The following is a 57,671-nucleotide window of genomic DNA, read 5'->3' on the forward strand; positions in this document are numbered from 1 at the left end:
GGGGCCTTCGCCCATTCACCACCAAGCACACCCCGGTCGGGGTGTGCCTTCGCGCATTCACCCACGAAGCACCACCCACCGATAGGAGACCCCGGAACCGCGGGTTCCGGTGGCTGCCCTTCGTCGCCCCGGGGTCGGCACCATCTTCGGTCCGTGAACCCTGCGGGTCCCGCCACCCATCACGTCCATTGGGGCGCGGATGCAGCTCCCAGCATTCGTGGTGTCTTCCTTGATGCTGCCGGCTCCCCGAATGTGCTCCGGTCCTGCTTGGCATCGCGGGCACCTCGACCCCGGATGCCGACGTCTCACCAAGATCCCTCGTTGCTGGCCGGCGAGTGCGCTACCCGGTGTCAGTGCGTTGTCTCTGCGGTTGAGGGCGCGTCCCGGGCTGCGGGTCGGTCGCGGGGCTTCCGGTCGGCCACGGTGACCTTGCACAGATCGGCTGTTCCGCTCTCAGGAACCTTCGGATATTGACCTCTGGAGGGGCGGGAGTCTCGGGGGATGGGCTGGGTGATGGACCAATCGGTCGACCGCATATCATTGCACTCATGTCCTTGCATACCAGTCTTCAGCCGATCTTCGACACCGTCCTGCGGAGGAACCCCGGCGAGTCCGAGTTCCACCAGGCCGCGCACGAGGTTCTGCACTCCCTCGGAGCCGTCGTCGAGAAGCACCCCGAGTACCTCTCGCTCGCCGCGATCGAACGTCTCTGCGAACCCGAGCGCCAGATCATCTTCCGGGTGCCCTGGGTCGACGACAGCGGCCAGGTGCAGATCAACCGTGCCTACCGCGTGGAGTTCAACTCCTCGCTCGGCCCCTACAAGGGCGGCATGCGCTTCCACCCGACCGTGAACTCCGGCATCATCAAGTTCCTCGGCTTCGAGCAGACCTTCAAGAACGCGCTCACCGGCATGCCGATCGGCGGCGGTAAGGGCGGCTCCGACTTCGACCCCAAGGGTCGCAGCGATCTCGAGATCATGCGCTTCTGCCAGTCGCTCATGACGGAGCTCTACCGGCACATCGGCGAGTACACCGACGTGCCGGCCGGCGACATCGGCGTAGGCGAGCGCGAGATCGGCTATCTGTTCGGCCAGTTCCGCCGCATCACCAATCGCTTCGAGGCCGGCGTGCTCACCGGCAAGGGGCTGGCCTACGGCGGATCGATGGTCCGCACCGAGGCCACCGGCTACGGCCTCGTGTTCTTCGTCCGCGAGATGCTCGCCGTCCGCGGCATCGACCTCGGCAGCAAGTCCGTCGTCGTCTCCGGCTCCGGCAACGTGGCGATCCACGCCGCGGAGAAGGCCCAGGCGCTCGGCGCCACGGTCATCGGCATGTCGGACTCCTCGGGCTACATCGAGGACCGCGAGGGCATCGACATCGCGCTCATGAAGCAGATCAAGCTCACCGACGGGCTGCGGATCTCCGAGTACGCGGAGCAGCGCTCGAGCGCCCGCTACGTCGAGGACGGCAACGTGTGGGAGATCAGCACCGACATCGCCCTGCCGTGCGCCACCCAGAACGAGCTCGACGAGGATTCGGCCCGGGCGCTCGTCGCCGGCGGCGTGGTCGCCGTGGCGGAGGGCGCGAACATGCCGTGCACCCCGGCCGCCGTGCGGATCTTCACCGAGGGCAACGTGCTGTTCGGCCCCGGTAAGGCCGCGAACGCCGGCGGCGTGGCCACGAGCGCCCTCGAGATGCAGCAGAACGCCTCGCGCGACAGCTGGGACTTCGCCTACACCGAGCACAAGCTCGACGAGATCATGTCCGGCATCCACGAGCGCTGCGCGGCCGCCGCCGAGCAGTACGGCACCCCCGGTGACTACGTTGCCGGGGCGAACATCGCCGGCTTCGTGCGCGTCGCCGAGGCGATGCGGGCCCAGGGAGTCGTCTGAGCCGCGTACCGCCCGGCGTCCTCTCCCCGCAGACCCCGTAAGGCAGGGAACAGGGCCGAGCGGTCGCGTCGGCGCGGTCGGGACCCGGGTGCCGGGAGCCCTACGAGGAGCCGGCGCGGGGCGCGAACGTCCCGTACCCCTCCCCGAACCGGATGAGCGGACGGCCGGTGCCCCGGGCGCCGGCCGTTCCGCATGCCCGGACCTCGCCGACGATGAGCGTGTGCGTGGCGACCTCCAGCCGCTGCGTCAGCGCGAGCTCGAACCACACCGGCGCCTCGGCGACGATCGGCAGCCCGCCGGGGGAGCGGAAGGTCGGGACCGGGTCGAGGACGCCGTGGAGCGGCTGCCCGGGCTCGCCCAGCCACTGCGCCGTCCCCTTCTGCTGCGCGGACAGGACGCTGAGCGCCCAGGAGTCGGCGCGCTCGAGCGCCTCCATCATCCGCGAGCCGCTGTACACGCTCACCGCCATCGTCGGCGGGTCCCATGACACGTCGAGGAACGAGTCGACGGTGATCGCCTGCGGTTTCCCGGCGCGCAGGCATGTGAGAACCGCGACACTCCGGGAGATCTCCGCGGCCAGACCCCGGTAGGCGTCGACGAACCCCGGGTCCCCGACGGACGCGGAACGGCCTGGTAGGCGCGCCTCCGGGGACGCCGGAGACGGGTCGGCGGGTGCGGCGGACGGGCCGCCGGCGGGTGCGGGGCGAGGGTCGTCGGACATGCACTCCAGTCTAGGAGTCCTAGAATGGGGGCATGTCCGAAACCATTCCGCAGTCCGGCGGCGCCGCCACGATCGAGCGCCAGGCCCAGGAGCAGCTCGTCGAGCCCGGCGACCACGAGCGCTTCTCCCACTACGCACCCAAGGCGAAGATCATGGAGTCCATGGTCACCGGCACCCCGCTCATCGCGCTGTGCGGCAAGGTGTGGGTGCCCACCCGTGATCCCGAGCGGTTCCCGGTGTGCCCCAAGTGCAAGGAGATCTTCGAGACGATGCCCGAAGGACCCCAGGAGTAGATGACGGGTCCGCAGAGGGTCCCGGGAACCTCAGCGGCAGAGCACCTGCCACCCGCCTTCCCCGAACGCGCCGCGTGGGGAACAGCGGGCAAGCTGCGTGCCTGGCAGGCCGAGGCCCTGGAGCAGTACTTCCGCACCGAACCGCGCGACTTCCTCGCCGTCGCCACGCCCGGCGCCGGCAAGACGACGTTCGCCCTCCGGCTGGCCGCCGAGCTCCTCGCCCAGCAGAAGGTCGACCGGGTGACCGTCGTCGCGCCCACCGAGCACCTCAAGACGCAGTGGGCCGACGCCGCCGGGCGCGTGGGCATCCGGCTCGACCCGCACTTCAAGAACAGCCAGGGCCGCCACGGCGTCGGCTTCCACGGTGTGGCGGTGACCTACGCGCAGGTCGCGGCGAAGCCGGTGCTCCACCACAACCGGACCGCGGCCGCGCGCACCCTCGTCATCCTCGACGAGATCCACCACGCCGGCGACAGCCTGTCCTGGGGCGAGGCGATCCGGGAGGCCTTCGAGCCCGCCCGGCGCCGGCTGTCGCTCACCGGCACGCCCTTCCGCTCCGACACCTCGGCGATCCCGTTCGTCGAGTACGCGCCCGACGACGAGGGCATCCGCACCTCCCAGTCGGACTACTCCTACGGCTACTCCCGGGCGCTCAGCGACGGCGTGGTGCGCCCGGTGATCTTCATGACGTACTCCGGCCAGATGCGCTGGCGGACGAAGACCGGCGACGAGATGTCGGCGGTGCTCGGCGCCGAGGCGACGAAGGACATCCACGCCCAGGCCTGGCGCACCGCGCTCGACCCCAGGGGCGAATGGATCCCCGCCGTGCTCACCGCCGCGGACCGGCGCCTCACCGAGGTCCGCCGCACCGTCCCCGACGCCGGCGGGCTCGTCATCGCCACCGATCAGGAGACCGCGCGCGCCTATGCGAAGCGCCTCACGGAGCTGACCGGGGAGCCGGTCACCGTCGTCCTGTCCGACGAGGCCGGAGCGAGCCGGCGGATCGAGGAGTTCCAGGACTCCGAGCGCCGCTGGATGGTCGCCGTGCGGATGGTGTCCGAGGGCGTCGACGTGCCGCGGCTCGCCGTCGGCGTGTATGCCACCTCCTCTTCGACCCCGCTGTTCTTCGCGCAGGCGATCGGCCGCTTCGTGCGCGCCCGGCGGCGTGGGGAGACCGCCTCGATCTTCCTCCCAAGCGTGCCGATCCTCCTCGCACTGGCCAACCAGCTCGAGGCCGAGCGCGACCACGCGCTCGATCGGAAGCCGGACCCCGACGACGACGGCACGGTGACCTTCGACGACGAGGCGCTCGAGCGCGCCAATCAGTCGGAGTCCGCCCCCGACGACCTGCTCGGGGCCTTCGAGGCCCTCGACGCACAGGCGTCGTTCGATCGGGTGCTGTTCGACGGCGGCGAGTTCGGCGCCGGGGGAGCGGTCGGCTCGGACGACGAGCTCGACTTCATCGGCCTGCCCGGCCTGCTCGAACCCGACCAGGTCACCGCGCTGCTGCGCACCCGCCAGGCCGAGCAGACGAAGCGCAAGACCAACGGGGCCGGACCCGGGCCGGTCGCCGACACCGGCGACGAGCTCGAGCACCGCGCGCTCAAGGAGGAGCGGAACCAGCTGCAGAGCCTCGTCGGCGCCTGGGCGCGCCGTACGGGCAAGCCGCACGGCAAGATCCACGTCGAGCTCCGCGCCGCCTGCGGCGGGCCGGCGGTCGCGCAGGCGAGCCGCGCACAGATCCAGGCCCGGATCAAGAAGCTCCAGGCCTGGTTCGTCGGCCGCTCCTGAGCCGGCGGCTCAGCCGGAGTAGTACACCGTGGGGATCGCCGGCTCGCCGTCCTGCAGGCGGTGCGCCGAGCGCGGCAGCTCGCCGACGGACTCCGCGTGCCGCACCTGCGCGCGGCGCACGCCCTCGGCCCCGGTGAACGCGTCGTCGATCTCCCCGTCGACGACGAGGTCGACGAGCAGCGCCCGGCCGTCGAAGTCCGCCGGGAGAGCGGGAACGCCGATCGACTCCTCGGTCGCGATCGACCCGTCGTAGCTGCGCACCGCCTGCTTGATGCCGCCGTGCGAGGCCTTGGACTTCGACGCCTTCTCCACCGATACCCAGGTGCCTTCGGCTCCCTGGCGTGCGACGAGCTTGTAGACGAGACTCGCCGTCGGTGCGCCGGAGCCGGTGACCACGCGGGTGCCGACCCCGTAGGCGTCGACCGGGGCGGCCTGCAGCGCGGCGATCGCGTACTCGTCGAGATCGCTCGTCACGGTGATCTTGGTGTTCCGCGCCCCCCGCGCGTCGAGCTTCTCGCGCACCTCGTGGGCCTGGATCCCGAGGTCGCCGGAGTCGAGCCGCACCCCGCCGAGCTCCGGGCCGGCGATCTCGATCGCGGTGTCGAGCGCGGTGTCGACGTCGTAGGTGTCGAGGAGGAGGATCGTGTCCTTCCCGAGCGAGTCCACCTGGGCGGCGAAGGCCTGCCGCTCGGTGTCGTGGAGGAGGGTGAAGGAATGGGCCGAGGTGCCGATCGTGCGCAGGCCGTAGCGGCGCCCGGCCTCGAGGTTCGACGTCGATGCGAAACCGGCGATGACGGCGGCGCGCGCGGCGGCGACGGCGGCGGCCTCATGGGTGCGGCGCGAGCCCATCTCCGCGCACGGCCGGTCCCCGGCGGCGCCGCTCATCCGGGAGGCCGCCGAGGCCACCGCGGTGTCGTAGTTGAGGGCGGACAGGATGAGGGTCTCGAGCACGACGCCCTCGGCGAAGCTCGATTCCACGGACAGCAGCGGCGATCCGGGGAAATAGACCTCGCCCTCGGCGTAGCCGCGGATCGTGCCGCTGAACCGGTAGTCGGCGAGCCAGTCGAGGGTGGGGGCGTCGACGACGCCCGTGCTGCGGAGGAAGTCGATCTCTTCACCCGTGAAGCGGAAGTCCCGGAGCATCTCGAGGATCCGACCGGTGCCGGCGACCACACCGTAGCGGCGACCGTGCGGCAGCCGTCTGCCGAACACCTCGAACACGCTGCGTCGCTGCGCGGTGCCCGCGGCGAGCGCGGCCTGGAGCATGGTGAGCTCGTAGTGGTCGGTGAACAGCGCCGTCGACGGCGACGAGGGTGTGAGATCACTCATAAGGACGATCCTATTGCACACTTCCGGGCCGTCGAGCTGCGCGGGATCGCTTACAGTGGACGGGTGACATCCACCTCCGCGGGCTCCCAGGCCGTACTGGAACCTGAGGTCGAGGTCCGGACCGGGACCCGGCCGGAGACCCCCTGGGTGACCATCGTGTTCAACGATCCGGTCAATCTCATGAGCTATGTCACCTACGTCTTCCAGAGCTACTTCGGCTACTCCCGCCTCAAGTCGGAGAAGCTCATGTACGAGGTCCACGAGGACGGCCGCTCCGTCGTCGCCACCGGCTCCCGCGAGCAGATGGAGCGCGACACCGCGGCGATGCACGGGTTCGGCCTGTGGGCCGCCTGTCGCCGGGCCGACCAGGGAGACTCCTGAGTGAAGATCACCCCCGGACCCCGCGGCACCGCCCGCCTCGATCTCAGCAGCGCGGAGAAGAGCGTCTTCGTCTCCGTGTTCTCCGACACCGCCGCCCTGCTCGGCCATGACGAGGGACGGGACGCCGGTGAGCTCAGCGAGGCCGAGCAGCTCGCCCGGCTCGTCGGGATGGGCGGCGAGGTCGAGCGCCCCACCGACCCCGCACTCCTGCGGCTCCTGCCCGACGTCGACCCCGACGATCCCGAGCGCTCCGCGGAGTTCCGCCGCCTCACCGACCTCGACCTCCGCGAGTCCAAGCTCGCCAATCTCCGGATCGCCCTCCACTCGCTCGGGGCGAGCGGCCGCGTCGAGCTCGACGGTCCCGCGCAGCGCGCATGGCTGACCGCGCTCACCGATGTGCGGCTCGTCGTCGCGAGCCGGCTCGGTCTCGAGACCGACGCCGACCTCGAGGACCTCTACGCCCGCGAGGAGGAGCTGCCCGACAGCGAGGCGATGCTCGTCACCGTGTACGACTTCCTGACCTGGGCGCAGGAGCGCCTGGCCGGGATCCTGCTCGACTCCCTCACCCCACCCGAGAAAGAGGACCCCTGATGCGGCTCACCGCGATCGGCACCTCGGGCTCGTTCCCCGGACCCACCTCGGCGGCGAGCTGCTACCTCCTCGAAGCCGAGGCGGGCGGCCGCACGCACCGGATCCTGCTCGACCTCGGCAGCGGTGCGCTGGGCGCGCTCCAGGCCCACTGCTCTCCGGCCCAGATCGACGCCGTCGTCCTCACCCACCTCCACCCGGACCACTGCCTCGACGTCACCGGCCTCTACGTCCATCGCTGCTACGACCCCGATCACTTCTTCACCACCGGGGAACCCGGCGGCGGGCGCGCCCCGCTCCCGGTGTGGGGGCCGGCCGGCACCGAGCGGCGGCTCGCCGCGGCCTACCACACCGACCCGGGGCTGAGCCCGTGCGCCGAGCAGGCGCACGAGACCGACCTCACCACGGTGTTCGCCTTCCACGACATCACGCCCGGGGCCCGCTTCGAGGTGGGGCCCTTCGCGATCGAGTCCTTCCTCGTCGATCACCCGGTGGAGGCCTACGCCCTGCGGGTCACCGGGCCCGACGGCGGCGTGCTCACCTACTCCGGGGACTCCGACGAGTGCGAGGCGCTCGTCGCCGCCGCCCGGGACGCCGACGTGTTCCTGTGCGAGGCGGCGTTCCAGGAGGACCGCGACACGGTGCGCGGCATCCACCTCACGGGCCTGCGCGCCGGCCGGGTCGCGACCGCGGCCGCGGCACGGGCGCTCGTCCTCACCCACATCCCGCCGTGGACCGACACCGGGACCGTGCGCGCCGAAGCCGCGGCCGAATTCGCCGGCCCGATCGGCGTCGCCGCCCCCGGCGGCGCCTGGACCATCGACCCCATCCCGGCCGCCGGCCGGCCCACCTTCGAGGAGACCCGATGACACGACCCGACGGACGCGCAGTCGACGAGCTGCGCGAGGTGCGGATCACCCGCGGCTGGCTCGACCATGCGGAGGGGAGCGTGCTCGTCGAGTTCGGGCGCACCCGGGTGCTCTGCGCGGCTTCACTCACCGAGGGCGTGCCCCGCTGGCTCAAGGGCCAGGGACGCGGCTGGGTGACCGCTGAGTACGCGATGCTCCCGCGCGCCACGAACACCCGCAGCGCGCGCGAATCGATCAAGGGCAAGGTCGGCGGCCGGACGCACGAGATCTCCCGCCTCATCGGCCGCGCGCTGCGCGCGGTGGTCGACATGAAGGCGCTCGGGGAGAACACCCTGCAGCTCGACTGCGACGTGCTCCAGGCCGACGGCGGCACCCGCACCGCGGCGATCACCGGGGCCTACGTCGCGCTCGCCGATGCGATCTCCACCGGCCGCAGTCGCGGCTGGATCCCCGCCGCGGTCGACCCGCTCACCGACTCCGTCGCCGCGGTGAGCGTGGGGATCGTCGACGGCACCGCGGTCCTCGACCTGCCCTATGTCGAGGACTCCACCGCGCAGACCGACATGAACGTCGTGATGACCGGCTCCGGCGCCTTCGTCGAGGTGCAGGGCACTGCCGAGGGCGCGCCGTTCGACCGCACCGAGCTCGGCACCATGCTCGACCTCGCGACCACCGGCTGCGCCCGGCTCACCGAGATCCAGCGCACCGCGCTCGCCGCCCCGCTGGAGCGCTGATGACCCGGCGCTTCGTGCTCGCGACCCGCAACGAGAAGAAGCGGGTCGAGCTCGCCGCGATCCTGGGGCAGGCGCTGGGCGAGGACGTCGAGGTGCTCACCGCTGCCGACCTCGACCTGCCCGAGGTCGCCGAGACCGGCGTGACCTTCGAGGCCAACGCCCTGCTCAAGGCGCACTCGGCGGCCGCGGCCTCCGGGCTGCCGGCGATCGCCGACGACTCCGGGCTCGCCGTCGACGTGCTCGGCGGGGCGCCCGGGATCTTCTCCGCCCGCTGGGCCGGCCGCCACGGCGACGACGCCGCGAACCTCCGGCTGCTCCTCGACCAGCTCGCCGACGTGCCCGATGAGCACCGCGGCGCGGCCTTCGTGTGCGCCGCGGCCTACGTCGGACCCGACGGGGCGGAGCGGGTGCACCGGGGCCGGTTCACCGGCCGCCTCATCCGCTCGCCGCGCGGGGACAACGGCTTCGGCTACGACCCGATCTTCGTCCCCGAGGGCGAGGAGCGCACCGCCGCAGAGCTCACCGCGGCGGAGAAGAACGCCCGGTCCCACCGGTTCCTCGCTCTCACCGCTCTCGCCGCGGACCTCCCGCCGGCGCTGCGCTGAGGCTGCGCCGGCCGCCTGCCCACACCGTCCGGACGGCGGGCGTCGACTGTCCGCACGGCGAGCGCCGGCGGCGGCCCGACATTCTGCGATCACCCTGCTGACCAGGACGTGATCTCCGCTACACTGTGATCCAGACTGGCCGAACGATCGTTCGGCACTCGGGTGCGCCCGGCAGCGGCGGCATCGCCGCGGGCACAGTGAGAATGAGGAGATCCATGGGACATCGTCGCGTCATCGGAACCCTGGCGGCCGCCGCCGCGATCGCGCTCACCGCGAGCGCATGCAGCGCCGGCGCGAGCAGCACGAGTGAGGGCGAGGGCGGCGAGTCCCGCACCGACATGGTCGTCGCGCACACCGCGGAGCCGGTCAACCTCGACTTCACCACGACAGCCGGTGCCGCCATCCCGCAGGCGCTCATGGAGAACGTCTACGAATCGCTCGTGCGGATCGACCAGTCCGGTGAGCTCCAGCCCGCGCTCGCGACGAGCTGGGAGGTCAGCGAGGACCGGACCGAGTACACCTTCGACCTGCAGGACGGGGTGACGTTCTCCAACGGGGACGAGTTCACCTCCTCCGACGTCAAGTTCTCGTACGAGCGCGTGAAGTCCGACGCCTGGCAGAACCAGCTCAAGACGAAGATGGACATCGTCGAGAGCATCGAGACGCCCGACGACTCCACCGTGACGATCACGCTCACCCAGCCCTCGAACCGCTGGCTGTTCGACCTCGCCTCGCTCGTCGGTGCGGTGTTCAGCGAGGACGCCGTCAACGACCTCGCGAACCAGGCCGTCGGCACCGGACCCTTCGAGGTCTCGGCCTTCACCCGCGGCCAGGAGATCGTGTTCGACGCCCGCGACGACTACTGGGGCGAGGCCCCGGCGCTCGAGGAGGTCACCTTCAAGTACTTCCGCGACTCCGTCGCCGCGACGAATGCGCTGCGCTCGGGGGAGGTCGACGTCATCGGCAACCTCCAGGCCCCCGAGCTCGCCGGCGAGCTCGAGTCCACCGAGTTCCAGGTCATCGAGGGGACCTCGAACGGTGAGGTCGTGCTCTCGATGAACAACGCCGACGGCGTGTTCGCCGACCAGAAGGCGCGCGAGGCGGTCCTCTACGCGATCGACGAGCAGACGATCCTCGACACCGCCTGGGGCGGCTACGGCACGCTCATCGGCGGCATGGTGCCGCCCACCGACCCCTACTACGAGGACCTCACCGGGGTGTGGGAGCACGACGTGGAGAAGGCCCAGGAGCTCGTCGAGGAGGCCGGGATCGCCGGCGAGGAGATCCGCTTCGCGGTGCCCAACCTCCCGTACGCCACCGCGATCGGCGACATCGTCGTGTCCCAGCTCGAGGAGGCCGGTCTGTCGGCGACGATCGAGTCCCAGGAGTTCCCGGCGGTGTGGCTCGACCGGACCTTCACCAACCACGACTACGACATGTCGGTGATCAACCACGTCGAGGCACGCGACATCCTCACCGTGTTCGGCGAGGGGTCCTACACCGGCTACGACCACACCCGGATCGACGAGCTCGCCGCGCAGGCCGATGCCGGCACCGAGGAGGAGTACGTCGAGGGCATGAAGGAGGTCGCCCGGACGATCACCGAGGACGCCGGAGCCGGCTTCGCCTTCCTCTTCCCCAACCTCATCGTCGCCGACCCCGCGGTGCAGGGCCTGCCGGAGAACTGGGTGTCCGACGCGTTCCCGATCGCCACGCTCTCGTGGAGCTGACGGCGGGATCCTGACACCGATGCTGCGCTATGTCCTCGTCCGGGTGCTCCAGTTCCTCCTCACCGCCTGGATCGCCTCGATCATCGTGTTCGCCCTCATGCAGGTGCTGCCCGGCAACGCCGCGCAGGTGGCGCTCGGCACGAACGCCACACCCGAGGCGGTCGCCCGGCTCGAGGCCGAGTACGGGCTCGACCGCCCCCTCGTCGTCCAGTACCTCGACTGGATCGGCGGGGTCGTCATCGGCGACTTCGGCCGCTCCTACGTCACCGAGGCCGACATCACCCCGGTGATCTCGGACTCGATCCAGGTCACGCTCATCGTCGTCATCGCCTCGATGGCGCTCGCGCTGCTCATCGCGGTGCCGCTCGGCACCGCCGCCGCGGTGTTCCACAACCGTGCCGCCGGCGTGGCGATCTCCGGCGCCTCGCAGGTGGGCATCGCGATCCCGAACTTCCTCGCCGCGATCATCCTGGTGATGATCTTCTCGCTCGGCCTCGGCTGGTTCCCGTCGAGCGGCTGGCGGGCCCCGATCGAGGGGATCGGGGAGTTCCTCGAGCGGCTCGTCCTGCCCGTCACCGCGCTCGCGCTCGTGCAGGCCGCGATCCTCACCCGCTACGTGCGCTCGGCCGTGCTCGAGGTCATGCGCGAGGACTTCCTCCGCACCGCCCGCGCCAAGGGGCTCACCGCCGGCCGCGCGCTCGTCAAGCACGGCCTGCGCAACGCCGCGATCCCGGTCGTCACCGTCGCCGGCGTGCAGCTGGCCACGCTGCTCATCGGCGCCGTCGTCATCGAACAGGTGTTCGTGCTGCCGGGGATGGGCTCCGAGCTCGTCCGCGCCGTGTCCAACCGCGACCTCCTCACGGTGCAGGGCATCGTCATGGTGCTCGTCGTCCTCGTCCTGCTCCTCAACCTCATCGTCGATCTCCTCTACAGCGTGCTCGACCCGCGTGTCAGGAGGGCCGCATGACCCCCGAACCGCAGCACCCGGACCCCGCCGCTCCCGAACCGTCGGCGGCGGCGCGCACCGCTCCCGCCGCGACGGCCGGGTCAGCTCCGCGCAGTCCGATCCCGAACGGGAACGACCCTCGCAGCACCGACCAGCACGGCGCGGACCAGCACCGCACGGCCCCGGACGGCACCGACCCGGACAGCACCGATCCGACCGGCCCGGCGGCGCCCGCCCGGCAGCGGGTCGGCTGGAACGCCTCGCTCGTCATCGGGGTGGTGCTCGTCGGGATCGTCGTCCTCATGGCGCTCGTGTCCTACCTGTGGACCCCGTACGACCCGACGCAGGCCGTCCCGGACGACCGCCTGCAGGGGATGACGGGGGACCACTGGTTCGGCACCGACCGGTACGGCCGCGACACCTTCACCTGGATCATGTACGGCTCCCGGATCACCCTGCTCGTGGGCATCGTGTCCGTCGCGATCGCGATGCTCATCGGCGTACCGCTGGGCATCATCGCCGGGATGACGAACAGCGGGATCCTCTCCGGGCTCATCATGCGCGGCAACGACCTCCTGCTCGCGTTCCCGGCGCTCCTGCTCGCGATCGTGTTCTCCGCGGTCTACGGGCCGGGCACGGGACCGGCGATGGTGGCGCTCGGCATCGCCTCGATCCCGGGGTTCGCCCGCGTCGCCCGCTCGGGCACGATGCAGGTGATGAGCACCGAGTACGTCATGGCCGCGCGCGCTGCGAACCGGCGTGCGCCGGCGATCGCCGCGCGCCACGTGCTGCCGAACATCGCCGGGATGGTCGTCGTCCAGGGCTCGGTCGCGTTCGCGCTCGCCGTGCTCGCCGAGGCCGGCCTGTCGTTCCTGGGCCTCGGCACCCAGGCACCCACCCCGTCCTGGGGCCGGATGCTCCAGGAGTCCCAGCAGTTCCTCGGCACCCGGCCGGAGCTCGCACTGTTCCCCGGCCTGTTCATCGCGATCGCCGTGCTCGGCTTCAACCTGCTGGGCGACGGACTGCGCGACCGGATGGACCCCAAGCTCCGAGGACGGGAGTGAGATGAGCACACCGCACACACCCGCGGCCCGCGACACCGCGAACGGCGGCCCCGCGACGACGGACAGCACAGCGGACGCACCGCTCGTCGCCGTCGAGGACCTGACGATCAGCGCCGGCGGGCGCACCCTGCTCCACCCCACCTCGTTCGCCATCGGCGCCGGCGAGCGCGTCGGGCTGATCGGGGAATCCGGGTCGGGCAAATCGCTGACCTCGCAGGCGATCATGGGCCTGCTGCCCCAGGAGCTCACCGCGCGCGGCTCGATCGCGCTCGCAGGCGGCTCCGGCAACCTGCTGCAGCAGTCCGAATCGCAGCTCGCCCGGCTCCGCGGCCGGGAGATGAGCATGGTGTTCCAGGAGCCGATGAGCGCCCTCAACCCGCTCATGCGGGTGGGCGACCAGGTCGCCGAGGTCATGCGCATCCACCGCACCGCCGGTGCCGCACGCGCCCGGGAGCGCGCCGTCGAGCTGCTCGACAGCGTCCGGCTGCCCGACCCCGCAGCCGCCGCGCGCGCCTTCCCGCACCAGCTCTCCGGCGGCCAGCGCCAACGCGTCATGCTCGCCATGGCACTGGCGAACTCGCCCCGCCTGCTCATCTGCGATGAGCCGACCACCGCGCTCGACGTCACCGTCCAGGCGCAGGTCCTCGAACTCATCGGCGAGGCGGTCGAGAGGGAGAACACCGGGCTGCTGTTCATCACCCACGACCTCGCCGTCGTCGCCGGGGTGTGCGAGCGGGTCATGGTGATGTACCGCGGGGAGCTCGTCGAGTCCGGGACGAGCGAACAGATCTTCACCGACCCCCAGCACGAGTACACGCGCGGACTCCTCGCCGCCTCCGACCTCACCGCCACCGACGCACGCGGCCGCCTGTTCACCATTGCCACCGCCGCGCAGTACCACTCCGGCGCCGAGGCGGGCAGCGATACGGACAGCGACCCGGGCCGCACGACAGGCGCGGCGACGAGCACTCCGGCCGGCGAGGCGACGCGCGGGGGAGTGGGCACCTCGGCCGATCCCGATGCGCCGCTCATCGAGGTCACCGACCTCGTCAAGACCTACCGGCGGACCAAGTCCTCGCTGTTCGGACGCGCCGACGAGGTGCCCGCGCTCGGCGGGATCTCGCTCTCGATCCCCGCCGGCCGACGGTTCGGGATCGTCGGCGAGTCCGGCTCCGGCAAATCCACCCTGCTCAAGATCCTGTCCGGGCTCGACACCCCGACGAGCGGGCGCGTGCGCGTGGGCGACGTCGAGGTCGGTTCCGCCGGGGAAGCCGAGCTGCGCCGGATGCGCGAGGATCTGCAGATCGTGTTCCAGGATCCCTTCGCCTCCCTCGACCCCCGCATGCGGGTGGCCGACATCATCGCCGAGCCGCTCGTCCCGATGGGCGTCGCCGCCGGCGAGCGGCGCTCCCGCGTCGCCGACGTGCTGCAGGCGGTGGGCCTCGACGCCGATTCCGCGCAGCGCTACCCGCACCAGTTCTCCGGCGGGCAGCGGCAGCGTATCTCGATCGCACGCGCACTCGTGTGCCGACCGCGGATCCTCGTCGCCGACGAACCGGTGTCCGCACTCGACGTCTCCGTCCGCGCGCAGGTGCTCAACCTGCTCACCGACCTCGTCGAGGAGTACGCGCTCACACTGGTGTTCGTCTCCCACGACCTCGGAGTCGTGCGCCACCTGTGCTCCGACGTCGCGGTGATGCGCGGCGGGGAGATCGTGGAGTCCGGCCCCGTCGAGGAGATCTACACCGACCCCCAGCACCCGTACACGGCCGACCTCGTCGCCGCCACCCCGACCCTCGCGGCAGTCTTTGCCGACGCCGGATCCGACCCCAGGGAGCGACCATGACCTTCCCCCGCACTCTCGCCGACCTCTCCACCGCGGAGCTCGGCTCCGGCTACCAGGCCGGCGACTTCTCCCCGGGCGAGGTGCTCGACGCGGTCGCCGAACGGATCGCCGCGTGCGAACCGACGATCAACGCGCTGTGGCACGAGGACCTCGCCGCCGCGCGCTCCCGGGCGGAGGAATCCGGCGCCCGCTGGCGCTCCGGGCAGCCCCGCGGCGCGCTCGACGGGGTGCCGGTGACGATCAAGGAGAACATCGCCCGGAAGGGTGTGGCGATGCCCTCGGGTCACGCCGCCGGCGACCCGCAGCCCGCCGACCACGACGCTCCCATCACCGAGCGGCTGGAGGAGGCCGGGGCGATCATCGTCGGCTCCACGGTGATGCCCGACTGGGGGATGCTGTCCTCCGGGGTGTCCTCCCGGCACGGGATCACCCGGTCCCCGCTCGACCCGGCCCTCACCACCGGCGGCTCGTCCTCCGGGGCGGGTGCGGCGGCCGCCGCCGGCTACGGGCCGATCCACATCGGCTCCGACATCGGCGGCTCGATCCGGCTCCCCGGCACCTGGCTCGGTCTCGCCACCCTCAAGCCGAGCTTCGGTCGGATCCCGCTCGATGCCCCCTACCTGGGCCGCTGCGCCGGGCCGCTGGCCCGCACGGTCGACGACCTGCGCGCGGCGATGACCGTGATCGGGCGGCCCGATGCGCGCGACTACTCGCAGCTCCCGCCCTACTCGGGGGACTACCGGGTGCCGGACTTCTCCGTCAGTGGCCTGCGCGTCGCGGTGCACACCGAGGCGGGGTGCGGCATGCCCACCGACCCGGAGGTGGCCGCCGCCGTCGATGCCGCCGCGCAGCGCTTCGCGGACGCCGGGGCGCAGGTGACCCGGATCGCACCGTTCATGTCCGAGGAGCTGCTCGTCGACGTCGACCGGTTCTGGCGGGTGCGCTCCTGGGTCGACTACCACGGCCTCGACATCGAGGACCAGCGCCGGATCCTGCCCTATGTGGCCCGCTGGTGCACCGCCGGGGCCGATGTCCCCGGCGCGGAGCTGCTCCGCTGCTACCAGAGCATCCAGACGATGCGGCAGGCGACCGTCGCGGCGACCGAGCCCTTCGACCTCGTGCTGTCCCCGGTCGCGCCGGTGGCGGCGTTCCCGGCGGAGTGGCCGATGCCCTTCAACGATCCCGACCAGCCGATGGGGCACATCTCCTTCACCGTGCCCTACAACATGTCCGAGCAGCCGGCGGCGAGCGTCAACGCCGGGTACACGGCCGACGGGCGCACCGTGGGGCTGCAGCTCGCCGGCCGCCGCTTCGACGACGCCGGGGTGCTCGCCGCCGCGGAGTGGTTCGAGCGCTCCGCCGAAATCGCGGCACCGGAGCGCACCGTCGGCTGACCGCGGCCGCGGACCATCGTGCGCGGCAGCGCTCCCCGAGACCGCAGCGGCGGCCCCGGCCGAATGGCCGGGGCCGCCGCTGCATTCATCCCGCGAGGTGCGGGCCCGAAGCGCTGGGGCCGATCAGAAGAACGAGACCGAGACGGCGTCCCCCTCGATCGCGACCGAGCCGGAGACGCTGAGGTCACCGCTGCCGGTCCACGCTCCCTTGCCCTGCGTCTTGGAGTCCATTGTGAACTCGATCTTGCCGAGCGAGGAGGTGAAGAAGGAGCCGGCGGACAGATCCGAGCTCATCGTCGCGGAGACCTTGGGCTGCTTGCTGATCGTGTAGTCCACGCTGCCGTCCACCCCGTCGTCGAGCGCCTCGACGCCGGTCCGCGAGTCGGTGCCGCCGATGCCGAACGGGCAGCCCTCCGGCTCGAGGTCCTTCTTCTTCGCGCACTCGTTGAGCGCGTCCTCGACAGCCTTCTGCACGTCGGTGCTGAACGCGTCGGTGGCCTGCACGTCGATGGTCATCGACGCCGGCTGCGGCTGCTCGGTGGGGGAGAAGCCGACGGTGAGCTGATCCGATCCGGCCTGGAAGTACTTGCTCTCCGGGGTCGCCACCGCATAGGTGCCGGGCATCACCGCATACTCGGTGCGGCCGCCCTCCTCGGGGTTGAATTCCTCGCCGTTGACCGTGGCGCCCTCGATCTTGGGCAGCTCGACCGCGATCGTCTGCAGGACCGGGCCGGTGAGCACCCAGTTGTCGAAGAACAGGCCCTGGCGGCCCTCCTTGTTCGCGGTCAGGGTGAGCTCGTGCGGCTGGCCGCCGAGCGTGTAGACGGCGTCGATGGTGGCGGTGTCGCCGTTGATCGTCGTGTTCTCCACCGTCGCGTCGGTGATGACGTCCTCGGAGGCCGCGGCGAACTTCGGGTCGAGGAGCAGCTCGTTGGCACCGTCGGGCACGGTCGGCGCGGCGATCTCGTTCGCCGCCGCGATGTCCTGGTTCTCGAGCGCGGTGAGGTACTCCTGCGCGACGGTGTCCGGCCCGTACTGCGAGCGGTTGACCGAATTCACCACGATCGCGCCGATGACGACGAGGAGGATGACGACGCCCACGGCGGTGAGCGAGAGGATGAGCGGCAGCTTCGACTTCTTCTTCGCCTGCTGCTGCTCGGGCGGGACGTAACCCGGGGCCGGTGCCGGCTGCGGTGTCGCACCGGCGGCACCCATACCGGGGCCGGAGGCGGAGTAGGCCGGGGGAGGGGACCCCTGGGCCGGTCCCGAGGCGGAGTAGGCCGGGGGAGGGGTGCCGTGCTCCGGCTGTCCCCAGCCGCCGCCGGACTCGCCCTGCGGCGAGTAGCCGGGACGCGGCGGCACGCCACCGGGGCCTTTCGCCGGGGGGCCGGGCTGCTGCCAGCCCTGCGGACCGCGGGGATCGCCCGGGGAGCCAGGGGGGAGATTGCTTCCGGAGCTCATCAGGATCCGTTCCTCACAGTTGTCGGGGGGCATGGGACACTGGGATCAAAATTATCACGGAGGCCCGGACCGGGGTGTGTCGAAGCGGCAACATCCCATGACGGTTCGGGCATCATGGCATGGGTGAAGGGACCAGCGGACTCCGGGCGGGCGCCGGGCATGATCGGGCGGCACCCGGCCGTCATCGGACTGTTCGAGAGCGCCCGTGTGCTCCTCCTGCTCGTCCTCACCGCTCTCCTCCTGGCCGCCGTCGCGTGGTTCATCGGCATCGCCGAGCAGCGGCCGCTCGCCGCGATCGCCGCCTGGGCGGCCACCGGGCTCGGCGTCGTCCACGGTCTGAACGCCGACCTCGAGACGCATCGGCACTCCCTGCCGCCCACCTCGCTCACGCTGCTCGTCTGGCTGCTCGTGCTCCAGGCCGCGCGCCGGACCCGGCGCGCACTGCACGCCAACGAGCGGCTCGCCGCCGCCGGTGCCCCACTGGTGCTCACCCGCCCGCGCCTCATCGCCGGGTCCGTGCTCGCGGGCACCCACCTCCTGCTCGTCCTCGTGCTCGCGTTCGGCTTCGGAGCGATCGGTGCGAGCGTGCTCGGGTTCGCCCGGATCATCGTGCTCGTCGGCAGCGCGGTGCTGCTCGGCTTCGGATGGCGGCCCGACGCCGAGCCGGTGCGCGCCCGGGTGCGCGACCTGGCGGGGCCGCACTGGGCCGAGGCGCTGGCAGCCGGCCATGCGGTGTTCCGGAGGGCGGGGCTCGCCGCGCTCGTCGTGGGCCTGCTCGCCCTCGGCGCCGCGCTCGCGCTGCGCTGGGAGCAGGCGGCCTCCGTGCTCGCGCTCTACTCCGATGCCACCGCCGCGGCGGTCGGCCTCACCGCCGTCCAGCTCCTCTTCGCCCCGACACTCGTGGTGCTCGGCCTCGCCTGGACCTCCGGGGCGGGCGTCGTCCTCGCCTCCGGCGCGCTCGCCTCACCATTCACCGCGGTCGAGGTGCCCGTCGCCGGGTTCCCCGTGCTCGCCGCGGTGCCCCAGGACCCGGCCGGGGCGTTCGTCCTCGTCCCGCTCGCCGTCGTGCTGTGCGGGATCGTCGCGGTCATCGGGCGGCCCGCCTGGCACCTCGTCGATCTGCGAGCGGTCGCGGTGATCGGGATCGAGATGCTGCTCGCGGGACTGTTCGTCGGCCTGTTCGCGTCCGGGGCCGTGGGCCCCGGGGGCCTCGCCGGGTTCGGCCTGCAGCCGGTGCTGTTCGCCCTCGCGGTGGCCGGGGAGATCGCACTGGGAGCGGCGATCGGCTGGGGACTGGTGCGCCTGGCCGGGCGGGGCCGCGCCGCGGACTGAGCGCCGCACGCTGCATCGAGGCCCGCTGCGCTCTGAGCGGTCAGCCGGGGTACGGCTGTCCGGTCGTCTTCTCGAACCAGGTGGAGAGCCCGGAGTTGTACTCCGCCGTGCAGCCGACGGAGGCCTGCTCGGTGATCGCTTCGCGGATGCACGTCTCGTACTGCGCCTGCACCGGCCAGATGGCGATCGTGCCGAGGGTCGCCAGCAGCATGTAGAGGCAGCTGAGGGCGGCGAGGATCCCGAGGACGATCCAGCTGCCCTTCTTCTTCGTCCGGGCGCCGGCGATGAAGTAGCGGACCACCCACACGAGGGCGAGGACGGCGAAGACGCCGGCGGCCATCCGATAGGGGAGGGGGAACGTCGTGGCGAGCAGCGCCCCGCCGAAGAACAGCGCGAGGATCGTGCCTTCGCGGTTGCGCGCGGCGGCCGCGCGGGTCTCCGCGTCCTCGGTCCGGTCGGGCTCGGTGCGGGGTTTCTGGTCGACGGGGCTCACCCGTTCAGTCTGGCATAGAATGGCCGCGTGCGCTGTGTTCTCCTCGCCTCCGGATCCGGCAGCCTGACCCAGGCCGTGCTCGACGCCTTCGTCGTCCCCGATCCCGCCGGCGCGGCCGCACCCGGCCCGGCCTCCGGCCGCAGCGATGGTGCGGCGACCGGGCCCGCGAGCGGCGTGGAGATCGTCGCCGTCGGCTCGGACACCGCCTCCGCCGGAGCACTCGAGAGGGCGGCGCGCGCCGGGATCGACACCTTCGTCGTCGCCCCCCGCGACCACCCGGACCGGGACGCCTGGAACCATGCGCTCGCCGAGGCCGTCGCGGCCCACCGGCCCGACTGGGTGGTATCGGCCGGCTTCATGCGCATCCTCGGCCCGACGTTCGTCACCCGCTTCGCCCAGCGCATCATCAACACCCACCCCGCGCTGCTCCCGGCATTCCCCGGCGCGCACGGGGTGCGCGACGCGCTCGCCCACGGCGTCAAGGTCACCGGCACCACGATCCACCTCGTCGACGACGGGGTGGACACCGGGCCGATCATCGCCCAGTTCCCGGTCGCCGTCCGCGACGACGACACCGAGGACACCCTCCACGAGCGCATCCGCGCCGTCGAGCGCGCACGCATCGTCGAACTGCTCGCCTCCCTGGCCGAGCACCCCCTGGATGTCTCCGGGCGGCGCGTCACCGGCTTCGTGCCGGCGCCCGCCGGCCGGATCTGAACCGCACCCAACGAAGGAGAACCCGTGGAAGCCGTACGGCCCATCCGTCGCGCACTCATCAGCGTGTACGACAAGTCCGGACTCACCGAACTCGCCACCGGCCTCGCCGCCGCCGGCGTGACGATCGTGTCGACCGGCTCCACCGCCGCCCGGATCGCCGAGGCCGGGGTCGACGTCACCCCGGTGGAGGACCTCACCGGCTTCCCCGAGTGCCTCGAGGGCCGCGTGAAGACCCTGCACCCGCGCGTCCACGCCGGCATCCTCGCCGACACCCGCAAGCCCGAGCACCTCGACCAGCTCGCCGAGCTCGGCGTCGAGGCCTTCGACCTCGTCGTCGTCAACCTCTACCCCTTCAGCGAGACCGTCGCCTCGGGCGCGGGCTTCGACGAGTGCGTCGAGCAGATCGACATCGGCGGGCCCTCGATGGTGCGCGCCGCGGCGAAGAACCACCCGAGCGTCGCCGTCGTCACCGACCCGGCCCGCTACGCCGAGGTCGTCGAGGCCGCCGCGGGCGAGGGCTTCGACCTGGCGACCCGGCGCCGGCTGGCGCAGGCCGCCTTCGAGCACACCGCGGCCTACGACGTCGCCGTCGCGACGTGGTTCGGCGAGCAGGACTCCCGCAGCGACGAGATCGCCGGCCGGGCAGGCGGCGCCGCGGCAGGTGACGGAATCGAGACCGGCACGGCTGCGCTGCCGGGGTTCTTCGGGCTCGCCATGGAGAAGACCGCGGATCTGCGCTACGGGGAGAACCCGCACCAGAAGGCCGCGGTCTACGCCTCCCCGGGTGCCGGGGGGATCGCGAACGCCCGGCAGCTCCACGGCAAGGAGATGTCCTACAACAACTACCAGGACACCGACGCCGCGATCCGCGCCGCGAACGACTTCCGGACCCTGGCCGTCGCGATCATCAAGCACGCCAACCCGTGCGGCATCGCCACCGCCGACACCGTCGCCGAGGCGCACCGCCTCGCCCACGAGTGCGATCCGGTGTCCGCGTACGGCGGCGTCATCGCCGTCAACCGGGAGGTCACCGTCGAGCTGGCGGAGTCGATCGCCCCGATCTTCACCGAGGTCGTCGCCGCGCCGTCCTTCGCACCTGCCGCCCTCGAGGTGCTCCAGCGGAAGAAGAATCTGCGTCTGCTCGAGCTCGGTGAGCCCGCCGCCCCGGAGGCCGAGTTCCGGCAGATCTCCGGCGGCCTGCTCGTGCAGGACCGCGACGTGTTCCAGGCCCCCGGCGATTCCCCGGAGAACTGGACGCTGGCAGCCGGTCCCGCCGCCGATGCGCAGGCGCTCGCGGACCTCGAATTCGCCTGGCGCGCGTGCCGGGCGGTGAAGTCGAACGCGATCCTGCTCGCCCGCGGCGGCGCCTCCGTGGGCGTCGGCATGGGCCAGGTCAACCGGGTCGACTCCGCTCACCTCGCGGTGCAGCGCGCCGGAGGAGAGCGGGCCCGCGGTGCGGTCGCCGCTTCCGACGCCTTCTTCCCGTTCGCCGACGGCCTCGAGGTGCTCATCGCCGGCGGGGTCACCGCCGTCGTGCAGCCGGGCGGGTCGATCCGCGACGAGGAGGTCATCGCCACGGCCGAGGCCGCAGGACTCACGATGTACCTCACGGGTACCCGCCATTTCTTCCACTGATCCTCAGTCCGCGGCCTCGGCGCCCCGCACCCGCGCCGAGGCGCGGGCCCGGGCGGCGGATGCCGGGGCTCGGCACGCCGCGCGCAGCGCCCACGTTCCGGTGCACGCCGCCCCCGGGGACACCGGGGCGGCCCGGCACGCGGCGGCGAGTGGCGATCCGGCACGACGGCATGCGGTGCGACGCCCGCCCCTGCGCCGCACCTCGAAGGGCCGCAACCCGATCGCGAAGCGCTGGATCTACTGGCGCCGCCGGTACTCGAACCCGACCCGCCGGGACTGGCTGCTCCTCATCTGCCTGCTGTGGATCCTCGCGTCCGCGGCGCTGAGCCTCGTCGACTTCCGGCTCGGCGGGATCGCGCTGGCGGCCTGTCCGCTCGCGCTCGCGGGCCTGCGCGCGATGCCGTCGCCGTGGGGCGAGATCTGGATCAACCGCTCCCGGGGCGTCGACATGGCCACGATGGTCCTCGTCGCCGTCCTGCTGCTCTCCCTCACCGTCACCGTCCCCAACGTCTGAGCGGTGCCCGGGATCGACTGTTTACAGCCGCCCGCATCCGATGTCAGGATGAATGCGTGGGCGGGGGGACCCCCGCCTGATCCCGACAGCGAAGGAGAATCACCATGGGACTCGGAGACCTGGGAAACAAGGCACAGGACGCTCTCAACACCGAGAAGGGCGAGCAGATCAGCGATCAGGGCATCGACAAGGCGCACGACGCGGCCTCCGGTGTGGGCGGCGGCAAGTTCGACGACCAGATCCAGCAGGGCCGCGACGCCGCCGACCAGCGCGTGGGCGACGACGGCGCCGACGAGAAGTGACGTTCCACCACTGACCCCCACCGCGTGAGCGCCGCCGGCGGCGGATCTGCGGACGTTCAGGGCCGGCACCCGAGAGGTGCCGGCCCTGAGCTGTGTCCGCGCCTCAGCTGATCTTCTCGACCGGGGCGTAGCGCATGAGGAGGCGCTTGGTGCCCTCCGAGCCGAAGTCCACGGTGGCGACGGTCTTGTCCCCGGCCCCGGCGACCTCGACCACGGTGCCGAGTCCGAAGGAGTCGTGGGAGACCTTGTCGCCCGGCTCCACCTGCGGCACCTCGCGGTTGGGGCGGATCCGGTTGGGGAACCCGCCCGGGGACGTCCCGGCGCGCGCCCCGCCGCGGCGACCGCCGCGGGAGCCGGACGCCCCGGACCCGTTCGCCGGGGAGCCCGCGCCGCCGGAGCGGGAACCGGGGGACCAGGCGCCGGAGAAAGCACGGTCGGCTCCGGAGGTGTTCAGCGATCCCGTGCTCTCCCAGTCGACGAGCGAGTCGCCGAGCTCGCTGAGGAAGCGGCTGGGCGGGTTGTACGTCGGCTGGCCCCACATGCTGCGGGTCTCCGCGCGGGACAGGAAGAGCTTCTGCCGGGCCCGGGTGAGGCCGACGTAGGCGAGGCGGCGCTCCTCGGCGAGCTCCGCGCTCGTGTTGAAGGACCGCTGGTGCGGGAACGTGCCGTCCTCGAGCCCGGTGAGGAACACGACGGGGAACTCGAGCCCCTTGGCGGTGTGGAGGGTCATGAGCGTGACCTCGCCGACGTCCTGATCCGGGATCTGGTCCGCGTCGGAGGACAGGGACACCTGCTCGAGGAACTCGTCGAGCGTGCCCTCGGGATTCGTCCGGCCGTAGTCCTCGGCGACCGCGACGAGCTCGGCGAGGTTGTCCACCCGCGACTCGTCCTGCGGGTCGGTGCTGCGGTGGAGCTCGGCGAGGTAGCCCGTCTGCTCGAGCACGGACTCGAGGATGCGCGACACCGGGGCGCCCTCCGCGGTGGTGCGGAGGTCGGCGAGCAGCTCGCGGAACCGGGTGATCGGGCCGAGCGAGCGGCTCGACAGGCCCGGGGCCTCCTCCGCGCGGTCGAGGGCGGCGGCGAAGCTCATCCGCTCGCGCTCGGCGAGCGCTCCGACGAGCGCCTCGGTGCGGTCGCCGATCGAGCGCTTGGGGACGTTGAGGATGCGGCGCAGGTTGACGTCGTCGTCGGGGTTCGCGATGACCCGCAGGTAGGCCAGCGCGTCCTTGATCTCCTTGCGCTCGTAGAAGCGGGTGCCGCCGACCACTTTGTACGGCATGCCGGCACGCATGAGCGCGTCCTCGATCGCGCGGGACTGCGCGTTCGTGCGGTAGAACACCGCGAAGTCGCCGTAGGTCAGGGAGTCGGAGTCCATGAGGGTGTCGATCCGCTCGGTGATGAAGCGGGCCTCGGCCTGCTCGGACTCCGCGACCCAGCCGGTCACCGGCTCCCCGGGGCCGGCGTCGGTCCACAGGCGCTTGTCCTTGCGGTCGTCGTTGTGGGAGATCACCGCGTTCGCCGCGGACAGGATGTTCTGGGTGGAGCGGTAGTTCTGCTCGAGGAGAATGACACGGGCCTGCGGGAAGTCCTCCTCGAACTCGACGATGTTGCGCACCGTCGCGCCGCGGAAGGCGTAGATCGACTGGTCGGCGTCGCCGACGACGGTGAGCTCCGCGGTGGGTGCGGGGAGGTCCGCGCCGGCGAGCTCCCGGATGAGCCGGTACTGCGCCGGGTTCGTGTCCTGGTACTCGTCGACGAGGATGTGCGCGAAGCGCGCTCGGTAGTTCGCCGCGATGTCGGGGAACGCGTCGAGCAGGTGGACGGTCTCCATGATGAGGTCGTCGAAGTCGAAGGCATTGGCCAGGCGCAGGCGCTCGGAGTAGCGGCGGTAGATCTCCGCGAGCGCCTGCTCGGAAGGATTGTTCTCCTGCGCTCGGGAGGCGTAGTCGTCCGCGGTGAGGAGGTCGTTCTTGAGGTTGGAGATCCGGTGCTGCAGGGAGCGCGGGGTGAACTTCTTCGAGTCGAGGCCGGCCTCGCGGACGCACTGCGTGATGAGGCGCAGGGAGTCCTGGGAGTCGTAGATCGTGAAGTTCGACTTCATCCCCAGGGCCTTGGCCTCACGGCGCAGGATCCGCACGCACGCGGAGTGGAAGGTCGAGATCCACATCCCGCGGGCGGCCGGCCCGACGAGCTCGGTGATCCGCTCGACCATCTCCTTGGCGGCCTTGTTCGTGAAGGTGATCGCGAGGATCTGGCCGGGGTGGGCGCGCCCGGTGCGCAGCGCGTAGGCGATCCGGCGGGTGAGCACGGCGGTCTTGCCCGAGCCGGCGCCGGCGACGATGAGGAGGGGGGAGCCGGTGTGCTCGACGGCGGCGAGCTGCTGCGGATTGAGGCCCTCGACGAGAGCGGCCGCGGTGGCCGGAGCGGCAGGGCCGGGGGCGGCGGGCTCCTGGGCCGAGGGGCCCGCGGGGGCACCGGCGGATGCGGCGGTGCTGGACGGCTCGGACGCGGGCGGAGCGTTGAGGAACTCGAACGGTGAAGTCATGGTGACACGCAATCTACCTGGCGGTGCGGACACGGGCGAGGTCGGCCGCCGCGGGCCGGCGGACGCGAAGCGACCGGGGACCGCGGCTGCGGTCCCCGGTCGTGGGCCGGGACGGACGGGCGATCGGGCAGGACCCGTCCACCGGGCGAGGGATCAGACGAAGACGGCGACGGCGACGGCGATCACCGCGGCGCCGAAGGTCAGGTGCGCCATCGCGGCCGAGGGGTGCACGACCGGGGCCGGCGGTGCGGTGTCGCCGGCGTAGCCGTCGGTGCGGGCCGGGGCGCCGGCACCGGCGTGGGCACGGGCCGCCTTCTCCTTGCGGGCGCCGATGAACGCGAAGACGGCGACGAGGATCGCGAGGACGAGCTTGATGCCGATCTTCATGTGGTTGATCTCCACGCCGTCGGTGAATTCGAGGACGGTGACGAGGAGCAGCCCGGTGACGAGCTGGAGGTAGGCGCCGTGGAGCATTCCGGACACGACTCGCGGCGCGCGCAGATTGGCGAAGTACGAGCCGATGATGATCGCCATGCCGAGCAGGTGGATGAAGACGAGAAGATCGCGAAGAATTTCCATAGGATCAACCTTAGTGGCAATAATGGTGGCTCCCGGCACGGGGTCGTCGCTGTGCCGATCCGCCTTGGTGTAATGGCAGCACGCCGGCCTTTGGAGCCGTGCAGTCTAGGTTCGAGTCCTAGAGGCGGAGCGACGTCCGGCAGGCCGGTCGCCACCGTAATTCTCTGTGCAGAGGAGCCCTCTTCCATGACTCAGCACCGCCCCGCAGCGGTCATCGTCCTCGCCGCCGGCGAGGGCACCCGGATGAAGTCCGCGACGCCCAAGGTCATCCACCCGATCGGGGGGCGGTCCCTCCTCCACCACGCCATCAACGCCGCCGCCGGCACCGCCCCGGAGCACCTCGTCGTCGTGCTCCGCCACGCCCGCGACCAGGTGGCCGAGCACGTGGCCGGGATCGCCGAGGTCATCGACCGCACCGTGCTCGTCGCCGACCAGGACGACATCCCGGGCACCGGCCGGGCTACCGAGTGCGCGCTGACCCAGCTGCCCGACGACCTCACCGGCACCGTCGTCGTGACCTACGGCGATGTCCCGCTGCTCACCGCGCACACGCTGAGCACGCTCGTCGAGCACCACGAGGAGCACCGCGGCGCCGTCACCGTGCTCTCCGCGCAGGTCGCCCGCCCCCGCGGCTACGGGCGGATCGTGCGCGACGCCGCCGGCGACCTCGAGCGGATCGTCGAGGAGAAGGACGCCGACGAGCAGCAGAAGCGCATCACCGAGATCAACTCCGGCATCTACGCCTTCGACGCCGCCGTGCTGCGTGAGTCGCTCGCGCAGGTCGGGACCGACAATGCGCAGGGCGAGAAGTACCTCACCGACGTCATCCAGATCGCCCGCGGCTCCGGCGCCCGGGTCGCCGCGCTCACCACCGAGGACGTGTGGCAGGTCGAGGGCGCGAACGACCGCGTGCAGCTCGCCCAGCTCGGCCGCGAGCTCAACCGGCGCATCGTCGAGGACTGGATGCGCGCCGGGGTCACCGTCATCGACCCCGACACCACGTGGATCGACTCCGACGTCACGCTCGCCTCCGATGTCACCCTGCTGCCCGGGGTGCAGCTCCACGGCGCCACCGACATCGCCTCGCACGCGGTGATCGGCCCGGACACCACGCTCACCGACACCGAGGTCGGAGCCGGCGCGCAGATCGTGCGCACCCACGGCCAGCTCGCGGTGGTCGGGGCCGGTGCGACCGTCGGCCCGTTCGCCTACCTGCGCCCGGGCACCCTGCTCGGTGCCGAGGGCAAGATCGGCACCTTCGTGGAGACGAAGAACGCGCGGATCGGCACCGGCTCGAAGGTCCCGCACCTGAGCTACGTCGGCGATGCGACGATCGGGGAGTACTCGAACATCGGCGCCTCCTCGGTGTTCGTCAACTACGACGGGGTGGCCAAGCACCACACCACGGTGGGGTCGTACGTGCGGACCGGCTCCGACACGATGTTCGTCGCCCCGGTGACGGTGGGGGACGGCGCCTACTCCGGGGCCGGCACGGTGATCCGGAAGGATGTTCCCCCGGGTGCACTCGCCATGACCGTCGCGCCACAGCGTAATGTTGAGAACTGGGTCGTCGAACAGCGACCGGGCACGCCTGCGGCGCAGGCGGCCGAAGCAGCCGCACAGGCGAAGAAGGAGTCCGACTAAGTGAACTCGATCACCACCGCGGGGGAGAAGAAGCTCGTCCTTGTCACCGGCCGCGCCAACATGGAGCTCGCCGAGCAGGTCGCCGAATGCCTCGGCACCGAGCTGCTGCCCACCGACGTCTACAACTTCGCCAACGGCGAGATCTACGTCCGGTTCTCCGAGTCCGTGCGCGGCACCGACGTGTTCGTCATGCAGTCGCACTGCTCGCCGATCAACGACTGGCTCATGGAGCAGCTGCTCATGGTCGACGCGCTCAAGCGCGCCTCGGCCAAGCGGATCACCGTCATCGCCCCGTTCTTCCCCTACGCCCGGCAGGACAAGAAGCACCGCGGCCGCGAGCCGATCTCCGCCCGTCTCGTCGCGGACCTCTACAAGACCGCCGGCGCGGACCGCATCATCACCGTCGACCTCCACACCGCGCAGATCCAGGGGTTCTTCGACGGGCCGGTCGACCACCTCGTGGCGCTGCCGATCCTCGCCGACTACGTCAAGGCCAACCACCCCGGCGACCTCGCCGTGGTGTCCCCGGACGCCGGCCGGATCAAGGTCGCGGAGAACTGGTCGGCGAGCCTCGGCGGCGTGCCGCTGGCCTTCATCCACAAGACGCGCGACATCTCCCGGCCCAATTCGACCAAGGCGAACCGCGTGGTCGGCGAGGTCGAGGGCCGCACCGCAGTGCTCGTCGACGACATGATCGACACCGGCGGCACGATCGTCCAGGCCGCCGACGCCTGCATGGAGGCCGGGGCCACCGGCGTCGTCATCGTGTCGACCCACGCGGTGTTCTCCGGCCCGGCCGTCGAGCGCCTGCGGGACTCGGTGGCCAAGGAGGTCATCGTCACCAACACGCTGCCGCTGTCCGAGGACATGAAGTTCGACAAGCTCACCGTGCTCTCCATCGCCCCGCTGCTCGCGCGCGCCGTCCACGAGGTGTTCGAGGACGGCTCGGTCACCAGCCTGTTCAACATCTGAAGCCCGTCCACCGTCCGAACCGGGCCTGCCCGGCCCGGACCTCCCCGCGGGGAGCCGCACCCGAGGCGCCCACCGGCCACCGAGCCGGCGGGTGCCTCGGCGTCGGTGGGACGGCACGGGAGTGCGGTCCGGAGGGCGCCGGCGGGCGACGAGTGGCGGCGGCGGCCCGGGAGGGACTACACTGGACGGGTTGCCTCGGCGAGGGAGGCCGGTTCCCCGGCACTCCGTTATCGACGCGGTCTTCACGTGACGGCTCGCTGAGTCGGCACCACGAGGATTGTTCGCCGTGGTGCCCACACCACTCACGAAGGAGCTTCACATGGCAGTCGACGCCAAACTCATCGCCGAGCGCCGGACCGAATTCGGCAAGGGCGCAGCCCGCCGCATCCGCCGCACCGACCGGATCCCCGCGGTCCTCTACGGCCACGGCCAGGACCCCATCCACCTCACGCTCGAGGGCCACGCCACGATGATGGCGCTCAAGACCTCGAACGCGCTGCTCGAGATCGAGAACCCCGACGCGACGAAGAACGAGCTCGCGATCGCCCGCGAGGTCCAGGTCAACCCGGTGACCCGCCACATCGAGCACGTCGATCTCATCATCGTCAAGCGCGGCGAGAAGATCGAGGTCGACATCCCGATCCACGTCGACGGCGAGGCCGCGCCCGGCACCATCGTGTCGGTCGACAACCAGACCCTCCTGGTGTCCGCCGAGGCCACCCACATCCCCGAGTACTTCGAGGTCTCCGTCGAGGGCCGCGAGGTGGGCGACCACCTCTACGCCGCCGACGTCACCCTGCCCAAGGGTGTCGAGCTCATCGCCGACCCGGAGATGCTCATCGTCAACATCTCCGCCGAGCTCTCCGAGGAGCAGCTCGAGGCCGAGCTCGAGTCCGAGGCCGTGGACGAGGAGGTCGCAGCCGCGACCGGCGCCGAGTCCGACGAGGACGCCGAGGCCGGCACCGAGGACGCCGAGGGCGATTCCGACGAGGAGAAGTCCGAGGACTGATCCCCGCGCGTGTGCGGACGGCCCGGGTCGTCCGCACGCACCGCGCCCGAGTGTGGGGCGTTCAGGGGAGAGTGGTGGCCACGACGGTCGCACTCTCCACCGGACGCCCCACAGTCATGTCCGGCCGCGGTGCGGACGGGGAGCCGGCCGGCCGAGGTGCGGGCCGGTACAGTGGGGGCGGCGATCCACGCGCACGGAGCGCGTGCGAGCAACGACGGAGGGAGAGCGGTGGCCGGCGACACGTGGCTCATCATCGGGCTGGGGAACCCGGGGCGGCAGTACGCCCGGACCCGGCACAACATCGGCCACATGGCCGCCGATGCGCTCGCCGCGCGGATGGGCGCGAGCTTCACGAGCACCCGCGCCAAGGCGGTCGCCGCGACCGGTCGGCTCGGGATGCGCGGGGGAGTGCCCGGACCGCGCGCCGTCGTGATGAAGTCGCTGACCTACATGAACGTGTCCGGGCCGCCGGTGGCGCAGCTCGCGCAGTTCCATTCGATCGACCCGGAGCGGATCATCGCGATCCACGACGACGTCGACCTCCCGTTCGACTCGATCAAGCTCAAGCGCGGCGGCGGCGAGGGCGGCCACAACGGCCTGCGCTCGATGACGCAGTCGCTCGGCACCAAGGACTACCTGCGGGTGCGCGCCGGGGTGGGACGCCCGCCCGGCCGGATGGACACCGCCGACTACGTGCTCAAGCCCTTCATCGCCGCGGAGCTCACGACCCTGCCGATCCTCGTCGACGACCTCGCCGACGCCGTCGAGCTCCTCACCGCCGAGGGCCTCGAGGCCGCCCAGCAGCGCTTCCACGGCCGCAGCACTGCTGTCTGATCCGTCGAGCCGACCCGGCAGGGTGACCCGGCCGGCCCGCCGCGTGGGATGCGGGACGGAGCGCGGTGCTCTCCCGGACCGTCATTCGAGGCCGAGCTCGCGCAGACCGTAGGGGTCGTCGCGCCGTGCCTGCTGCGCCCGGCTCCGGGCGAGCCTGCGGTTGTCCCCGCGGCCCAGCCACACCGCGGCGAGTCCGCCGCCGACCGCCCCGAACAGGTGCGCCTGCCAGGAGATGCCGGGATAGAGCGGCAGCACCCCGGTGAGCATCGACGCCCCGAACACCATGACCACGACGACGGCGACGACGGCGTACCCGATCCGGTGCGCCATCGACCGCACGACGAAGGCGCGGACGAGCAGGTATCCGAAGTACCCGAACACGAGCACCGAGGCGCCCACCGTCACCGTGCCGGGCAAGTTGACGAGCCAGGTGCCGACCCCGCCGACGAGCGCGATGAGCGCGGTGACGAGCCAGAAGCGGCGCGCTCCCTCGGCCGCGACGAGCAGCCCGAGGACGAGGAGCGGGACCGAGTTCGCGATGAGGTGGCCCCAGCCGGAGTGGAGGAGCGGCGCGAGGACGAGGCCGAAGGCGCTCGTCACGTCCCAGGAGCGGATGCCGTAGGTGTTGAAGGTGCCCGGCAGCACGAAATCGGCCGCGCGGATCACCCACATGAGGGCGAGGAGCGCGAGCGGGTGGACGAAGCGGGTCAGCGTCCGGCCGAGCTCGGCGGTCGGAGCGGAGGCGGGCGGGGACGAGGGCTGGAGCGGGCTCATGCGCCCAGTGTCCCAGAACCGCCTGAGCGTCGGATCGACAGGCACCCGGCCCTCCTGCGAGGGCCGGCGCGGAGCACACTCCGGACGACCGCCGCGGCCCCGCCCCGCGTGTGGCGCGCGCGTGCCGCGAGTAGACTGGAGCGCGTGCCTCTGACCGGAATCACCACCACCCTGCGCGCCCACCCGACCTTCGCCGACGCCGTCTCCGCGCTCGCCGACCCGAGCCACCGGGCCGGTACCATCAACGCCGTCAAGGGCCTGTGGCCGGCGCTCGTCGCCGACGCCGCGGCCGCCGGCACCGTGCTCGTCGTCACCGCCACCGGCCGCGAGGCCGAAGAGCTCGCGACCGCGCTCGCCGACCACCTGGCGCCCGACCGGGTGGCCGTGTTCCCGAGCTGGGAGACCCTGCCCCACGAGAAGCTCTCGCCGCGCTCCGACACCGTCGGCCGCCGCCTGTCCGTGCTGCGGCGGCTCGCCCACCCGCGCCCCGACGCGCCGCTGTCCGTGGTCATCGCTCCGGTCCGTGCGCTGCTCCAGCCGCTCGTCAAGGGACTCGGGGCGCTCACACCCGTCGAGCTCGCGACCGGTGACACCGTCGAGCTCTCCGCGCTCGCCGCGCAGCTGTCCGACCTCGCGTACTCGCGCGTGGACATGGTGTCCCGCCGCGGGGAGTACGCGGTGCGCGGCGGCATCCTCGACATCTTCCCGCCGACGGAGGACCACGCGCTGCGCCTCGAGTTCTTCGGCGACGAGATCGACGAGATCCGCCCCTTCGCCGTCGCCGACCAGCGCTCCCTGCCCGTCGCCGAGGGTGCCGAGTTCCGGCTCTGGGCCCCGCCCTGCCGCGAGGTGCTCCTGACCTCGGCGGTCCGCGAGCGGGCCCGCACGCTCATCCCGATCCTGCCCGCGGCCCGCGAGATGCTCGAGAAGATCGCCGACGGCATCGCGGTCGAGGGCATGGAGTCGCTCGCCCCCGTGCTCGCCGACGGCATGGAGCCGCTCATCGCCTGCCTGCCGGAGCACACCCGGATCGTCGTCACCTCCCCGGAGAAGGTCACCGCACGCGCCGAGGACCTCGTCGCCACGACGGCGGAGTTCCTCGCCGCCGCCTGGACCGGCGCCTCGGGCGGGGGCGAGGCACCGATCGACCTGTCCGCGGCGAGCTTCCGCACGCTCGCACAGACCCGCGAGGCCGCCGCCGCGATCGGCCTGCCGTGGTGGGAGGTCGGCGGGTTCGCCGTCGACTCCGAGCTCGTCGGCGACTCCGAGGTCGTCATCGACATCGACGCCCGCGCCCCGCGCGGCTACTCCGGCGAGGTCGAGGCGATCCTCGCCGACGTCCGCGCCCTCACCCACGCGTCCTGGCAGGTCTACGTCCTCACCGAGGGCAAGGGGCCCGGGACCCGGCTCGTCGAGGTGTTCACCGAGGCCGAGGTGCCCGCCGCCTTCGCCGACGACCTCGCCGCCCCCGGCACCCCGGGCACGGTGACGGTGACGACTGCCGCGGCGTACGGCGGCTACGTCATCGAGTCGGAGAAGCTCGCCGTGCTCACCGAGGCCGACGTGCTCGGCCGGGCGGCGGCCGCCTCGACGAAGGACATGCGCCGCCTGCCGGCCCGCCGCCGGCGCAACCAGGTCGACCCGCTCGACCTCAGCCCCGGGGACTTCGTCGTCCACGAGCAGCACGGCGTCGGCCGCTTCGTCGAGCTCGTGCAGCGCACCTCGGGCCGCGGGGAGGCCGCCCGCACCCGCGAGTACCTCGTCATCGAGTACGCGCCGTCCAAGCGCGGCCAGCCCGGGGACCGCCTCTACGTGCCCTCGGACTCCCTCGACCAGGTCACCCGCTACGTCGGCGGGGAGAGCCCGAGCGTCAACAAGATGGGCGGCTCGGACTGGTCGAAGACGAAGGCCCGCGCCCGCAAGGCGGTCAAGGAGATCGCCGGCGAGCTCATCCGCCTCTACTCCGCCCGCCGCGCCACCCGCGGCTTCGCGTTCTCCGGGGACTCTCCCTGGCAGCAGGAGCTCGAGGACGCCTTCCACTACGTCGAGACCCCCGACCAGCTCACGACGATCGACGAGGTCAAGGCCGACATGGAGAAGGAGATCCCGATGGATCGCCTGATCTGCGGCGACGTGGGTTACGGCAAGACCGAGGTCGCGGTGCGCGCGGCGTTCAAGGCGATCCAGGACGGCAAGCAGGTCGCCGTCCTCGTGCCGACCACGCTGCTCGTCCAGCAGCACCTCGGGACCTTCGCCGAGCGCTACTCCGGCTTCCCCGTGAGCGTCGGGGCGCTGTCGCGCTTCCAGACCTCGGCGGAGAGCCAGAAGGTCAAGGACGACCTCGCCGCCGGCACCCTCGACGTCGTCATCGGCACCCACCGGCTGCTCTCCGGCGAGGTCCGGTTCAAGGACCTCGGCCTCGTCATCATCGACGAGGAGCAGCGGTTCGGCGTCGAGCACAAGGAGACCCTCAAGGCGCTGCGGACGAACGTCGACGTGCTCGCGATGAGCGCCACCCCGATCCCGCGCACCCTCGAGATGGCCGTCACCGGGATCCGCGAGATGTCGACGCTGGCGACCCCGCCGGAGGAGCGCCACCCCGTCCTCACCTATGTGGGCCGCTACGAGGACCGGCAGGTCACCGCCGCGATCCGGCGCGAGCTGCTGCGCGAGGGCCAGGTGTTCTACATCCACAACCGGGTGCAGGACATCGAGCGGGTCGCCGGCCACCTCGCCGAGCTCGTGCCCGAGGCGCGGATCGCCGTGGCCCACGGCAAGATGAGCGAGGCGCGCCTCGAGCAGGTCATCGTCGACTTCTGGGAGAAGCGCTTCGACGTGCTCGTGTGCACGACGATCGTCGAGACCGGGATCGACATCGCGAACGCGAACACCCTCATCGTCGACCGCGCCGAGCGGATGGGGCTGTCCCAGCTCCACCAGCTGCGCGGCCGGGTGGGCCGCGGCCGCGAGCGCGCCTACGCCTACTTCCTCTACCCGCCCGACCACATGCTCACCGAGACCGCGCACGACCGGCTGCAGACGCTCGCCTCGCACACCGAGCTCGGCGCGGGCATGCAGGTGGCGATGAAGGACCTTGAGATCCGCGGTGCGGGCAACCTGCTCGGCGGCCAGCAGTCCGGGCACATCGAGGGTGTGGGCTTCGACCTCTACGTCCGGCTCGTCGGCGAGGCGGTCGCGAACTTCCGCGGCGACGGGCCCGTCGAGGAGCCGGAGATGCGCGTCGAGCTGCCGATCGACGCCCACCTGCCCACCGACTACGTCTCCCACGAGCGGCTCCGGCTCGAGGCCTATCGCAAGCTCGCCGCCGCGGCGAAGGAGGAGGAGATCGCCGAGGTGCTCGCCGAGCTCACCGACCGCTACGGTCCCTACCCGGCCTCCGTCGAGGTGCTCGCCGACATCGCGCGGCTGCGGATCCGCGCGCGGGCGTCCGGGGTCGCCGAGATCGTGGCGCAGGGGAACTTCATCCGCTTCGCCCCCGTCGAGCTCGCCGACTCCCAGCTCGTCCGCCTCAAGCGCCTCCACCCGAAGTCGCTCGTCAAGCCTGCGATCCGCTCGATCCTCGTGCCCAAGCCGCAGGCCGGCACCGGGTTCGACAAGCGGGACATGACCGACACCGAGCTCATCGGCTGGGTCACCGGCTTCCTCGACCAGATCCTCCCCGCCCCGGACCCGGCGCCCGCCCCGGATGCGGCCGAGGTGCCCGCCGGGACCGCCGAGGCGTCTGCCGGGACCTCCGCCGGGTCGGCCTGACATGGAGTGGGAGCGGCCGGACACGAGCACCCTCGCACCCGCCGAGGTCACGGCCTACATCCGCGCCCGCTGCCCGTGGGCGGCCGCCCACACGCACACGAGCCTGCAGAAGTACCTGCTCGAGGAGACCCACGAGCTCATCGCCGCGCTCGACGCGCACGCGGCCGCCGGGACCCCGGTGACCCGGGCCGAGGTCGTCGCGGAGCTCGGCGACGTCCTCTACCAGGTGCTGTTCCACGCTGCCCTGCTCGATGCCGCCGACGGTGACGATGACGGCGGTGAGGCGAACGGTGACGATGGCGTCGGTGACAGCAACGGCGCTGCGGGTGACCTTCTCCCGGCGACCGCGCTCCGCGGGGAGCCGGCCGCACCCCGTGCGATCGACGAGGTCGTCGCCGGGCTGACCGCCAAGCTCATCCGCCGCCATCCCCACGTCTTCGACTCCGACGGCCCCGTCGATCTCCGGGAGGTCGAGCGCCGCTACGAGGCGGTCAAGGCCGCCGAGCGCGCCGCGGCCGGCGCAGCGGGGGAGCAGCCTGCGCACCCTACCCCGGGTCCCGGGGCAGTGCCCCCGGCAGGGGCGGCGACGAGCGATCGGGCGGAGCAGGCGCGCGCCTCGTTCGCCTCGGTCCCGGTGACCCTGCCCGCGCTGACCCGCGCCCAATCCGTGCTCGGCCGCATCGACCGCCTCGAGCTGCCCGTGCCGGACGCTCCGGGCGCTCAGGTCGAGGCCGCCGCGATCGGTGCCGAGCTGTTCGACCTCGCCGTGCGCGCCCAGGCCGCCGGCATCGATGCCGAGGCCGCGCTGCGTGGGGTAACCTCCGAGGTGGAAGCGGCGGCGATCCGCGCTGCCGCCCGGGAGCCCCGGGGAGGAGAGCGCCCATGACGCACACCACCGAACCCGCGCTGTCGACGGCGCAGGCCTCCGCACGCATCCCCGTGCCGGGCACCTTCAACTTCCGCGATCTCGGCGGCCACCTCACCCCCGACGGCCCCGTGGCCACGGGCCGTCTGTTCCGCTCCGACGGGCTGGCCCACCTCACCCCCGACTCCCACCGGATGATCGACGCGCTCGGCATCCGCTCCGTCATCGACCTGCGCGAGACCAAGGAGTCCGCCTCCGCCCCGGACGCCCTCGGTGCACCGGTGCGCCCGGCGGGCCCTGCGCTCGACCACATCCGGCTCCCGCTGTTCGGCGACCGCTACTACCCGCTCGAGGCCGACCACCCCGAGCGGCTGCAGCTGCCCGACCACTCCCTGCCGACGATCTACGCGGCCGTGGTCGAGAACTGCGGGGAGCGCATCGCCGACACGATCCGGCTGCTCGCCGACGCCTCGGCTCCGGTCCTCTTCCACTGCTCGGCCGGCAAGGACCGGACCGGGATCGTCTCCGCCTTCGTCCTCACCCTGCTCGGGGTGGACCGGGCGGACGTGCTCGACGACTACCAGGCCACCGAGCGCTACCTCGGCGCGGAGTTCCTCGAAGCGATCAGCCGCAACTTCGCGCAGGCCGGGATCGTCGCGAACCTCTCCCACACCGCCACCCAGGCGCCGCGGGAGTACATGGCGGACCTGCTCGCGCGCGTCGACGCCGAGCACGGCTCCGTCGAGTCCTATCTCACCGGCCACGGGCTCGCACCGGCGGAGATCCACCGGCTGCGCGAGGTCTGTCTGACCCACGGGTGAGCCGCGGTCTCCGGCCTGCACTAGGGTGGGCCGTGGTGGAGTTCTCCGCCGTCGAACTGTGAGCGCGACAGAGGAGCAGGCATGGCCGAAATTCTTGCAGCCAATGCACGAGAGATTCTTGATTCCCGCGGCAACCCCACCGTCGAGGTGGAGGTGCTGCTCGAGGACGGCTCGGTCGGCCGGGCCGGAGTGCCGTCGGGCGCATCGACCGGTGAGTACGAGGCCGTCGAGCTGCGGGACGGCGATCCCGAGCGCTACCTCGGCAAGGGCGTGCAGGGCGCGATCGACGCCGTGCTCGACGAGATCAACGACGCGATCGCCGGCATCGAGGCCGACGACCAGCGCCTCGTCGACCAGGTGATGATCGACCTCGACGGGACCGACAACAAGTCCCGACTCGGCGCCAACGCGATCCTCGGCGCCTCGCTCGCCGTGGCCCGGGCCGCCGCGATGTCCGCCGACCTGCCCCTCTACCGGTACCTCGGCGGGCCCAACGCCCACGTCATGCCGGTGCCGATGATGAACATCCTCAACGGCGGCTCCCACGCGGACTCGAACGTCGACATCCAGGAGTTCATGATCGCCCCGATCGGAGCGGCGACCTTCCGCGAGGCCCTCCAGTGGGGTGCCGAGGTCTACCACGCGCTCAAGGCCGTGCTCAAGAAGCGCGGACTGTCCACCGGGCTCGGCGACGAGGGCGGCTTCGCCCCCAACCTCGACTCCAACGCCGAAGCCCTCGACCTCATCATCGAGGCGATCGAGAACGCCGGCCGCCGCCCGGGCAAGGACATCGCGCTCGCCCTCGACGTCGCCTCGAGCGAGTTCTGCGAGAACGGCACCTACACCTTCGAGGGCGGGTCGAAGACCGCCGCGGAGATGACCGCCTACTACGCCGAGCTCGTCGAGAAGTACCCGCTCGTGTCGATCGAGGACCCGCTCGACGAGAACGACTGGGACGGCTGGATCGGACTCACCGACGAGCTCGGCGACGCCGTGCAGATCGTCGGCGACGACCTCTTCGTCACCAACCCGGAGCGCCTGCAGCGCGGCATCGAATCGGGTGCCGCGAACTCACTGCTCGTCAAGGTCAACCAGATCGGCTCGCTGACCGAGACCTTCGATGCGGTGTCGCTCGCGCAGACCCACCAGTACACCGCGATGATCTCCCACCGCTCGGGCGAGACCGAGGACACGACGATCGCCGACCTCGCCGTCGCGACGAACGCCGGGCAGATCAAGACCGGTGCGCCGGCCCGCTCCGAGCGCGTCGCGAAGTACAACCAGCTGCTGCGGATCGAGGAGCAGCTCGGCGACGCCGCGCGGTACGCCGGGCGTGCGGCGTTCCCGCGCTTCCGCGCCTGAGCACGGGTCCGATCGCTCGGCCCGGGTGAGTTCGCCCGGATGAGCCGGAGACGGGTCCGGGCCCGCTGAGCAGGGCCGATCCGTGCGGACACACCGGGGTCAATCCCCGTCGGGGAAGGGAAGGCAGGGCACACTGGGTGTGTCGCGCCTTCCCTTCCCCTATGTGCGATTCCCGAGGTGTCATGAGCAAGCAGCGCAGGCGAGCCAGGTCGAGACCGGCCTCTGCCGCGCCCCCGCGCAGCCGCACCGGCACCTTCCGCAGCACCCGCCCCGCCGCCGTCGCGGCCGCCGATCCCGAATCGGTCGACGTCACCGCGGCCGGCCGGCGGATCTCCCTGCGCAGCCTCATGCTCATCGCCGTCGCGGTGGTGCTCGTGCTGATGTTCGCCCCGAGCATCAGCACCGGGATCCGCCAGTGGCAGCAGATCTCCGCGCTGGAGAAGGACATCGCGACCACCGGCGAGGAGGTCGAGCAGCTCAAGGACAAGCAGGAGCAGCTCCACGACCCGCGCTACATCGAGCGCGTGGCGCGGGAGGAGCAGTTCTACGTCAAGCCGGGGGAGGACGCCTACATCGTCGTCGACGACACCGTCGGCGACACCACCGCGGAAGGCGCCTCGACCGACGCCTCCGGCGACCGCGTCGACCGTCCCGTCCGGTCCCAGCCCTGGTACATCGAGCTCCTCGACTCCCTCAGATCCGTGGGCTACGCGACCAAGGAATCCGCCCCGCCGGAGGAGACCGAGCGCGGGAGCGGCGACGAGGAGCGGGACGCGGCCGCCGCGCGACACAGCACCGAGACCGGAACCGAGGACAGCCGATGATCACCCCGTGCACCACTGCCGACACCGCCACGATCCGCGAGCAGCTCGGCCGGATGCCGCGCGGCGTCGTGGGAGTCGCCGCCCGGTCGGCGGCCGGCGAGCCGCTCGTCGTCGCCACCGCGCCGCGCCTCGAGGACGGCACGCCGTTCCCCACCACCTACTACCTCACCCACCCGGACTACGTCGCCGAGTGCTCGCGCCTCGAGGCCTCCGGGGTGATGGCCGAGTGGACCGCCGAGGTCGCCGCGGACGAGGACCTCGCCGCCGCCTACCGGGCCGCCCACCGCGCCTACCTCGCCGCTCGCTCGCGGATCGGGAAGGATGCCGGGCTCGCCGAGGTCGAGGAGATCAGCGACTTCTCCGCCGGCGGCATGCCCACCCGCGTCAAGTGCCTCCATGCGCTCGTCGGCCACGCGCTCGCCGCCGGCCGCGGCGTCAACCCGATCGGCGACCGCGCCCTCGACCTCCTCGAGGGCGTGCCGAAGCCCGCCTGAACCCGCCCGGACGCCGCACGCGGCACGGGCCGGCGGCACCCGCGCCGCCTGCATCCGCAGGCCCCCGCCCGGCTCGGACCGGACGCCGACTGTCCTAGAGTGAAGCCATGACACGTGTAGCCGCCTACGACTGCGGAACCAACTCCCTGCGCCTCCTCGTCGCCGACATCACCGGCGACCGGATCACCGAGCTCGCCCGGGAGACGACCATCGTGCGCCTCGGCCAGGGCATCGACGCGACCGGCGAGTTCGCGCCCGAGGCGCTCGCGCGGACCTTCGCCGCGTGCGAGGAGTACGCCGCGATCGTCGGACCGCTGGCCCCGGAGGCGCAGCGCTTCGTCGCCACCTCCGCCAGCCGCGACGCCGGCAATCGGGAGGAGTTCTTCACCGGGGTGCGCGAGCGCCTCGGCCTCGATGCCGAGGTCATCACCGGCCGGGAGGAGGCCGAGCTGTCCTACCTCGGCGCGGTATCGGGAGTCGCGGACGCGTCGACCACGGCGCCCTACCTCGTCATGGACCTCGGCGGGGGATCGACCGAGCTCGTCCTCGGCACCGACACGGTCGAGCAGGCCTTCAGCATGGACATCGGCTCGGTGCGCCTCACCGAGCGCCACCTCCGCTCCGATCCGCCCACGGAGGGCGAGGTCGCAGCCGCGCTCGCCGACATCGACGCCGCGTTCGCCGAGGCCGAGCAGCACGTCGACGTGTCCCGCGCCCGGACCTTCGTCGGCGTCGCCGGGACCATCACGACGATCACCGCTGCCGCTCTCGACCTCCCGGCCTACGACCGCGAGGCCATCCATGGAGCCGAGCTCACCGCCGAGCAGACCGCGGACACGACGCAGCGGCTCCTCGGGATGACCAGCGAGGAGCGCGTCGGGCTGCCGTACATGCATCCGGGCCGTGCCGACGTCATGGGCGCCGGCGCCCTGATCTACGCCCGGCTGGTCGAGCGGATCGGGCGGCGCGTCCGGGACGCCGGCGGCGAGCTGCGGATCCTCACGAGCGAGACCGACATCCTCGACGGCATCGCGCTGGGCCGGGCGCGCGACGCCCAGGCCTGAGATGACGCGGGTTCCGGTGGACGGCGCGCGGGCGCCTGGCGCGGTGCGCGGTGCACTCGGCGGGGTGTGCGCGCTCGCGCTGCTCCTCGGGGGGCAGGTGCCTGCGCTCGCCGTCGCCGGCGAGGTGCCCGGTCAGCGTGCGACGGCCACCTCGGCGGCGTTCCCGACCTCGGCCGCGGTGCCTTCTGCCGCCGCGATGCCCACCTCGGTGGCCGCACCCGGCACCGGGGTCGCCCCGCCGGAGACCGCGGTCGAGCCCGAGCCCGCACCGGAGGAGTCGGCTCCCGGCACCGCACCGGGCGGCGGCCCCGCGGCCGGCCCGGGCCAGTGGTTCATCGACGACTACGGCATCGACACCCTGTGGGAGCAGACCACCGGTGACGGGGTGACCGTCGCCGTGATCGACTCCGGGGTCGACGACTCGCACGAGAACCTCACCGACACCGTGCGCGATGCCCGCGACTTCAGCGGCTCGGGCACCGACGGCCGCATCCCGATCGGACCGGAGGCCAATCAGCACCACGGCACGGCGGTGGCCGGGGTCATCGCCGGCAACGGCGACGGGGCCGGGCCGACGGGGGTGGCCCCGGACGCGGAGCTCCTGTCCGCCTCGATGTGGCTGGGCTCCGGCCTGCCCGAGGGCGCGAAGTCCTCCCGCGAGCAGGCCGTCGACGCGATCCGCTGGGCCGTGGACAGCGGCGCCTCGGTCATCAACATGTCGCTCGGCTGGGACGACCCGGCCTGGCCCGAGTCCTGGGACGAGGTCTTCGCCTACGCCTACAGCAAGGACGTCGTCATCGTCGCCTGCGTCGGCAACAGCTCGCAGGGTGCGACCCAGGCGTGGTCCCCGTCCACCGTCCCCGGGGTCGTCGGGGTCGGTGGCCTGGGCCAGGACGGTCAGGTGCGCCACCCCTCGACCGCACCCGGCACCGCCGTGGACGTCATGGGCCCGGCCGAGGAGATCCCCGTCCCCTTCCACACCGGCGGCTACGCGCAGGCCGCCGGCTGCTCCTTCGCCGCCCCCGTGGTGTCCGGCGTCGTCGCACTGCTCCGCAGCGCGCACCCCGAGCTCAGCGCGGACGAGGTCGTCGCCGCGCTGGAATCGACGGCCACCGCGGTGCCCGGCCACGACGGGCGCAGCACTCCGGAGTCACCGGACCCGGTGATCGGCTGGGGGAGGATCCAGCCGGTGTCCGCACTCGAGTCCGGACCGCCCGCCGAGGTGCCCGTCGCGGCCGAGGAGCTCGCCTCCTGGGTGCATATGCACCGGCAGGCACCTGCCGAGGACGATGCGGGTCTCTCCGCATCCGCAGGCGGGCCCGAATCGCAGGCCGCGACCGAACCCGGTGGTGCGCGGCCCGCGGCCCGCACCCCCGTGCTCGGACCGGTCGTGCTCATCACCGGGGGCGTGACCGCCCTCGTGCTCGCCGCGCTCGCCCTCGTCCGGGCCCGCCGCGCCGCCCGGGCGACAGCCCCCGCGGAGTCCGCGGACGGCCCGGCAGACGATCCCGGGGAGGACCCTGCAGACGGCCCCGGGGAGGGCCGTGGAACCCGGTAGTGAAAGTTTTCACAAAGCGTTAGCATGAGGACATGGCTTTGATCAGAAACAGCAAACTGCGTCCTCGTATCCTCATCGTCGGCGGCGGCTCCGTGGGCCTGCTCGCTGCTCAGCACCTGCTCAAGAACCTGGGCCGGGGAGAGGCGACGGTCACCGTCGTCGACCCGAACCCGTACATGACCTACCAGCCGTTCCTCCCGGAGGTCGCCGGCGGCAACATCGAGCCGCGCCACGCCGTCGTGCCGCTGCGCCGCAACCTCAAGGGCGCGGAGGTCATCACCGGGGCCGTCACCCGCATCGACCACGCTGCGAAGTTCGTCGTCGTCGAGCCCGAGGGCGATGAGCCGTTCGAGCTCGACTACGACCAGATCGTGCTCGCCGCCGGCTCCGTCGCCCGCACCCTGCCGATCCCGGGTGTGGCCGAGGAGGCCATCGGCCTCAAGCGCATCGAAGAGGCCGTCGCGCTGCGTGACCACGTCCTCAACCGCATCGGCGAGGCGTCCCTCATGGAGAACGACGAGCAGCGCCGCCGCGCCCTGACCTTCGTCTTCGTCGGCGGCGGCTTCGCCGGCATCGAGGCGCTCGCCGAGCTCGAGGACCTCGCCCGCTCCGCCGTGGGCCAGTACGAGACCCTCACCGAGGCCGACCTCCGCTTCGTCCTCGTCGAGGCGATGGGTCGCGTCATGCCCGAGGTCGGGGAGGCCCAGGCCCGCTGGGTCGTCGATCACCTGCGCGAGCGCGGCATCGACGTCTACCTCGAGACCTTCCTCCAGGACTGCACGGACAAGCACTGCAAGCTCTCCAACGGCGAGGAGTTCGACGCCGACACCATCGTGTGGAGCGCCGGCGTCAAGGCCAACCCGGTCCTCGTCGACTCGGACCTGCCGATCGACGAGCGCGGCCGCGTGACCGTGCGCGCCGACCTCCGGGTCGAGGGCGAAGAGGGCGTCGTCGACGGCGCCTGGGCGGCCGGCGACAACGCCGCCGTCCCGGATCTGTCCGGTGGGGGAGTCGGCGGCTTCTGCGTGCCGAACGCCCAGCACGCCGTGCGCCAGGCCCCGGTCCTCGCCGCGAACCTGCTCGCCGCGCTGCGCGGGGAGACCGAGTTCCAGCAGTACTTCCACAAGACCATCGGCTCCGTGGCGGGTCTCGGCCCGTACAAGGGCGTGTCGCAGATGGGCAACTTCGAAGCACGCGGCCTGCTCGCGTGGCTCATGCACCGCGGCTACCACGGCTACGCGATCCCGACCGTGGACCGCAAGGCCCGTGTGTTCGGCAACTGGGCGCTCAACCTCGTCTTCGGACGCGACTCGATGCCGCTCAAGGATCTCGACGTGCCGCGCAAGGCCTTCGTCGAGGCCGCGCACTCGAAGCCGGCTCCCAAGAAGGAGCCCGCGAAGGCCTGATCACCCCGGCCTGCCGGTCCACGTGACCGACGCCGCCGCGCCCCGCCTCGGACTCCGAGGCGGGGCGCGGTGCGTCTGCGCTGCGGTGGTGCGGGTCGACGGAGGGTGCGACTCGTAATCGCATCCCTGTGTAGGCTGAGATCACCGGCTCCGCGCGGTGGTGATGCACACCCGGAGCCTGCGCCCTCGTAGCCCAATCGGCAGAGGCAGCCGACTTAAAATCGGTTCAGTGCGGGTTCGAGTCCCGCCGGGGGCACCCGTTTCATGAGTCGCGTCCTCACCCTCCGGGCGCGGGCGATGAGCCCCCAGCCGGGCACGACCGCCGCGGCGAGCATGACGATGTCGTAGGCCACAGCAAGGTACAGCTGCGGTGTGCCGTCGTGCGCTCAGTCCTGCGGGCCTCCGCAGTCGGGGAACGCCGGGCCGCTCGGTTCGTGGGCGGAGTACGCGGCGAGGAACGCACCGGCGATGATCGAGTAGCCCTCGGCGTTGGGATGCAGGCCGTCGGAGAGCGTGTCCACGGTGCCGCGGAGCGGATAGCCGAGGTCGAGGTACTCGACCGTGCGCGCCTCGGCCGCGGTCCGGATCTCATCCCCGAGCTCGTCGAGCCGCTCGGCAGGGACGTCGTCGCGGTGGAACGGCGAGGTGGCGACGATCGGGGTGTCGGGCAGCGCATCGCGCAGGCCTCCCAGGGTCCTGGCGATCGCGGCCCGCTGATCGGCGTCGGCGGAGTTCGCCGCCGTGGACACGACGACGAAGTCCGGTTCCGCCTCGATCGCCTCCGGGACCCGGTCGACGTAGGCCGTGTTCGGGCGGACCCGATTGCTCACCGCGTAGCTCGAGCCGCTGACCGCGATATTGACCTCGTTCCATCCCTGCTGCCGGGCGACGATCGTCGACCAGCGTTCCGACTCGGTGTCGACGCCCGCGCCGACGGTGAACGAATCGCCCATGAACACGGCGGTGGGCTCGTTGAGGCAGCCGTGTGCGGCGGTCGGGTCGCCGCTCGGCGCGCCCTCCGCGGGGCCGTCGGCCTGGCGCGGGGCACCGGAGCAGGCGGTGAGGAGGAGTGCGGCGAGCCCGGTGACGGCGAGGAGGGTGCCGCGGACCGACTGTCGGGCGGTGCGGGGATGAGTGGTGCGGGGACGAGGTGCCACCGGGCTCCTTCGGGATGCGGGCGGTGTGCTGGGTCGCTCACGATCGTACCGGCGGTCTCGGTGCCGGTCCCACCTGCCCCGGTGACGCGGGTTCGACCGGCGGCGGGCACCTCGGGAGCGGCAGTCCGGGGGAATGACAGGACCGGGATGCTCACACTGCGGCGGTTCACTCGCAGTTCACATGCGGGTGAATAGACTGGGAGCACGGCCATTCGAAGGAGAATCATGCATCCTCACCAGCGCGAGAACCTGCGCGAGTACATCGACAAGCTGCGGCTCGAGGGGTATACGGTCCAGGAGGGACACACTGCGGACCCCGACCTCATCGACCCGGGCGGCAAGGCCGTGGAGACCTGGCGCGAAGGCTACCCGTACGACGAGCGGCTCGATCGCGAATCCTACGAGATGGAGAAGTACAAGCTCCAGATCGAGCTGCTGAAATTCCAGTACTGGGGCCAGGACAACGGGCTGCGCCACGTGCTCCTGTTCGAGGGGCGCGACGCGGCCGGCAAGGGCGGCACGATCAAGCGCTTCACCGAGCACCTCAACCCGCGTGCGGCTCGCGTCGTGGCGCTCAACAAGCCCTCGGACCGCGAGCAGGGCCAGTGGTACTTCCAGCGCTACGTCCAGCACCTGCCCACGGTGGGCGAGATCGTGCTGTTCGACCGCTCCTGGTACAACCGCGGCAACGTCGAGCGCGTCATGGGCTTCTGCTCCGACGAGGAGTACGAGACCTTCATGCGTCAGGCCCCGGTGTTCGAGCAGATGCTCCTGGACTCCGGGATCCACGTGACGAAGTTCTGGTTCTCCGTCACCCAGCACGAGCAGCGCACGCGGTTCGCGATCCGCCAGCTCGACCCGGTGCGGCAGTGGAAGCTCTCGCCGATGGACCTCGAATCGCTCGACAAGTGGGAGGAGTACACGGCGGCGAAGGAGGCGACCTTCCTCCGCACGGACACCGACTACGCACCGTGGGTGACGATCAAGTCGAACGACAAGAAGCGCGCCCGCCTCAATGCGATGCGCTACTTCCTCAACCAGTTCGAGTACGACGGCCGCGACGACTCGGTGGTCCACCCGGCCGACGAGAAGCTCGTGCAGCGCGGACGCGACGCCGTCGGCGACTGAGCCGCAGGGCCTCGCACGGGCAGATCCTGTCCGACTGCGCGGTATCCGAAGAGCGACGCGCAATTGCGCGCTTCGTCTCGGATACCGCGCAGTTCGCGTGTAGAGCGAGAGAGAACGGGGCCGGGTGACAGGGGAAAGCCACCCGACCCCACGTGTGTGTCGGCCTTCGTTCGGTCCGCGCCGCGGCCTTGGCTCAGACGGTCTCGGTGCGCTTCGCCTCGGTGCGCTCGGCCTTGCGGGCCTTCCGGCGCGCGCCCGCGCCCATGAAGCTCAGGATCAGGGGGATCAGGGCGCCGACCAGGATGATGACGCCGACCGCGATCCCTGCATCGATCCAGAACGGGGCGGGGAACAGGCGGATGAGCGCGTCGTCGAGGTAGAACTGCCACGTCCCCTGATCGAAGAACAGGGTGTGGAAGCCGGTGAAGAACCGGTCCCAGCCGAGCACCGCGAGGACCGCGAGCGCGGTGGCGGCGACGAACGTGAGGACGGCGCCCCAGCGGATGCCGTGGCGCAGGCCCGGGCCGGTGCGGCGGGACAGGTAGAGCGCGAACACGACGCCGACGACCGCGGCGATGACGCCGACGAGGTAGAGCAGCTGGACGAGCGCCTTGACGTCGGCCATGTGCGTGATCTCCTCGGCCGCGAACACCGGCACCCCGTTGGGCAGGACGACATCGGCGAGGTAGCGGCTCGAGTCGAGGTTGTTGAGGTAGTCGACGGCATAGGAGCCGTAGTGGAGCCGGTCGTCGGAGGTGAAGCCGTAGTCGTCGACCGGGAACCCGGGACGGTAGAAGTACTCGAACTTGAGGAACAGGCCGGAGGCGACTGCGCGCACCGCGATCGCGGCGAGGACGAACGGCATCGCGAGCGTGATCCAGATCGTGCCGATGACGTCGAGCGCACCGAATCGGCCGGTGCCGGGCACGTCGACCTCGCGCGAGCGGTCTCCGCGGACATCCGCAGTGCCCTTCCGGCCGGCCTTCCCGGCCTTCCCGGTCTTCCCGGCACCGCTCGTGCCCGCCGCCGAGGCGCCTGCGCCGGCTGCTGTGCCGCCGCCGAGGATCGCCCACTCCTCATCGGAGAGCAGCGCCGGCTTCCCGGAGCCCGCGCCCGTGTCGGCACTTGCCTGAGCAGGCTTCGCCGCGGTGTCGGTGCCGGCCGAGCGTGCCGGGGTCTCCCGGGTGGGGCCGGGGTCGTCGTGGAAGGTGTCGAAGGCCTGGGTGTCCTCGAGATGCGAACCGGAGGCCCGGTCGTCGGCCGCCGGGGCGCGGGACGGTTCGGTCCCGGAGCTCAGGCGGCGCGAGAGCAGGTCATCGGAGTTCTTCGGGTCATCGGTAGCCACCCCACCATTGTTCGTCCCCGGCCCGGCCGCGCGGCGGACCGACACGCACTAGCGCCGAACTCGGGGCGCCGCTCAGCCGCCGAGGAGCACCGCGACGACGATCATCGTCGGCACGGACAGCACCGTGGTGATGAACACCGCGTCGCGGGCCAGCCGCTCGGCCTGGTTGTACTGCATCGCGTAGATGTAGACGTTCTGCGCCGTCGGCAGCGCGGAGGTCACGACGATGCCGAGCAGGTCGAGCCCGGAGTATCCGAGCAGCGGACCGCCGATCGCCCAGGCGATCGCCGGCTGGGCGAGAAGCTTGAGCACGGTGATGAGGGTGAGCTGGCGGCGCGAGCCGGGCGCCGGCAGCGTCCAGCCGTCCTTGAGGGAGATCCCGAACGCGAGCAGCGCCCCGGGCACCGCGATCGCCCCGAGCATCCCGAGCGGCTCGTGGATCACTCCGGGCAGCCGCACGCCGGCGACCGAGCACACGACGCCCACAGCGGCACCGATGACGATCGGGTTGCGGAGCACGACGACGATCGCCTTCCACCACTCCCGGGTCGCACCCGGCCGGGTCGCGTCGAGCAGCGCCATGCTCACCGGACCGAGCACGACGAGCTGGAACAGGAGCACCGGTGCGACGTAGCTCAGATCGCCGAGCACATAGGTGGCGATCGGGATGCCGAGGTTGCCGATGTTGACGTAGCCGATCGACATCGCGCTGATCGTCGACTCCCCGAGCGAGCGCCTCCGCCACCACTTCGTCACGATGAAGCCGAGCACCGCGAGGAGCACCGCCGAACCGCCCGTCGCCAGCAGCGCGGAGGAGAAGATCATCCCGACGTCGGTGTCGGCGAGGGTGACGTAGAGGAGCGCGGGGGTCGCGGCGTAGAACACGAGCTTGGCGATGACCTGCTGCCCGGACGGCCCGAGCACCCCGCTGCGGCCGAGGAGCAGGCCGGTGAGCACGACGACGGTGATGACGCCGAAGCCCTCGAGCACTCCGATCACCGCTGCCTCCTTCTCACTCCGCACTCGGCCCGCGCACGGGCCGGTCGGCCCGCCCGTGCGCCTCGGCCCACCTGCGTGCCGCGACCCAGCCTAGACCCGCAGCCGCGGAGGCGAGCGGCCGACCGCACTGCGGGCACGGTGCACGGCCGCGGCGCAGTGCCCGCCACCCGTGCCCGCCACCCGTGCCCGCCACCCGTGCCCGCCGCCCAACGGCATGACCCCGCCACCCGTGCCCGCAGCCCGTGCTCGCCGTCGGCACCTCGCGTCCCGGTAGTCTGGGAGCCGTCATGACCGAGAACCGATCGTCCCGCCCCGCCCGCCGCCGCGGCTCCCGCTCCCGGGGCCGCGGCCACCAGGAGAACGACCGCGGCCGCCGCGGCCCGCGCGAGAACCGCCGCAGCGCCGCCCTGCGCACCGCGCGCCAGGGCTTCGCCCCGCACATCACCTATCCGCCGCAGCTGCCGGTGAGCGAGCACCGCGACACCATCGCCGCGGCGATCCGTGACAATCAGGTCGTCATCATCGCCGGTGAGACCGGCTCGGGGAAGACGACGCAGATCCCCAAGATCTGCCTCGAACTCGGCTACGGCATCGACGGGATGATCGGCCACACCCAGCCGCGCCGGATCGCCGCCCGCGCGGTCGCCGCCCGCCTCGCCGAGGAGCTCGACGCGGAGCTCGGCGGGGGCATCGGCTACCAGGTGCGCTTCACCTCGCAGGTCGCCGACAGCACCCGGGTCAAGGTCATGACCGACGGCATCCTCCTCGCCGAGCTCCAGCACGATCGCCGGCTGTCGGCCTACGAGGTCATCATCATCGACGAGGCGCACGAGCGCAGCCTCAACATCGACTTCCTCCTCGGCTCCCTCGCCCGGCTCCTCAAGGAGCGCCCGGACCTCAAGGTGATCATCACCTCGGCGACGATCGACCCGGAGTCCTTCGCCGCCCACTTCGACGACGCCCCGATCATCCGCGTCTCCGGCCGCACCTACCCCGTCGAGGTCCGTTACCGCCCGCTCACCGATGACACCGCCGCATCCGACGACGACGCCGACGGCCCGGGTGCCGACGGTGACTACGAGGCCGGGGCGGCGGACCAGACCGAGGGGATCCTCGCCGCGGTCGACGAGCTCCTCGCCGAACCCCCCGGCGACATCCTCGTGTTCCTGTCCGGCGAGCGGGAGATCCGCGACACCGCCGAGGCGCTCGGCAGCCACCTCGCGCGCCGTCCGCGCACCCAGCACTGGGAGGTCATCCCGCTGTTCTCCCGGCTGTCGTCCGCGGAGCAGCAGCGGGTGTTCGCCGCCCACCGGAACCCGCGCATCGTCCTCGCCACGAACGTCGCGGAGACCTCGCTCACCGTGCCCGGCATCAAGTACGTCATCGACGTCGGCACCGCCCGGATCTCCCGCTACTCCAACCGCACCAAGGTCCAGCGCCTGCCGATCGAGCGGATCTCGCAGGCGAGCGCGAACCAGCGGATGGGCCGCTGCGGGCGCACGAGCGACGGCATCTGCATCCGGCTCTATTCGGCCGACGACTTCGCCTCCCGCCCCGAGTACACCGATCCGGAGATCCTGCGGACCAACCTCGCCAGCGTCATCCTCCAGATGTGCTCTCTCGGGTTCGCTCGCACCGAGGCCGACATCACCGGCTTCCCCTTCCTCACCCCGCCCGACCCCCGCGCGGTGCGCGACGGCCGGATGCTCCTCGGCGAGCTCGGCGCGCTGCGTCACGACGGGGACGCGATCCGGCTCACCGGGATCGGCCGGAAGCTCGCCCGGCTGCCGATCGATCCCCGGCTGGCGCGGATGCTGCTCGCCGGGGCCGAGGCGGGATGCGGCGGGGAGGTCGCCGTCATCGTCGCCGGGCTCTCCATCCAGGACCCGCGCGAGCGCCCCACCGAGGTGCGCGCCGAGGCCGATGCGCTCCACGCCCGCTTCCGCGACGAGGCGAGCGACTTCCTCTCCCTGCTCACCCTGTGGAACCATCTCCAGGACTCCGCGGCGACCCTGTCGTCCTCGAAGTTCCGCCGGCTCTGCAAGGCGGAGTTCATCAACTTCGTCCGGGTGCGCGAATGGCAGGATCTCGTGAGCCAGCTCCGCTCGCTGCTCGGTGGGGCCGGCGTCCACATCGAGCGCTCCCGGTGGCGCCCCCTCGAGGAGGAGGAATCCGGTGCCGCCGGGGCGGTCGGTGCGCCTGCCGGGGACGCCGGCGGCGGACGGCGCGGCGCTCAGCAGGGTGGCAAGGCCCAGCGCGGTGGGAAGCCCCGGGGCCCTTATGACGACGAAGCGGTGCAGATCCACCGTGCGCTGCTCACCGGCCTGCTGTCGATGATCGGCGTGCGCACCGAGACCGGGCGCGGCGACCGGGCGGGCGGACGCTCCGGGCGCGGTGAGCGCGGCGGACCGGGCCGCGAGTACCAGGGTGCGCGCGGCACCCGGTTCGCGATCTTCCCCGGCTCCGGCCTCAGCCGGTCACGGCCGGAAGTCGTCGTGGCCGCCGAGCTCGTCGAGACCTCGCGGCTGTGGGCGCGCACCGTCGCCGTCGTCGAACCCGAATGGATCATCGAGGCCGCCGGACCGCTCGCGCTGCGCCGGCACAGCGAACCCCACTGGTCGCAGCGCAGCGGTTCGGCGATGGCCTACGAGACGGTGACGCTCTACGGGGTGACCCTGAGCAGCGACCAGCGGGTGGGCTACGGGAAGATCGATCCGGTCGTGTCCCGCGAGCTGTTCATCCGCCACGCGCTCATCGACGGCGAATGGCGGGAGAGCCACGCCTTCCTCCGCCGCAACGCCGCCGCGATCGCCGAGGCCGAGGAGCTCGCCTCCCGGGTCCGCAACCGACGCCTGCTCGCCGAGGACGAGGTGCTCTTCGACTTCTACGACGCCCGCCTGCCGGAGACCGTGGTATCCGGCGCCCACTTCAACTCCTGGTGGAAGACGGTCCGGCAGGACCAGCCCGAGCTCCTCGACATCCCGGTCGAGGCGCTGCTGAGCGACGACTCCGCCCAGCTGTCCTCCCGGGCCGCCGCCGACTTCCCTCTCGAATGGCCCCTGCCCGACGGCACCGCCGCCCGGCTGCGCTACGCCTACGACCCCGGCTCGACGTCCGACGGGGTGACCGTCGAGATCCCCGCCGACGCCCTCGAGACCGCCGATGCCGACGCCTTCACCTGGCAGGTGCCCGGCCTGCGCCACGAGCTCGTCACCGCGCTCATCCGCTCCCTGCCCAAGGCCAAGCGCCGCTACTTCGTGCCCGCCCCCGACGTCGCCTCCGAGGTCCTCGCCGGCCTCACCCCGTACGAGGGCCGGCTGCCTGAGGTGCTCGCTGCGTCGCTCACCGCCCGCGCCGGGGGAGGGGAGCTCACCGACCTCGTGCCGATCACCGTCACCGCCGACGACTTCGACCGCACCCGGATCCCGCCCCACCTCGTCATGGAGTTCGCCGTCATGCGCGGGGACACGGCAGTGACCCGCGACCGGGACCTCGGCGCCCTGCGCACCGCGGTCCCCGCCCCGGCACCGGCAGCCCGCGCCACCAGAACCGGGTTCGCCGAGCGCACCGGGCTCACCGGCTGGACCTTCGGGGAGCTGCCGGGGCCGATCGAGCAGGGGTCGGTGACCCTCCACCCCGGCCTCCGCGACGACGGGGACGCGGTGACGCTCACCGTGTTCCGGGACGCAGACGAGGCGCGCCGGGAGACGCAGCGCGGCATCGTCCGGCTCCTCGCCCTGCGCCAGACCGAGGCGCTCGCGCACGTCACCCGCGAGCTCGGCAACGCCGACAAGCTCGTGCTCGGCGCCCACCGGTCCACCGGCCACGACCCGCTGCAGGACGCGGTTCTCGCCGCGATCGCCGGACTGCCGGCAGTGGTGGAGGACGGTCCGGCGGTGCGGACGGAGGTGGAGTTCGAGGCGCTCGCCGTGCGGGTCAACGCCGGGATCATCGCAGCCCTCGAATCGACCGCGGCGCTCGTCGCGGAGATCCTCCGGCTCGGCGACGCACTCGACCGCGCGGTGACGAAAGCCTCCTCGCTGACGCTGCTCGCCAACCTCGCCGACGTCAAGGACCTGCGCGCCGATCTGCTCGCCGCCGGCTTCGTCTCAGCGACCCCGCCCGCCCGATTGCGCCGCCTGCCGGTCTACCTCGCCGCCGCGCTGCACCGGGTGGACAAGATGGGGGAGTCCGCGGGCCGTGACAAGCAGCTCATGGACCGCGTGCGCGCCGTCGAATCGAGCGTGCGCACCAAGCTCACCCGGACCACGCGGCTCGAGCCCGCGCCCACCGCGCAGCTGAGCGCCCGGCTCGGGGAGGACTGGAACCGGGTGCTCTGGGACCTCCACGAGCTGCGGGTGTCCCTGTTCGCCCCGCACCTCGGCACCGCCCACACGGTGTCCGAGCAGCGCATCGCCAAGGCGCTCGCGAAGATCTGAGGCCGCGCGCAACCCGCCGGCGAAGGGGGAGATCCCGCGATTCCTGCAGTCTCCCGCACAATCCGACCAGGATCCGGGGGTGGGTGCAGGAATCGCGGGACTTCCGCATCCTGCCCCGCCGGGCGCGCTCAGCCCGGGATCAGTGGCCGAAGATCAGGCGGAGGCTGATGAGCACCATGACGATGCCGATCGCGATGTCGACGATCTGCCACACCCGGGGCCGGGCGGCGTACGGGGCGAGCGCATGGGCGCCGAACCCGATCGCTGCGAACCAGGTGATCGATCCGAGGACCGCGCCGGCGGTGAACGCCCAGCGGTCCGTCCCGAGCTGGTTCGCGAGGCTGCCGATGAGGAGCATGGTGTCGATGTAGACGCCGGGATTGAGGAAGGTCAGCGTGAGCGTGGTGATGATGACGGTCCGCAGCCGCACGGAGCCCCGGGTCGCGGTGAGCCCCTCGGGCTTCGCCGCGGAGCGGAACGAGGTGTAGGCGAACCACAGCAGGTACGCCGCGCCGCCCCAGCGGAGCAGGTCGAGGAGGATCGGCGCGCGCTCGACCACCGCGCCGATCCCCGCGGTGCCGAGCACCATGAGCAGCGCGTCGGCGACCGAGCAGATGACGACGACGAGCGCGACGTACTCGCGCCGCATGCCCTGCCGCAGCACGAAGGCGTTCTGCGGGCCGACGGCGATGATGAGGGACCAGCCGGTGAACATCCCGGTGATGACATGTGTGAGCACGCAGTCGACTCTAGATCCGGCCCGGTATCAAGTGAAGCGCAAGAAAATCATCGTGATGCACAATTGCTTCATGCATGCCGATCAGCTCGCCGCTCTCCGCGCCGCCGTCGACCACGGCTCCTTCGAGGCCGGAGCCCGTGCGCTCCACATCACGCCCTCGGCCATGAGCCAGCGCATCCGCACGCTCGAGGCGGGCGTCGGCAGCGTGCTCGTCCTGCGCACCCTGCCGGTCGCCGTCACCGAGGCCGGGCAGGTCATCCTCCGCCTCGCCCGCCAGATCGACCTGCTGGAGACCGAGGCGCTGTCCCGCCTGCCCGGGCGCACCGCGGACGCGGAGAGCGGGGGAGGGTCCGAGGTGCTCGCCCTGCGGATCACCGTCAACGCCGATTCGCTCGCCACGTGGTTCCGACCGGTCTTCGACGCCGCCGCGACGTGGACGGATGCGGTGCTCCAGGTCGAGATCGCCGACCAGGACCAGGCCGACCGGGCGGTCGCCGAGGCGCAGTCGATGGGGGCGACCTCGTCGCGCGCCCGGCCCCACCACGGCTGCCGGGTCACTCCGCTGGGAGTCATGCGCTACGTCGCCGTGGCCGTGCCCGAGCTCCTCGAACGCTGTCCGGCCGGCCCCGGAGTGCCGCAGGGGCTGCACGCCGACATCCACCGGATGCCGATGGTCGACTACGGGCCCGACGACGAGCTGCAGGGGAGGTTCCTCGCCCGCTGGGATGCCGTCCGTCCGCAGCGGCGCACCCTCGTGCCGAGCTCCGCGGAGTTCCTCGCCGCGGTCGAGGCGGGGCTCGGCTGGGGCATGCTCCCCGAGCTCCAGCTCGCCGGCAGCACCGCCGAGCTCATGCCCATCGCGGCTGCCGGCCGGAACCACATCGACGTGCCGATCCACTGGCACCGGTGGAAGATGCCCTCGGACGTGCTCGAGCGCCTCGAGACCGCAGTCGTCGATGCCGCGCGCGTGCTGCGGCCGTTCGAGGAGGGGGCACGGCGCCGCAGGTGAACGACCGCGGGACACGGGGGATGAGACGCCGGGGTCGGGAGGCTGGTGGTGCGACCCAGGGGATGAGGTGCAGGCGATGAGCGACTGCGGGCCGGGCGCCCCGTCAGGCGGGGCCGGTGAGGCCGAAGAGCAGCCAGCTCACCGGCAGCAGGGCGGCGCAGGCGAGTGCGCCGAGCGCCCAGCCCACCCGCCAGCGCCACGTCCGGCGCCGCGTGCCCACCCACAGGCACACGAGCGTGCCGAGCAGGGAGACGAAGCCGGCGAGCGTGAGGAGCACGAGCCCGACGATCGTCCACGTGTCCGTGCCGAGGCTGACGACGTAGAAGCCGATCTGCCCGATGAGCAGGGAGAACTGGACGGACAGCCACACCAGGGGGAGCGCGCCGAGCGCGGCGACGATGAGCGGCAGGCGGCGCAGCCAGCGGTCGCCGGCGGTGCGGTCGCGGGCGACCCGCGAGTACTCGGACTCTTCCATCACCGCCCACAGTAGCCGCTGACACGATAGGGTGCAGGTGACCCGGCACCCACCCGGTGCTTCAGCTTCCCGAGGAGCCGCCCGTGCGAATAGCGCTGTTCGCCACCTGCATCGTCGACGCGATGTACCCCGATGTCGCCAAGGCCACCGTGCGCATCCTCGAGCGGCTCGGCCACGAGGTCGTGTTCCCGGCCGGCCAGGCCTGCTGCGGGCAGATGCACATCAACTCCGGCAAGTTCCGCGAGGCCTACCCCGTGGTCCGCAACCACGTGGAGGCCTTCGAGGCCGAGGACTGGGACCACGCCGTCGCCCCGAGCGGCTCCTGCGTTGCGAGCCTCGGCCACCAGCACCCGATGATCGCCGAGCACAACGACGACCCGGAGCTCTCCGCGCGCGCCTCCGCCGTCGCCTCCCGCACCTACGAGCTCGCCCAGCTCCTCACCGATGTGCTCGGCGTGACCGACGCCGCCGCGCAGCTCGGCTCGTACTTCCCGTACTCCGTCGTCCACCACAGCTCCTGCCACGGCATGCGCCTGCTCCGGCTCGGCGACCGGCAGCTCGACCTGCTCCGCAGTGTCGAGGGGGCGACCGTGGTGGAGCCGGAGCACCCGGATGCGTGCTGCGGGTTCGGCGGCACGTTCTCGGTGAAGAACCCCCAGGTGTCCGCGGCGATGCTCAGCGACAAGGTCGACGCGCTCGTCACCACCGGGGCCTCCGTGTGCTCCGGCGGGGACGCCTCGTGCCTGATGCACATCGGCGGCGGGCTGCAGCGCACCCGCGAGCTCATGCCCGCTCAGGCCGGCGTGCCGCGCACCGTCCACCTCGCGGAGATCCTCGCCTCGACGAAGGAGGACCCGCTCGTGCTCGAACCCCTGGACGCCCCCGCGTCCCGGACACCGGCGCGGAGCAGCCGCGCCTCCCGGCTGCGCGCGGCGCTGAGGCGCACACCGACCGACCGGACGACGGGAGCCCTGCGATGAGCGTCACCCACCTCGGCATGCCGACCGTGCCCGGCAAGGGCAACATCGTCGAGCCCTCGCCGTTCCCGCAGGTCGCCGAGCTCGAGCTCGGCAAGATCCAGATGCGCACGAACCTGGCGCGGGCCACCTCGACGATCCGCGGCAAGCGGCTCGCCCGCGTCGCCGAGGTGCCGAACTGGGAGGAGCTGCGCGACCACGGCTCGGCGGTGAAGACCGCGGTCATGGACCGTCTGCCGGAGCTCCTCGAGCAGTTCGAGCACAACGTCACCGCGCGCGGCGGCCACGTCCACTGGGCGCGCGACGCCGACGAGGCGAACGCGATCGTCACCCGGCTCGTCGAGGAGCACGCCCCGGTGCTCGACACCGGCCGGCGCGAGGTCATCAAGGTCAAGTCGATGGCGACGCAGGAGATCGGCCTCAACGAGCACCTCGAGGAGATCGGGATCGACGCCTACGAGACCGACCTCGCCGAGCTCATCGTGCAGCTCGGCCACGACCGGCCCAGCCACATCCTCGTCCCCGCCATCCACCGCAACCGCCGCGAGATCCGCGAGATCTTCCTGCGCGAGATGCCCGACGTCGATCCTGACCTCACCGACGACCCGACCGCGCTCGCCGAGGCGAGCCGCAAGCACCTGCGCCGCAAGTTCCTCTCCACCCCGGTCGCGGTGTCCGGGGCGAACTTCGGCATCGCGGAGACCGGCACCCTGTCCGTCGTCGAGTCCGAGGGCAACGGCCGGATGTGCGTGACCCTGCCCGAGACCCTCATCACCGTCATGGGGATCGAGAAGATCCTGCCGCGGTTCGCCGACCTCGGCACCTTCATGCAGCTCCTCCCGCGCTCCTCGACGGGCGAGCGGATGAACCCCTACACCTCGTTCTGGACCGGCGTGACCCCTGGCGACGGACCGCAGAACGTCCACGTCGTGCTCCTCGACAACGGCCGTACCCGCGCCCTCGCCGACGAGCACGGCCGGCAGGCCCTCCACTGCATCCGCTGCTCGGCATGCATGAACGTGTGCCCGGTCTACGAGCGCACCGGCGGGCATGCCTACGGCTCGGTGTACCCCGGGCCGATCGGCGCGATCCTGTCCCCGCTGCTCACCGGCACCGACGCCGGGGCCAACGACACCCTGCCGTACGCCTCGAGCCTGTGCGGGGCCTGCTACGACGCCTGTCCGGTGAAGATCGACATCCCGCAGATGCTCGTGCGCCTGCGCAACGAGGACACGGAGACGAAGGCCCGGAAGACCGGTCGGCTGCCCCGCACCCAGCTCGACGCCGCGCTCACCGCGGCCTCCTGGGTGATGTCCGACGGCCGCCGGATGGCGGTCGCGGAGAAGAGCCTGCCGCTCGCCCACCTGCTCACCGGCTCCGAGGGCATCCGGAGCCTGCCCGGCGTGGCGGGGAAGTGGACGCACTCGCGCACCCTGCCGCAGCCGCCCGAACAGTCGTTCCGGTCCTGGTGGAAGAAGGAGCGTGGCACCCGATGAGCCCGCAGACCGCCCGCGCCGAGGTGCTCGCACGCATCCGCTCCGCCCTCCGCCGCGAGGATGCCACTGCCGGCGGCGCGTCCGCCGAGCCGTCCGGCCCGGCCGGAACCTCGGCCGCCGCATCCGCCGCCGCCGCGCAGGTCGGCCCCGCGCCGGCCGACCCCGGCCCCCACCCGGACGGGGACGCGCTCATCGAGCTGCTCACCGACCGGCTGCTCGACTACGACGCGAGCGTCTCCCTGCTCACCGCGGCCGAGGTGCCCGCCCGCATCGCCGAGCTCCTCACCGGGGCGCGCACGATCGTCGCCCCGCACGACCTCGACCCCGCCCACCTCGCCGGGCTCACCGCCGAGGTGCTCCCCGACTCCGCCGATGCCCCGCTCGACCTCGCGACCCTCGATTCCGTCGACGCCGTCGTCACCGCCTCGACCGCGGCGGTCGCCGACACCGGCACGATCGTGCTCAGCGGCCCGCAGTGCGGCAGGCGCGCGATCACTCTCGTGCCCGACCACCACATCTGCCTCGTGCGCACCGCCGACATCGTCAACCGGGTGCCCGCGGCCGTGGAGATCATCGAGGAGCGCGGACTCGTCGAGCACCCTCAGACCTGGGTGTCGGGGCCCTCGGCGACCTCCGACATCGAGCTCGAGCGCGTCGCCGGGGTGCACGGCCCGCGCACCCTCGACGTCATCCTCGTCACCGGCTGATCCCGGTGCCCCGGGGCGGTCCGGGGCACCGGCACCGGGTC

At 72.0% G+C, this 57,671-nt stretch carries 49 protein-coding genes and 2 tRNA genes; 39 read left to right on the forward strand and 12 right to left on the reverse strand.

Features of this window, described 5'->3' with window-relative positions:
• Positions 1-548: 548 nt before the first annotated feature.
• Positions 549-1,892: an NADP-specific glutamate dehydrogenase gene (gdhA, locus tag AB0I45_RS10840; protein WP_175406908.1), complete on the forward strand. Its 1,344-nt coding sequence runs from the start codon at positions 549-551 to the stop codon at positions 1,890-1,892.
• 100 nt (positions 1,893-1,992) lie between these two features.
• On the opposite strand, the gene AB0I45_RS10845 is transcribed toward gdhA, so the two are convergent.
• On the reverse strand, positions 1,993-2,613 hold the full coding sequence (locus AB0I45_RS10845) for a flavin reductase family protein (protein ID WP_265809460.1): 621 nt from the start codon (positions 2,611-2,613) through the stop codon (positions 1,993-1,995).
• A gap of 32 nt (positions 2,614-2,645) precedes the next feature.
• Between AB0I45_RS10845 and AB0I45_RS10850 the strand changes: the two genes are divergently transcribed.
• Together AB0I45_RS10850 and AB0I45_RS10855 are read left to right on the forward strand one after the other, a co-directional pair.
• A complete protein-coding gene (locus AB0I45_RS10850; protein ID WP_137319122.1) occupies positions 2,646-2,906 on the forward strand; it encodes a DUF3039 domain-containing protein in 261 nt (86 codons plus the stop codon).
• On the forward strand, positions 2,907-4,697 hold the full coding sequence (locus tag AB0I45_RS10855; RefSeq protein ID WP_265809461.1) for a DEAD/DEAH box helicase: 1,791 nt from the start codon (positions 2,907-2,909) through the stop codon (positions 4,695-4,697).
• A gap of 9 nt (positions 4,698-4,706) precedes the next feature.
• Here the strand turns inward: AB0I45_RS10855 and AB0I45_RS10860 are convergent, their stop codons facing one another.
• Positions 4,707-6,026, reverse strand: coding sequence for a nicotinate phosphoribosyltransferase (locus tag AB0I45_RS10860; RefSeq protein ID WP_247618785.1), 1,320 nt, complete (start codon positions 6,024-6,026; stop codon positions 4,707-4,709).
• 96 nt (positions 6,027-6,122) lie between these two features.
• Here AB0I45_RS10860 and clpS point away from each other — a divergent pair, with 96 nt between their 5' ends.
• From clpS to AB0I45_RS10910, 10 genes are all read left to right on the forward strand, one after another.
• Entirely contained in the window at positions 6,123-6,407 is a 285-nt protein-coding gene (clpS, locus tag AB0I45_RS10865) for an ATP-dependent Clp protease adapter ClpS (RefSeq protein ID WP_247618848.1), read from the forward strand.
• Entirely contained in the window at positions 6,408-6,998 is a 591-nt protein-coding gene (locus AB0I45_RS10870; protein WP_137319126.1) for a DUF2017 domain-containing protein, read from the forward strand.
• A complete protein-coding gene (locus AB0I45_RS10875) occupies positions 6,998-7,864 on the forward strand; it encodes an MBL fold metallo-hydrolase (RefSeq protein ID WP_137319127.1) in 867 nt (288 codons plus the stop codon). Before AB0I45_RS10870 ends, AB0I45_RS10875 begins: the two co-directional genes overlap by 1 nt.
• Complete coding sequence (gene rph / locus AB0I45_RS10880) at positions 7,861-8,598, forward strand: ribonuclease PH (RefSeq protein WP_137319128.1); 738 nt, start codon at positions 7,861-7,863, stop codon at positions 8,596-8,598. The genes AB0I45_RS10875 and rph overlap by 4 nt, the downstream gene beginning before the upstream one ends.
• Positions 8,598-9,203 carry an RdgB/HAM1 family non-canonical purine NTP pyrophosphatase gene (gene rdgB / locus AB0I45_RS10885; RefSeq protein WP_247618787.1) on the forward strand — a complete coding sequence of 202 codons (606 nt, stop codon included), beginning with the start codon at positions 8,598-8,600 and terminating at the stop codon, positions 9,201-9,203. Before rph ends, rdgB begins: the two co-directional genes overlap by 1 nt.
• 215 nt (positions 9,204-9,418) lie before the next feature.
• On the forward strand, positions 9,419-10,933 hold the full coding sequence (locus tag AB0I45_RS10890; RefSeq protein WP_247618788.1) for an ABC transporter substrate-binding protein: 1,515 nt from the start codon (positions 9,419-9,421) through the stop codon (positions 10,931-10,933).
• Positions 10,934-10,952: 19 nt separating this feature from the next.
• Positions 10,953-11,900 carry an ABC transporter permease gene (locus tag AB0I45_RS10895; protein ID WP_137319131.1) on the forward strand — a complete coding sequence of 316 codons (948 nt, stop codon included), beginning with the start codon at positions 10,953-10,955 and terminating at the stop codon, positions 11,898-11,900.
• Positions 11,897-12,943, forward strand: a complete 1,047-nt coding sequence (locus tag AB0I45_RS10900) for an ABC transporter permease (RefSeq protein WP_137319132.1) — start codon at positions 11,897-11,899, stop codon at positions 12,941-12,943. The genes AB0I45_RS10895 and AB0I45_RS10900 overlap by 4 nt, the downstream gene beginning before the upstream one ends.
• A gap of 1 nt (position 12,944) precedes the next feature.
• A complete protein-coding gene (locus AB0I45_RS10905; protein WP_137319133.1) occupies positions 12,945-14,789 on the forward strand; it encodes an ABC transporter ATP-binding protein in 1,845 nt (614 codons plus the stop codon).
• Positions 14,786-16,183: an amidase gene (locus AB0I45_RS10910; protein WP_345032057.1), complete on the forward strand. Its 1,398-nt coding sequence runs from the start codon at positions 14,786-14,788 to the stop codon at positions 16,181-16,183. The genes AB0I45_RS10905 and AB0I45_RS10910 overlap by 4 nt, the downstream gene beginning before the upstream one ends.
• A 123-nt stretch (positions 16,184-16,306) precedes the next feature.
• Here the strand turns inward: AB0I45_RS10910 and AB0I45_RS10915 are convergent, their stop codons facing one another.
• A complete protein-coding gene (locus AB0I45_RS10915; protein WP_137319135.1) occupies positions 16,307-17,545 on the reverse strand; it encodes a hypothetical protein in 1,239 nt (412 codons plus the stop codon).
• A 222-nt stretch (positions 17,546-17,767) separates the two neighbouring features.
• Here AB0I45_RS10915 and AB0I45_RS10920 point away from each other — a divergent pair, with 222 nt between their 5' ends.
• Positions 17,768-18,976 carry a DUF6350 family protein gene (locus tag AB0I45_RS10920; protein ID WP_175406910.1) on the forward strand — a complete coding sequence of 403 codons (1,209 nt, stop codon included), beginning with the start codon at positions 17,768-17,770 and terminating at the stop codon, positions 18,974-18,976.
• Between the two features lie 40 nt (positions 18,977-19,016).
• Here the strand turns inward: AB0I45_RS10920 and AB0I45_RS10925 are convergent, their stop codons facing one another.
• Entirely contained in the window at positions 19,017-19,469 is a 453-nt protein-coding gene (locus AB0I45_RS10925; protein ID WP_137319137.1) for a hypothetical protein, read from the reverse strand.
• A 27-nt stretch (positions 19,470-19,496) separates the two neighbouring features.
• Here AB0I45_RS10925 and purN point away from each other — a divergent pair, with 27 nt between their 5' ends.
• The 4 genes from purN (at position 19,497) to AB0I45_RS10945 (ending at position 22,637) form a co-directional block, all read left to right on the forward strand.
• Positions 19,497-20,186, forward strand: a complete 690-nt coding sequence (purN, locus tag AB0I45_RS10930; RefSeq protein ID WP_137319138.1) for a phosphoribosylglycinamide formyltransferase — start codon at positions 19,497-19,499, stop codon at positions 20,184-20,186.
• 24 nt (positions 20,187-20,210) lie between these two features.
• Positions 20,211-21,821 (forward strand): bifunctional phosphoribosylaminoimidazolecarboxamide formyltransferase/IMP cyclohydrolase, encoded by a 1,611-nt coding sequence (purH, locus tag AB0I45_RS10935; protein ID WP_360318323.1) that lies wholly within the window; start codon positions 20,211-20,213, stop codon positions 21,819-21,821.
• 175 nt (positions 21,822-21,996) lie between these two features.
• Positions 21,997-22,335 (forward strand): hypothetical protein, encoded by a 339-nt coding sequence (locus tag AB0I45_RS10940; protein WP_247618793.1) that lies wholly within the window; start codon positions 21,997-21,999, stop codon positions 22,333-22,335.
• 104 nt (positions 22,336-22,439) lie between these two features.
• A complete protein-coding gene (locus tag AB0I45_RS10945) occupies positions 22,440-22,637 on the forward strand; it encodes an antitoxin (protein ID WP_137319140.1) in 198 nt (65 codons plus the stop codon).
• A gap of 103 nt (positions 22,638-22,740) precedes the next feature.
• On the opposite strand, the gene pcrA is transcribed toward AB0I45_RS10945, so the two are convergent.
• Both pcrA and AB0I45_RS10955 read right to left on the reverse strand, forming a co-directional pair.
• Entirely contained in the window at positions 22,741-25,182 is a 2,442-nt protein-coding gene (gene pcrA / locus AB0I45_RS10950; protein WP_265809470.1) for a DNA helicase PcrA, read from the reverse strand.
• A gap of 153 nt (positions 25,183-25,335) precedes the next feature.
• Complete coding sequence (locus tag AB0I45_RS10955) at positions 25,336-25,761, reverse strand: hypothetical protein (RefSeq protein WP_265809471.1); 426 nt, start codon at positions 25,759-25,761, stop codon at positions 25,336-25,338.
• 58 nt (positions 25,762-25,819) lie between these two features.
• Between AB0I45_RS10955 and AB0I45_RS10960 the strand changes: the two genes are divergently transcribed.
• The 5 genes from AB0I45_RS10960 to pth all read left to right on the forward strand — a co-directional run bounded on the left by AB0I45_RS10960 (position 25,820) and on the right by pth (position 30,220).
• Positions 25,820-25,891, forward strand: a tRNA-Gln gene (locus tag AB0I45_RS10960).
• Positions 25,892-25,947: 56 nt separating this feature from the next.
• Entirely contained in the window at positions 25,948-27,405 is a 1,458-nt protein-coding gene (gene glmU, locus AB0I45_RS10965) for a bifunctional UDP-N-acetylglucosamine diphosphorylase/glucosamine-1-phosphate N-acetyltransferase GlmU (RefSeq protein ID WP_137319143.1), read from the forward strand.
• Positions 27,406-28,377, forward strand: a complete 972-nt coding sequence (locus AB0I45_RS10970) for a ribose-phosphate diphosphokinase (protein WP_137319144.1) — start codon at positions 27,406-27,408, stop codon at positions 28,375-28,377.
• Positions 28,378-28,696: 319 nt separating this feature from the next.
• Complete coding sequence (locus AB0I45_RS10975) at positions 28,697-29,386, forward strand: 50S ribosomal protein L25/general stress protein Ctc (RefSeq protein ID WP_137319145.1); 690 nt, start codon at positions 28,697-28,699, stop codon at positions 29,384-29,386.
• Positions 29,387-29,614: 228 nt separating this feature from the next.
• Positions 29,615-30,220 (forward strand): aminoacyl-tRNA hydrolase, encoded by a 606-nt coding sequence (pth, locus tag AB0I45_RS10980; protein WP_247618796.1) that lies wholly within the window; start codon positions 29,615-29,617, stop codon positions 30,218-30,220.
• A gap of 81 nt (positions 30,221-30,301) precedes the next feature.
• On the opposite strand, the gene AB0I45_RS10985 is transcribed toward pth, so the two are convergent.
• A complete protein-coding gene (locus tag AB0I45_RS10985; RefSeq protein WP_137319147.1) occupies positions 30,302-30,994 on the reverse strand; it encodes a rhomboid family intramembrane serine protease in 693 nt (230 codons plus the stop codon).
• 144 nt (positions 30,995-31,138) lie between these two features.
• On the opposite strand from AB0I45_RS10985, the gene mfd reads away from it, so the two are divergent.
• The 10 genes from mfd (at position 31,139) to AB0I45_RS11035 (ending at position 43,415) form a co-directional block, all read left to right on the forward strand.
• On the forward strand, positions 31,139-34,765 hold the full coding sequence (gene mfd / locus AB0I45_RS10990) for a transcription-repair coupling factor (protein ID WP_295688143.1): 3,627 nt from the start codon (positions 31,139-31,141) through the stop codon (positions 34,763-34,765).
• 1 nt (position 34,766) lies between these two features.
• Positions 34,767-35,651, forward strand: coding sequence for a MazG nucleotide pyrophosphohydrolase domain-containing protein (locus tag AB0I45_RS10995; RefSeq protein WP_295688141.1), 885 nt, complete (start codon positions 34,767-34,769; stop codon positions 35,649-35,651).
• Entirely contained in the window at positions 35,648-36,451 is an 804-nt protein-coding gene (locus tag AB0I45_RS11000; RefSeq protein ID WP_247618799.1) for a tyrosine-protein phosphatase, read from the forward strand. The genes AB0I45_RS10995 and AB0I45_RS11000 overlap by 4 nt, the downstream gene beginning before the upstream one ends.
• A gap of 81 nt (positions 36,452-36,532) precedes the next feature.
• Positions 36,533-37,813, forward strand: coding sequence for a phosphopyruvate hydratase (eno, locus tag AB0I45_RS11005; protein WP_137319151.1), 1,281 nt, complete (start codon positions 36,533-36,535; stop codon positions 37,811-37,813).
• 182 nt (positions 37,814-37,995) lie between these two features.
• A complete protein-coding gene (locus tag AB0I45_RS11010; protein WP_175406911.1) occupies positions 37,996-38,637 on the forward strand; it encodes a septum formation initiator family protein in 642 nt (213 codons plus the stop codon).
• A complete protein-coding gene (locus tag AB0I45_RS11015; protein ID WP_137319153.1) occupies positions 38,634-39,131 on the forward strand; it encodes a DUF501 domain-containing protein in 498 nt (165 codons plus the stop codon). Before AB0I45_RS11010 ends, AB0I45_RS11015 begins: the two co-directional genes overlap by 4 nt.
• A 107-nt stretch (positions 39,132-39,238) precedes the next feature.
• The gene (locus AB0I45_RS11020) at positions 39,239-40,195 is read left to right on the forward strand and encodes a Ppx/GppA phosphatase family protein (protein WP_295688125.1); all 957 of its coding nucleotides are present in this window, start codon (positions 39,239-39,241) and stop codon (positions 40,193-40,195) included.
• A 43-nt stretch (positions 40,196-40,238) separates the two neighbouring features.
• Entirely contained in the window at positions 40,239-41,753 is a 1,515-nt protein-coding gene (locus tag AB0I45_RS11025) for a S8 family serine peptidase (protein WP_295688123.1), read from the forward strand.
• Between the two features lie 32 nt (positions 41,754-41,785).
• Complete coding sequence (locus AB0I45_RS11030; RefSeq protein WP_137319155.1) at positions 41,786-43,159, forward strand: NAD(P)/FAD-dependent oxidoreductase; 1,374 nt, start codon at positions 41,786-41,788, stop codon at positions 43,157-43,159.
• A gap of 182 nt (positions 43,160-43,341) precedes the next feature.
• Positions 43,342-43,415 (forward strand) — tRNA-Leu (locus AB0I45_RS11035).
• Positions 43,416-43,545: 130 nt separating this feature from the next.
• On the opposite strand, the gene AB0I45_RS11040 is transcribed toward AB0I45_RS11035, so the two are convergent.
• Positions 43,546-44,316 carry an SGNH/GDSL hydrolase family protein gene (locus AB0I45_RS11040; RefSeq protein ID WP_295688118.1) on the reverse strand — a complete coding sequence of 257 codons (771 nt, stop codon included), beginning with the start codon at positions 44,314-44,316 and terminating at the stop codon, positions 43,546-43,548.
• Between the two features lie 225 nt (positions 44,317-44,541).
• Between AB0I45_RS11040 and ppk2 the strand changes: the two genes are divergently transcribed.
• Positions 44,542-45,444: a polyphosphate kinase 2 gene (ppk2, locus tag AB0I45_RS11045; RefSeq protein ID WP_137319157.1), complete on the forward strand. Its 903-nt coding sequence runs from the start codon at positions 44,542-44,544 to the stop codon at positions 45,442-45,444.
• Between the two features lie 193 nt (positions 45,445-45,637).
• Here the strand turns inward: ppk2 and AB0I45_RS11050 are convergent, their stop codons facing one another.
• Both AB0I45_RS11050 and AB0I45_RS11055 read right to left on the reverse strand, forming a co-directional pair.
• Positions 45,638-46,789, reverse strand: coding sequence for a TIGR01906 family membrane protein (locus tag AB0I45_RS11050; RefSeq protein WP_295688111.1), 1,152 nt, complete (start codon positions 46,787-46,789; stop codon positions 45,638-45,640).
• 72 nt (positions 46,790-46,861) lie between these two features.
• Positions 46,862-47,788 carry an AEC family transporter gene (locus AB0I45_RS11055; RefSeq protein WP_295688108.1) on the reverse strand — a complete coding sequence of 309 codons (927 nt, stop codon included), beginning with the start codon at positions 47,786-47,788 and terminating at the stop codon, positions 46,862-46,864.
• 287 nt (positions 47,789-48,075) lie between these two features.
• Between AB0I45_RS11055 and hrpA the strand changes: the two genes are divergently transcribed.
• Positions 48,076-52,227, forward strand: a complete 4,152-nt coding sequence (gene hrpA, locus AB0I45_RS11060) for an ATP-dependent RNA helicase HrpA (protein ID WP_295689984.1) — start codon at positions 48,076-48,078, stop codon at positions 52,225-52,227.
• A gap of 139 nt (positions 52,228-52,366) precedes the next feature.
• Here hrpA and AB0I45_RS11065 read toward each other — a convergent pair whose 3' ends face one another.
• Positions 52,367-52,942, reverse strand: coding sequence for a LysE family transporter (locus tag AB0I45_RS11065; RefSeq protein WP_247618851.1), 576 nt, complete (start codon positions 52,940-52,942; stop codon positions 52,367-52,369).
• 94 nt (positions 52,943-53,036) lie between these two features.
• Between AB0I45_RS11065 and AB0I45_RS11070 the strand changes: the two genes are divergently transcribed.
• Positions 53,037-53,975, forward strand: a complete 939-nt coding sequence (locus tag AB0I45_RS11070; protein WP_295689982.1) for an ArgP/LysG family DNA-binding transcriptional regulator — start codon at positions 53,037-53,039, stop codon at positions 53,973-53,975.
• A gap of 103 nt (positions 53,976-54,078) precedes the next feature.
• Here AB0I45_RS11070 and AB0I45_RS11075 read toward each other — a convergent pair whose 3' ends face one another.
• Positions 54,079-54,450, reverse strand: coding sequence for a hypothetical protein (locus AB0I45_RS11075; protein ID WP_295689980.1), 372 nt, complete (start codon positions 54,448-54,450; stop codon positions 54,079-54,081).
• 83 nt (positions 54,451-54,533) lie between these two features.
• Here AB0I45_RS11075 and AB0I45_RS11080 point away from each other — a divergent pair, with 83 nt between their 5' ends.
• The 3 genes from AB0I45_RS11080 to AB0I45_RS11090 are packed head-to-tail and all read left to right on the forward strand — an operon-like array spanning position 54,534 to position 57,630.
• Positions 54,534-55,430 carry a (Fe-S)-binding protein gene (locus AB0I45_RS11080; protein WP_247618811.1) on the forward strand — a complete coding sequence of 299 codons (897 nt, stop codon included), beginning with the start codon at positions 54,534-54,536 and terminating at the stop codon, positions 55,428-55,430.
• Positions 55,427-56,923, forward strand: coding sequence for a lactate utilization protein B (locus AB0I45_RS11085; RefSeq protein ID WP_265809676.1), 1,497 nt, complete (start codon positions 55,427-55,429; stop codon positions 56,921-56,923). The genes AB0I45_RS11080 and AB0I45_RS11085 overlap by 4 nt, the downstream gene beginning before the upstream one ends.
• The gene (locus AB0I45_RS11090; RefSeq protein ID WP_295689975.1) at positions 56,920-57,630 is read left to right on the forward strand and encodes an LUD domain-containing protein; all 711 of its coding nucleotides are present in this window, start codon (positions 56,920-56,922) and stop codon (positions 57,628-57,630) included. The genes AB0I45_RS11085 and AB0I45_RS11090 overlap by 4 nt, the downstream gene beginning before the upstream one ends.
• Positions 57,631-57,671: the final 41 nt, after the last annotated feature.

Source organism: Brevibacterium sp. NPDC049920, from assembly GCF_040656435.1.
In the GTDB taxonomy this organism is placed as follows: Bacteria; Actinomycetota; Actinomycetes; order Actinomycetales; family Brevibacteriaceae; genus Brevibacterium; species Brevibacterium pityocampae.

Excerpts from the sequence above, each read along its gene's own strand:
- gdhA (WP_175406908.1), top strand. The coding sequence starts at position 549 with ATGTCCTTGCATACCAGTCTTCAGCCGATCTTCGACACCGTCCTGCGG.
- AB0I45_RS10845 (WP_265809460.1), bottom strand. The coding sequence starts at position 2,613 with ATGTCCGACGACCCTCGCCCCGCACCCGCCGGCGGCCCGTCCGCCGCA.
- AB0I45_RS10850 (WP_137319122.1), top strand. The coding sequence starts at position 2,646 with ATGTCCGAAACCATTCCGCAGTCCGGCGGCGCCGCCACGATCGAGCGC.
- AB0I45_RS10855 (WP_265809461.1), top strand. The coding sequence starts at position 2,907 with ATGACGGGTCCGCAGAGGGTCCCGGGAACCTCAGCGGCAGAGCACCTG.
- AB0I45_RS10860 (WP_247618785.1), bottom strand. The coding sequence starts at position 6,026 with ATGAGTGATCTCACACCCTCGTCGCCGTCGACGGCGCTGTTCACCGAC.
- AB0I45_RS10875 (WP_137319127.1), top strand. The coding sequence starts at position 6,998 with ATGCGGCTCACCGCGATCGGCACCTCGGGCTCGTTCCCCGGACCCACC.
- rph (WP_137319128.1), top strand. The coding sequence starts at position 7,861 with ATGACACGACCCGACGGACGCGCAGTCGACGAGCTGCGCGAGGTGCGG.
- rdgB (WP_247618787.1), top strand. The coding sequence starts at position 8,598 with ATGACCCGGCGCTTCGTGCTCGCGACCCGCAACGAGAAGAAGCGGGTC.
- AB0I45_RS10890 (WP_247618788.1), top strand. The coding sequence starts at position 9,419 with ATGGGACATCGTCGCGTCATCGGAACCCTGGCGGCCGCCGCCGCGATC.
- AB0I45_RS10895 (WP_137319131.1), top strand. The coding sequence starts at position 10,953 with ATGCTGCGCTATGTCCTCGTCCGGGTGCTCCAGTTCCTCCTCACCGCC.
- AB0I45_RS10900 (WP_137319132.1), top strand. The coding sequence starts at position 11,897 with ATGACCCCCGAACCGCAGCACCCGGACCCCGCCGCTCCCGAACCGTCG.
- AB0I45_RS10905 (WP_137319133.1), top strand. The coding sequence starts at position 12,945 with ATGAGCACACCGCACACACCCGCGGCCCGCGACACCGCGAACGGCGGC.
- AB0I45_RS10910 (WP_345032057.1), top strand. The coding sequence starts at position 14,786 with ATGACCTTCCCCCGCACTCTCGCCGACCTCTCCACCGCGGAGCTCGGC.
- AB0I45_RS10945 (WP_137319140.1), top strand. The coding sequence starts at position 22,440 with ATGGGACTCGGAGACCTGGGAAACAAGGCACAGGACGCTCTCAACACC.
- pcrA (WP_265809470.1), bottom strand. The coding sequence starts at position 25,182 with ATGACTTCACCGTTCGAGTTCCTCAACGCTCCGCCCGCGTCCGAGCCG.
- AB0I45_RS10955 (WP_265809471.1), bottom strand. The coding sequence starts at position 25,761 with ATGGAAATTCTTCGCGATCTTCTCGTCTTCATCCACCTGCTCGGCATG.
- glmU (WP_137319143.1), top strand. The coding sequence starts at position 25,948 with ATGACTCAGCACCGCCCCGCAGCGGTCATCGTCCTCGCCGCCGGCGAG.
- AB0I45_RS10975 (WP_137319145.1), top strand. The coding sequence starts at position 28,697 with ATGGCAGTCGACGCCAAACTCATCGCCGAGCGCCGGACCGAATTCGGC.
- AB0I45_RS10985 (WP_137319147.1), bottom strand. The coding sequence starts at position 30,994 with ATGAGCCCGCTCCAGCCCTCGTCCCCGCCCGCCTCCGCTCCGACCGCC.
- AB0I45_RS10995 (WP_295688141.1), top strand. The coding sequence starts at position 34,767 with ATGGAGTGGGAGCGGCCGGACACGAGCACCCTCGCACCCGCCGAGGTC.
- AB0I45_RS11000 (WP_247618799.1), top strand. The coding sequence starts at position 35,648 with ATGACGCACACCACCGAACCCGCGCTGTCGACGGCGCAGGCCTCCGCA.
- eno (WP_137319151.1), top strand. The coding sequence starts at position 36,533 with ATGGCCGAAATTCTTGCAGCCAATGCACGAGAGATTCTTGATTCCCGC.
- AB0I45_RS11010 (WP_175406911.1), top strand. The coding sequence starts at position 37,996 with ATGAGCAAGCAGCGCAGGCGAGCCAGGTCGAGACCGGCCTCTGCCGCG.
- AB0I45_RS11015 (WP_137319153.1), top strand. The coding sequence starts at position 38,634 with ATGATCACCCCGTGCACCACTGCCGACACCGCCACGATCCGCGAGCAG.
- AB0I45_RS11020 (WP_295688125.1), top strand. The coding sequence starts at position 39,239 with ATGACACGTGTAGCCGCCTACGACTGCGGAACCAACTCCCTGCGCCTC.
- AB0I45_RS11030 (WP_137319155.1), top strand. The coding sequence starts at position 41,786 with ATGGCTTTGATCAGAAACAGCAAACTGCGTCCTCGTATCCTCATCGTC.
- ppk2 (WP_137319157.1), top strand. The coding sequence starts at position 44,542 with ATGCATCCTCACCAGCGCGAGAACCTGCGCGAGTACATCGACAAGCTG.
- hrpA (WP_295689984.1), top strand. The coding sequence starts at position 48,076 with ATGACCGAGAACCGATCGTCCCGCCCCGCCCGCCGCCGCGGCTCCCGC.
- AB0I45_RS11065 (WP_247618851.1), bottom strand. The coding sequence starts at position 52,942 with ATGTTCACCGGCTGGTCCCTCATCATCGCCGTCGGCCCGCAGAACGCC.
- AB0I45_RS11070 (WP_295689982.1), top strand. The coding sequence starts at position 53,037 with ATGCATGCCGATCAGCTCGCCGCTCTCCGCGCCGCCGTCGACCACGGC.
- AB0I45_RS11075 (WP_295689980.1), bottom strand. The coding sequence starts at position 54,450 with ATGGAAGAGTCCGAGTACTCGCGGGTCGCCCGCGACCGCACCGCCGGC.
- AB0I45_RS11085 (WP_265809676.1), top strand. The coding sequence starts at position 55,427 with ATGAGCGTCACCCACCTCGGCATGCCGACCGTGCCCGGCAAGGGCAAC.
- AB0I45_RS11090 (WP_295689975.1), top strand. The coding sequence starts at position 56,920 with ATGAGCCCGCAGACCGCCCGCGCCGAGGTGCTCGCACGCATCCGCTCC.